This window comes from Peribacillus sp. NPDC097284 (assembly GCF_044761765.1).
Classification (GTDB): Bacteria; Bacillota; Bacilli; order Bacillales; family DSM-1321; genus Peribacillus.
Map to the genome: position 1 here is coordinate 57,672 of NZ_JBIWCZ010000003.1, position 57,671 is coordinate 115,342.

General features: G+C 40.3%; 59 protein-coding genes, 1 pseudogene and 2 riboswitches (2 of these 62 cut by a window edge). Of the genes and pseudogenes, 50 read left to right on the top strand and 10 right to left on the bottom strand.

Annotated elements, in window-relative coordinates:
• The 7 genes from ACIQXU_RS08320 to ACIQXU_RS08350 all read left to right on the top strand — a co-directional run.
• Nucleotides 1-303, top strand: partial view of a DegV family protein gene (locus ACIQXU_RS08320; RefSeq protein WP_402988125.1) — the 3' end only. 543 nt of this gene lie to the left of the window's left edge; the window shows 303 of its 846 coding nt (coding positions 544-846); its start codon lies off the left edge, out of view; the stop codon is at nucleotides 301-303.
• Nucleotides 304-364: 61 nt separating this feature from the next.
• Complete coding sequence (locus ACIQXU_RS08325) at nucleotides 365-1,009, top strand: HD domain-containing protein (protein WP_402988129.1); 645 nt, start codon at nucleotides 365-367, stop codon at nucleotides 1,007-1,009.
• Nucleotides 1,006-2,883: an ABC-F family ATP-binding cassette domain-containing protein gene (locus ACIQXU_RS08330; protein ID WP_402988132.1), complete on the top strand. Its 1,878-nt coding sequence runs from the start codon at nucleotides 1,006-1,008 to the stop codon at nucleotides 2,881-2,883. Before ACIQXU_RS08325 ends, ACIQXU_RS08330 begins: the two co-directional genes overlap by 4 nt.
• A 133-nt stretch (nucleotides 2,884-3,016) precedes the next feature.
• Nucleotides 3,017-4,141: a conserved virulence factor C family protein gene (locus tag ACIQXU_RS08335; protein WP_402988139.1), complete on the top strand. Its 1,125-nt coding sequence runs from the start codon at nucleotides 3,017-3,019 to the stop codon at nucleotides 4,139-4,141.
• Between the two features lie 290 nt (nucleotides 4,142-4,431).
• Nucleotides 4,432-6,117 carry a dihydroxy-acid dehydratase gene (gene ilvD / locus ACIQXU_RS08340; protein ID WP_402988147.1) on the top strand — a complete coding sequence of 562 codons (1,686 nt, stop codon included), beginning with the start codon at nucleotides 4,432-4,434 and terminating at the stop codon, nucleotides 6,115-6,117.
• 195 nt (nucleotides 6,118-6,312) lie between these two features.
• Entirely contained in the window at nucleotides 6,313-6,747 is a 435-nt protein-coding gene (locus ACIQXU_RS08345) for a BrxA/BrxB family bacilliredoxin (RefSeq protein WP_402956792.1), read from the top strand.
• 77 nt (nucleotides 6,748-6,824) lie between these two features.
• Nucleotides 6,825-7,604, top strand: a complete 780-nt coding sequence (locus tag ACIQXU_RS08350; protein ID WP_402988152.1) for a class I SAM-dependent methyltransferase — start codon at nucleotides 6,825-6,827, stop codon at nucleotides 7,602-7,604.
• 2 nt (nucleotides 7,605-7,606) lie between these two features.
• Here the strand turns inward: ACIQXU_RS08350 and ggt are convergent, their stop codons facing one another.
• Nucleotides 7,607-9,301, bottom strand: a complete 1,695-nt coding sequence (ggt, locus tag ACIQXU_RS08355) for a gamma-glutamyltransferase (RefSeq protein ID WP_402988158.1) — start codon at nucleotides 9,299-9,301, stop codon at nucleotides 7,607-7,609.
• Nucleotides 9,302-9,732: 431 nt separating this feature from the next.
• Here ggt and ACIQXU_RS08360 point away from each other — a divergent pair, with 431 nt between their 5' ends.
• The 12 genes from ACIQXU_RS08360 (at nucleotide 9,733) to ACIQXU_RS08415 (ending at nucleotide 20,055) form a co-directional block, all read left to right on the top strand.
• On the top strand, nucleotides 9,733-10,347 hold the full coding sequence (locus tag ACIQXU_RS08360; protein WP_402988162.1) for a YpjP family protein: 615 nt from the start codon (nucleotides 9,733-9,735) through the stop codon (nucleotides 10,345-10,347).
• A gap of 204 nt (nucleotides 10,348-10,551) precedes the next feature.
• Nucleotides 10,552-11,328 carry a TerC family protein gene (locus ACIQXU_RS08365; protein ID WP_402988165.1) on the top strand — a complete coding sequence of 259 codons (777 nt, stop codon included), beginning with the start codon at nucleotides 10,552-10,554 and terminating at the stop codon, nucleotides 11,326-11,328.
• Between the two features lie 491 nt (nucleotides 11,329-11,819).
• Nucleotides 11,820-12,530 (top strand): anthrax toxin lethal factor-related metalloendopeptidase, encoded by a 711-nt coding sequence (locus ACIQXU_RS08370; RefSeq protein WP_402988168.1) that lies wholly within the window; start codon nucleotides 11,820-11,822, stop codon nucleotides 12,528-12,530.
• 95 nt (nucleotides 12,531-12,625) lie between these two features.
• The gene (locus ACIQXU_RS08375; protein WP_402988170.1) at nucleotides 12,626-13,420 is read left to right on the top strand and encodes a thymidylate synthase; all 795 of its coding nucleotides are present in this window, start codon (nucleotides 12,626-12,628) and stop codon (nucleotides 13,418-13,420) included.
• A complete protein-coding gene (locus ACIQXU_RS08380; protein WP_402988173.1) occupies nucleotides 13,417-13,902 on the top strand; it encodes a dihydrofolate reductase in 486 nt (161 codons plus the stop codon). The genes ACIQXU_RS08375 and ACIQXU_RS08380 overlap by 4 nt, the downstream gene beginning before the upstream one ends.
• 146 nt (nucleotides 13,903-14,048) lie before the next feature.
• On the top strand, nucleotides 14,049-15,317 hold the full coding sequence (ilvA, locus tag ACIQXU_RS08385) for a threonine ammonia-lyase IlvA (RefSeq protein ID WP_402988176.1): 1,269 nt from the start codon (nucleotides 14,049-14,051) through the stop codon (nucleotides 15,315-15,317).
• A 194-nt stretch (nucleotides 15,318-15,511) separates the two neighbouring features.
• Nucleotides 15,512-15,706: a twin-arginine translocase TatA/TatE family subunit gene (gene tatA, locus ACIQXU_RS08390; RefSeq protein WP_402868997.1), complete on the top strand. Its 195-nt coding sequence runs from the start codon at nucleotides 15,512-15,514 to the stop codon at nucleotides 15,704-15,706.
• An 85-nt stretch (nucleotides 15,707-15,791) separates the two neighbouring features.
• Complete coding sequence (tatC, locus tag ACIQXU_RS08395) at nucleotides 15,792-16,544, top strand: twin-arginine translocase subunit TatC (RefSeq protein ID WP_402956799.1); 753 nt, start codon at nucleotides 15,792-15,794, stop codon at nucleotides 16,542-16,544.
• Nucleotides 16,545-16,792: 248 nt separating this feature from the next.
• Entirely contained in the window at nucleotides 16,793-17,635 is an 843-nt protein-coding gene (locus ACIQXU_RS08400) for a DegV family protein (protein WP_402868993.1), read from the top strand.
• A gap of 155 nt (nucleotides 17,636-17,790) precedes the next feature.
• Complete coding sequence (locus ACIQXU_RS08405) at nucleotides 17,791-18,381, top strand: SCO family protein (RefSeq protein WP_402869866.1); 591 nt, start codon at nucleotides 17,791-17,793, stop codon at nucleotides 18,379-18,381.
• A gap of 253 nt (nucleotides 18,382-18,634) precedes the next feature.
• Entirely contained in the window at nucleotides 18,635-19,474 is an 840-nt protein-coding gene (locus ACIQXU_RS08410; protein WP_402868991.1) for an SGNH/GDSL hydrolase family protein, read from the top strand.
• Nucleotides 19,471-20,055 (top strand): YpmS family protein, encoded by a 585-nt coding sequence (locus tag ACIQXU_RS08415; protein WP_402956801.1) that lies wholly within the window; start codon nucleotides 19,471-19,473, stop codon nucleotides 20,053-20,055. The genes ACIQXU_RS08410 and ACIQXU_RS08415 overlap by 4 nt, the downstream gene beginning before the upstream one ends.
• A 60-nt stretch (nucleotides 20,056-20,115) precedes the next feature.
• Here ACIQXU_RS08415 and ACIQXU_RS08420 read toward each other — a convergent pair whose 3' ends face one another.
• On the bottom strand, nucleotides 20,116-20,859 hold the full coding sequence (locus ACIQXU_RS08420) for a DUF4397 domain-containing protein (protein WP_402988179.1): 744 nt from the start codon (nucleotides 20,857-20,859) through the stop codon (nucleotides 20,116-20,118).
• A 261-nt stretch (nucleotides 20,860-21,120) separates the two neighbouring features.
• Between ACIQXU_RS08420 and msrA the strand changes: the two genes are divergently transcribed.
• Nucleotides 21,121-21,606 (top strand): peptide-methionine (S)-S-oxide reductase MsrA, encoded by a 486-nt coding sequence (msrA, locus tag ACIQXU_RS08425; RefSeq protein WP_402869865.1) that lies wholly within the window; start codon nucleotides 21,121-21,123, stop codon nucleotides 21,604-21,606.
• A complete protein-coding gene (msrB, locus tag ACIQXU_RS08430; protein ID WP_402868984.1) occupies nucleotides 21,603-22,031 on the top strand; it encodes a peptide-methionine (R)-S-oxide reductase MsrB in 429 nt (142 codons plus the stop codon). The genes msrA and msrB overlap by 4 nt, the downstream gene beginning before the upstream one ends.
• A gap of 45 nt (nucleotides 22,032-22,076) precedes the next feature.
• Here the strand turns inward: msrB and ACIQXU_RS08435 are convergent, their stop codons facing one another.
• On the bottom strand, nucleotides 22,077-23,174 hold the full coding sequence (locus tag ACIQXU_RS08435) for an SGNH/GDSL hydrolase family protein (protein ID WP_402988182.1): 1,098 nt from the start codon (nucleotides 23,172-23,174) through the stop codon (nucleotides 22,077-22,079).
• Between the two features lie 290 nt (nucleotides 23,175-23,464).
• On the opposite strand from ACIQXU_RS08435, the gene ACIQXU_RS08440 reads away from it, so the two are divergent.
• The 11 genes from ACIQXU_RS08440 (at nucleotide 23,465) to ACIQXU_RS08490 (ending at nucleotide 33,812) form a co-directional block, all read left to right on the top strand.
• Nucleotides 23,465-23,626 carry a YjcZ family sporulation protein gene (locus ACIQXU_RS08440; protein ID WP_402868981.1) on the top strand — a complete coding sequence of 54 codons (162 nt, stop codon included), beginning with the start codon at nucleotides 23,465-23,467 and terminating at the stop codon, nucleotides 23,624-23,626.
• Nucleotides 23,627-23,865: 239 nt separating this feature from the next.
• On the top strand, nucleotides 23,866-24,840 hold the full coding sequence (locus ACIQXU_RS08445) for a S66 family peptidase (protein ID WP_402988185.1): 975 nt from the start codon (nucleotides 23,866-23,868) through the stop codon (nucleotides 24,838-24,840).
• A 229-nt stretch (nucleotides 24,841-25,069) separates the two neighbouring features.
• A complete protein-coding gene (locus ACIQXU_RS08450; RefSeq protein WP_402868977.1) occupies nucleotides 25,070-25,399 on the top strand; it encodes a hypothetical protein in 330 nt (109 codons plus the stop codon).
• A 202-nt stretch (nucleotides 25,400-25,601) separates the two neighbouring features.
• On the top strand, nucleotides 25,602-26,954 hold the full coding sequence (locus tag ACIQXU_RS08455) for an aspartate aminotransferase family protein (protein WP_402988188.1): 1,353 nt from the start codon (nucleotides 25,602-25,604) through the stop codon (nucleotides 26,952-26,954).
• A gap of 63 nt (nucleotides 26,955-27,017) precedes the next feature.
• Nucleotides 27,018-27,686 (top strand): CoA transferase subunit A, encoded by a 669-nt coding sequence (locus ACIQXU_RS08460; protein WP_402988805.1) that lies wholly within the window; start codon nucleotides 27,018-27,020, stop codon nucleotides 27,684-27,686.
• Nucleotides 27,653-28,318 (top strand): 3-oxoacid CoA-transferase subunit B, encoded by a 666-nt coding sequence (locus ACIQXU_RS08465; protein ID WP_402988191.1) that lies wholly within the window; start codon nucleotides 27,653-27,655, stop codon nucleotides 28,316-28,318. The genes ACIQXU_RS08460 and ACIQXU_RS08465 overlap by 34 nt, the downstream gene beginning before the upstream one ends.
• Before the next feature lie 17 nt (nucleotides 28,319-28,335).
• Nucleotides 28,336-29,604 (top strand): peptidase, encoded by a 1,269-nt coding sequence (locus ACIQXU_RS08470; RefSeq protein ID WP_402988194.1) that lies wholly within the window; start codon nucleotides 28,336-28,338, stop codon nucleotides 29,602-29,604.
• 78 nt (nucleotides 29,605-29,682) lie between these two features.
• Nucleotides 29,683-30,525 (top strand): putative beta-lysine N-acetyltransferase, encoded by an 843-nt coding sequence (gene ablB, locus ACIQXU_RS08475; protein WP_402988197.1) that lies wholly within the window; start codon nucleotides 29,683-29,685, stop codon nucleotides 30,523-30,525.
• 85 nt (nucleotides 30,526-30,610) lie between these two features.
• The gene (locus tag ACIQXU_RS08480) at nucleotides 30,611-31,993 is read left to right on the top strand and encodes a sigma-54 interaction domain-containing protein (RefSeq protein WP_402988200.1); all 1,383 of its coding nucleotides are present in this window, start codon (nucleotides 30,611-30,613) and stop codon (nucleotides 31,991-31,993) included.
• 121 nt (nucleotides 31,994-32,114) lie between these two features.
• Nucleotides 32,115-33,500 carry a lysine 2,3-aminomutase gene (kamA, locus tag ACIQXU_RS08485; RefSeq protein WP_402988203.1) on the top strand — a complete coding sequence of 462 codons (1,386 nt, stop codon included), beginning with the start codon at nucleotides 32,115-32,117 and terminating at the stop codon, nucleotides 33,498-33,500.
• A gap of 33 nt (nucleotides 33,501-33,533) precedes the next feature.
• Nucleotides 33,534-33,812: a YokU family protein gene (locus ACIQXU_RS08490; protein WP_402988206.1), complete on the top strand. Its 279-nt coding sequence runs from the start codon at nucleotides 33,534-33,536 to the stop codon at nucleotides 33,810-33,812.
• 449 nt (nucleotides 33,813-34,261) lie between these two features.
• On the opposite strand, the gene ACIQXU_RS08495 is transcribed toward ACIQXU_RS08490, so the two are convergent.
• From ACIQXU_RS08495 to ACIQXU_RS08505, 3 genes are all read right to left on the bottom strand, one after another.
• Nucleotides 34,262-35,635, bottom strand: coding sequence for a HAMP domain-containing sensor histidine kinase (locus tag ACIQXU_RS08495; protein ID WP_402868961.1), 1,374 nt, complete (start codon nucleotides 35,633-35,635; stop codon nucleotides 34,262-34,264).
• Nucleotides 35,632-36,306, bottom strand: coding sequence for a response regulator transcription factor (locus ACIQXU_RS08500; RefSeq protein WP_402868959.1), 675 nt, complete (start codon nucleotides 36,304-36,306; stop codon nucleotides 35,632-35,634). The genes ACIQXU_RS08495 and ACIQXU_RS08500 overlap by 4 nt, the downstream gene beginning before the upstream one ends.
• 141 nt (nucleotides 36,307-36,447) lie before the next feature.
• A complete protein-coding gene (locus ACIQXU_RS08505) occupies nucleotides 36,448-38,550 on the bottom strand; it encodes an MMPL family transporter (RefSeq protein ID WP_402988209.1) in 2,103 nt (700 codons plus the stop codon).
• Between the two features lie 358 nt (nucleotides 38,551-38,908).
• Here ACIQXU_RS08505 and ACIQXU_RS08510 point away from each other — a divergent pair, with 358 nt between their 5' ends.
• The 7 genes from ACIQXU_RS08510 (at nucleotide 38,909) to ACIQXU_RS08540 (ending at nucleotide 44,805) form a co-directional block, all read left to right on the top strand.
• On the top strand, nucleotides 38,909-39,136 hold the full coding sequence (locus ACIQXU_RS08510) for a YozE family protein (RefSeq protein ID WP_402988212.1): 228 nt from the start codon (nucleotides 38,909-38,911) through the stop codon (nucleotides 39,134-39,136).
• 25 nt (nucleotides 39,137-39,161) lie between these two features.
• Entirely contained in the window at nucleotides 39,162-40,931 is a 1,770-nt protein-coding gene (locus tag ACIQXU_RS08515) for an ATP-binding protein (RefSeq protein WP_402956826.1), read from the top strand.
• Between the two features lie 172 nt (nucleotides 40,932-41,103).
• The gene (locus ACIQXU_RS08520) at nucleotides 41,104-41,811 is read left to right on the top strand and encodes a hypothetical protein (RefSeq protein WP_402868953.1); all 708 of its coding nucleotides are present in this window, start codon (nucleotides 41,104-41,106) and stop codon (nucleotides 41,809-41,811) included.
• A 171-nt stretch (nucleotides 41,812-41,982) separates the two neighbouring features.
• Nucleotides 41,983-42,153: a YozD family protein gene (locus tag ACIQXU_RS08525; protein WP_402868951.1), complete on the top strand. Its 171-nt coding sequence runs from the start codon at nucleotides 41,983-41,985 to the stop codon at nucleotides 42,151-42,153.
• Complete coding sequence (locus ACIQXU_RS08530) at nucleotides 42,146-42,307, top strand: hypothetical protein (RefSeq protein WP_402988215.1); 162 nt, start codon at nucleotides 42,146-42,148, stop codon at nucleotides 42,305-42,307. Before ACIQXU_RS08525 ends, ACIQXU_RS08530 begins: the two co-directional genes overlap by 8 nt.
• Nucleotides 42,308-42,374: 67 nt before the next feature.
• Nucleotides 42,375-43,079: a purine-nucleoside phosphorylase gene (gene deoD / locus ACIQXU_RS08535; RefSeq protein WP_402868949.1), complete on the top strand. Its 705-nt coding sequence runs from the start codon at nucleotides 42,375-42,377 to the stop codon at nucleotides 43,077-43,079.
• A gap of 268 nt (nucleotides 43,080-43,347) precedes the next feature.
• Complete coding sequence (locus ACIQXU_RS08540) at nucleotides 43,348-44,805, top strand: lmo1851 family serine protease (protein WP_483878329.1); 1,458 nt, start codon at nucleotides 43,348-43,350, stop codon at nucleotides 44,803-44,805.
• Nucleotides 44,806-45,330: 525 nt separating this feature from the next.
• On the opposite strand, the gene mtnA is transcribed toward ACIQXU_RS08540, so the two are convergent.
• From mtnA to ACIQXU_RS08555, 3 genes are all read right to left on the bottom strand, one after another.
• Nucleotides 45,331-46,377 carry an S-methyl-5-thioribose-1-phosphate isomerase gene (gene mtnA / locus ACIQXU_RS08545; RefSeq protein WP_402988218.1) on the bottom strand — a complete coding sequence of 349 codons (1,047 nt, stop codon included), beginning with the start codon at nucleotides 46,375-46,377 and terminating at the stop codon, nucleotides 45,331-45,333.
• Between the two features lie 12 nt (nucleotides 46,378-46,389).
• Nucleotides 46,390-47,595 carry an S-methyl-5-thioribose kinase gene (mtnK, locus tag ACIQXU_RS08550; RefSeq protein WP_402988807.1) on the bottom strand — a complete coding sequence of 402 codons (1,206 nt, stop codon included), beginning with the start codon at nucleotides 47,593-47,595 and terminating at the stop codon, nucleotides 46,390-46,392.
• 71 nt (nucleotides 47,596-47,666) lie between these two features.
• A riboswitch (SAM riboswitch) is annotated at nucleotides 47,667-47,819 on the bottom strand.
• A 73-nt stretch (nucleotides 47,820-47,892) separates the two neighbouring features.
• The gene (locus ACIQXU_RS08555) at nucleotides 47,893-48,675 is read right to left on the bottom strand and encodes a carbon-nitrogen family hydrolase (RefSeq protein ID WP_402988809.1); all 783 of its coding nucleotides are present in this window, start codon (nucleotides 48,673-48,675) and stop codon (nucleotides 47,893-47,895) included.
• 100 nt (nucleotides 48,676-48,775) lie between these two features.
• Between ACIQXU_RS08555 and ACIQXU_RS08560 the strand changes: the two genes are divergently transcribed.
• The 7 genes and pseudogenes from ACIQXU_RS08560 to ACIQXU_RS08590 form a co-directional block, all read left to right on the top strand.
• The gene (locus ACIQXU_RS08560; RefSeq protein WP_402988221.1) at nucleotides 48,776-49,960 is read left to right on the top strand and encodes a pyridoxal phosphate-dependent aminotransferase; all 1,185 of its coding nucleotides are present in this window, start codon (nucleotides 48,776-48,778) and stop codon (nucleotides 49,958-49,960) included.
• Between the two features lie 115 nt (nucleotides 49,961-50,075).
• Nucleotides 50,076-50,233: riboswitch (SAM riboswitch) on the top strand.
• A 156-nt stretch (nucleotides 50,234-50,389) separates the two neighbouring features.
• A complete protein-coding gene (mtnW, locus tag ACIQXU_RS08565) occupies nucleotides 50,390-51,622 on the top strand; it encodes a 2,3-diketo-5-methylthiopentyl-1-phosphate enolase (protein WP_402956863.1) in 1,233 nt (410 codons plus the stop codon).
• 2 nt (nucleotides 51,623-51,624) lie between these two features.
• Nucleotides 51,625-52,281: a 2-hydroxy-3-keto-5-methylthiopentenyl-1-phosphate phosphatase gene (locus ACIQXU_RS08570; RefSeq protein WP_402868939.1), complete on the top strand. Its 657-nt coding sequence runs from the start codon at nucleotides 51,625-51,627 to the stop codon at nucleotides 52,279-52,281.
• 2 nt (nucleotides 52,282-52,283) lie between these two features.
• The gene (locus ACIQXU_RS08575) at nucleotides 52,284-52,910 is read left to right on the top strand and encodes a methylthioribulose 1-phosphate dehydratase (RefSeq protein WP_402956865.1); all 627 of its coding nucleotides are present in this window, start codon (nucleotides 52,284-52,286) and stop codon (nucleotides 52,908-52,910) included.
• 21 nt (nucleotides 52,911-52,931) lie between these two features.
• On the top strand, nucleotides 52,932-53,465 hold the full coding sequence (locus ACIQXU_RS08580) for a cupin domain-containing protein (RefSeq protein ID WP_402988224.1): 534 nt from the start codon (nucleotides 52,932-52,934) through the stop codon (nucleotides 53,463-53,465).
• A 127-nt stretch (nucleotides 53,466-53,592) separates the two neighbouring features.
• Nucleotides 53,593-54,519: a CobW family GTP-binding protein gene (locus ACIQXU_RS08585; protein ID WP_402868934.1), complete on the top strand. Its 927-nt coding sequence runs from the start codon at nucleotides 53,593-53,595 to the stop codon at nucleotides 54,517-54,519.
• A 62-nt stretch (nucleotides 54,520-54,581) separates the two neighbouring features.
• Nucleotides 54,582-54,728, top strand: a pseudogene (locus ACIQXU_RS08590) (DUF2188 domain-containing protein); the annotation flags it as partial.
• Nucleotides 54,729-54,785: 57 nt separating this feature from the next.
• Here ACIQXU_RS08590 and ACIQXU_RS08595 read toward each other — a convergent pair.
• Nucleotides 54,786-55,028 (bottom strand): DNA alkylation repair protein, encoded by a 243-nt coding sequence (locus ACIQXU_RS08595; protein ID WP_402868932.1) that lies wholly within the window; start codon nucleotides 55,026-55,028, stop codon nucleotides 54,786-54,788.
• Nucleotides 55,029-55,130: 102 nt separating this feature from the next.
• Between ACIQXU_RS08595 and ACIQXU_RS08600 the strand changes: the two genes are divergently transcribed.
• The 4 genes from ACIQXU_RS08600 to ACIQXU_RS08615 all read left to right on the top strand — a co-directional run.
• Nucleotides 55,131-55,415 carry a hypothetical protein gene (locus ACIQXU_RS08600; protein ID WP_402988227.1) on the top strand — a complete coding sequence of 95 codons (285 nt, stop codon included), beginning with the start codon at nucleotides 55,131-55,133 and terminating at the stop codon, nucleotides 55,413-55,415.
• Between the two features lie 103 nt (nucleotides 55,416-55,518).
• The gene (locus ACIQXU_RS08605; RefSeq protein ID WP_402988230.1) at nucleotides 55,519-56,481 is read left to right on the top strand and encodes a YncE family protein; all 963 of its coding nucleotides are present in this window, start codon (nucleotides 55,519-55,521) and stop codon (nucleotides 56,479-56,481) included.
• A gap of 5 nt (nucleotides 56,482-56,486) precedes the next feature.
• Entirely contained in the window at nucleotides 56,487-57,179 is a 693-nt protein-coding gene (locus tag ACIQXU_RS08610) for a response regulator transcription factor (protein ID WP_402956871.1), read from the top strand.
• Nucleotides 57,169-57,671 carry the start of a sensor histidine kinase gene (locus ACIQXU_RS08615; RefSeq protein WP_402988233.1) on the top strand. It continues 910 nt past the right edge of the window, so the window shows 503 of its 1,413 coding nt (coding positions 1-503); its start codon is at nucleotides 57,169-57,171; the stop codon falls past the right edge of the window. The genes ACIQXU_RS08610 and ACIQXU_RS08615 overlap by 11 nt, the downstream gene beginning before the upstream one ends.

Consider the following 57,671-nt stretch of genomic DNA (forward strand, 5'->3'; position numbering starts at 1 on the left):
CTATTGAGCTTAAAACCGATCATAACCATAGAGAATGGGTTGCTGCAAACCAAAACGAAAACTCGAAATCTTAAGAAAGCGGAAAATCAAATATTCCATGAATTACGCAAATCCATTTCATTGGGCAAGGTAAAAGAATGCAGTATCTTGTACGGAGGTTCACCCGTTCAGGCCGAACCATGGGAAAAGAGGATTACAGAAGAGTTTCCAGAAGTGAAAATACATATATCACCACTAGGTAGTGCAATAGGGGTGCATACAGGTGAACAGACAATCGGGATCAGTTGGTTCAAGGAAGTTTAGGGCAATTTCCCTTTCTAAAAATTAGAACCATGGTAAAATAGAAAGGACATGGAGTGGTGAAATGCAAAAAACAATAATTGAACAAACGGAATCATTTGTCTACGAACAATTAAAATCTGATGTCAGTGGCCATGATTGGTATCATATCAATCGGGTTCGGAAGCTGGCCTTACATATTGCACGTGAAGAAAAAAAGGGTAATGAATTCATAATCGAGATGGCAGCCCTCCTTCATGATATTCCAGATGATAAATTGAATGATGATATGGAAGCAGGTTGGAATAAGCTCGATGATTGGTTGAAGATGACCGGGGTGGACCTGAATACGGTTAAGGAGATAAAGGAGATTATTTCTACCATTTCCTACAGTGCTGGAGAAGTGAATCTGACGTCCGTCGAAGCTGAAATTGTTCAGGATGCCGATCGTTTGGATGCTCTCGGGGCGATTGGAATTGCAAGAACATTTGCGTATGGGGGTAAAAAGGGACAACCTATGTATGATCCATCTCTCACGGTCCGTGAAGAGATGACCAAGCAGGAATATCGAATGGGTAAAAGCTCTTCCGTCCACCATTTTTATGAAAAATTATTACGTTTACAAGACTTGCTTAACACAGATACAGCGAAGAATATCGCGAGTGAACGCCATGAATACATGGTTCGTTTTCTAGAAGAATTCTATAAGGAATGGGATGTACGTTTATGAAAGTTTTTAGCATGGAACATGTAATGAAAACCCAAGGAGAGAAGCTTCTTTTTAAAGATGTTTCTTTATCCATCAGTGAAGGTGAAAAGATCGGGATCGTCGGTATAAATGGGACCGGTAAATCCACGCTGTTGAATATTATAGCTGGATTGGAAGAAAGTGACCTGGGTACGAAGGATCATCCGAATGACTATACAATTTCTTATTTATCACAAGATCCTGACTTTGATGAACAATTGACCATTATGGAGTATATGTATGAAAGTTCGACACCCGTATTCTCCTTGATAAAAGAATATGAAAATACATTGGTGCAATTGCAAATCGATCCCCAAAATAGTGAAGTGCAAAATCGATTATTGAAGCAACAGCAATCTATGGATGCTCTTAATGCCTGGGATACTAGCGCCAATGCCCGGACAATCCTGACTAAGCTAGGCCTTCCTGATCATTCACGGAAATTGGGTGAGCTTTCAGGTGGACAAAAGAAACGGGCAGCATTGGCAAAGACATTGATAGAAACTCCTGATTTGCTCATTTTGGATGAGCCAACCAACCATCTGGATTTTGAAAGTATCACCTGGTTGGAAGAATACTTATCAAAGTATCAGAAATCCGTCTTATTTGTGACCCATGATCGATATTTTCTTGATCGTGTGTCCAATAAAATATGGGAAATAGCTCAAGCTCAGCTTTTTGAATACAAGGGGAATTATGCAGACTACCTTGAATCAAAAGCCATAAGGGAAGAAAATGAATCAACTGAACGTTCAAAAAAAGAGAGTCTCTTCAAAAAAGAATTGGCCTGGATCCGCAAAGGGGCCAAGGCGCGCTCAACGAAGCAAAAGGCTAGGATTCAGCGTTTTGAAACGTTAGAAACCGGTGTTAAGGATAAGCAGAAAAACGAAAGCCTTGAAATGGAATTAAGCGGCGCCCGTCTAGGGAAAAAAGTGTTGGAACTGCAAGGCATCTCCAAATCATTCGGTAATCAGACTATTATCAAAGATTTATCTTTCCTTTTCAAGCCAGGCGATCGTATTGGGATTGTCGGTAATAACGGAAGTGGAAAATCCACACTATTGAATATCTTGGCCGGACGCGAACCGTTGGATGGTGGAAATCTTGAAATCGGGCAAACCGTCAAAATCGGCTACTATACGCAAGAAAGCATCGATATGGATGAAAATCTCCGAATGATCGAATATATCCGGCAAACGGCTGATTCAATTGCTCTTAAAGATGGTAGCTTCATATCCGCTGCACAAATGCTTGAGAGGTTCTTGTTCCCCATGGGTTCGCATGGCACTCCGATACGGAAACTTTCAGGAGGAGAAAAAAGACGACTTTATTTATTGAACATCTTGATGGGTTCACCCAATGTCCTTTTATTGGATGAACCGACAAATGACCTGGATACACAAACCTTGACAGTCCTTGAAGACTATTTAGAAACGTTTTCGGGAGTCGTCATCACCGTTTCGCATGATCGGTACTTTCTTGATAAAACTTGTCACCAACTACTCGTCTTCAAAGATAAAGGTAAAATAGATTTTTATTACGGAAACTACTCTGAGTTTTTAGAGGAAAAGACAGAAGAAACGGTTCCTCAAAAAACTATCGAGCCACAGCCTAATCGGACGGAAAAGAAGAAGAAAAAGCTTACTTATGCGGAAAGTAAGGAATGGGAAGAAATCGAAGGGAAAATGGAGCAAGTCGAAGGTCGCCTGAAGGATATCACAGCCGAAATGTCAGCAGCCGGCAGTGATTTTGAAAAGGTCCGCCTGCTTCTAGAAGAAGAAAAAGAGCTTAACGAAAAGTTAGAGTATACAATGGAAAGATGGACATATCTTGCTGAAAAACTTGAAGGGGAATAAGCTGAAGACTGGGCCAGGATGCGTTAGCTTGGCCCGGTCTTTTTTTCGGTGAATCTCAATTGCATGAGAATCTCTTGCCAGTGTGATAAAATCTAGGACACGAGGAAACGTATTGATAAAGGAGAGAAAAGCATTGAATATTAAATCGATAGAACCTACGCCAAGTCCAAATACAATGAAAATTAATCTTACGGAAGAATTGCCAGCAGGAAAGAGCAATAATTATAAAAAAAATCAAGCGGAACTTGCGCCGCAAATGATAAAAGACATCTTACAAATTGACGGTGTCAAGGGTGTATACCATGTGGCTGACTTTTTAGCAGTCGAACGTAATGCAAAATTTGATTGGAAAGATATTTTGGTCCAAGTTCGCCAAGTTTTCGGTGAGGATACTGGAAAACAAAATCAACAAGCGCAAATAAATGAGCATTATGGAGAAGTTTCCGTTTCCATCCAACAATTTAAAGGTATTCCCATGCAGATTAAAGCAAGTGATAGCACACACGAAAAACGTTTTGCGCTACCGGAGTATTTCATAAAGGCCATATCAGCTGCGCAAAAAGAAGATGATAATGTCGTCCTACTACGTAAATGGAAGGATTACGGCATTCGCTACGGAGAAATGGAAGACATCGTCAAGGAAGTAGCGGCAGAATTGGTTGCAGCTTATCCGGAGGAAAGAATTAATAAATTAGTTGATGCCGCCCAAGAAACCGTGGATAAAAAAGAACCGGTCATCAATCGCCCCAAAATAAAATTGACCGTTGACATGTTAGACGATGAAAGTTGGGAAAAGAGATATCAATTATTGGATCAGATGAGCGATCCGACGGTTGAAGATATTCCGGTACTGGAAAAAGCCCTTGCCGATAGCAAAGTTTCCATTCGTCGACTTGCTGCTGTATATTTAGGGATGATTGAAGACCCAAAAGTCCTTCCTAGCTTATATAAAGCATTGAGGGATTCAAGTGCCGCTGTAAGAAGGACGGCCGGGGACTGTTTATCTGATCTTGGGTTTGAGGAAGCAATGGGTGAAATGGCATTATCTCTATCGGATAAAAATAAACTAGTGAGATGGAGGGCAGCCATGTTTTTATACGAAGTTGGTGATGAATCCATCCTACCTTTTTTAAAGAAAGCTGAACAAGACCCCGAATTTGAAGTCGCACTCCAAGTGAAAATGGCCCTTGATAGAATCGAGAATGGGGAAGAAGCGAAAGGTTCTGTATGGAAACAAATGACGGAATCAAGAAAGTAAAAAATAAGTAAGTTTAAAGACCGAAAGAGGATAATCACAGACCGTGTAAGGACGTGTTTGTTGGTCATCCTCTTTTTTTTATAAAAAAGGGATGAAAGATTAGGTGAAAAATGGATAAAATCATCCATTTATATGAATAAATCCCTTTTCTACTATTTTAGAAAAATGTTTATGTAGAAAACTTTGAGCTAGAATGGTTACATTTGACCACATTTATGTTAGAATTTTTAGAGTATTATAAAAAGTTAATATATTCAATGTTAATTTGCTAAAATGAGGGGGCTACATAAATGTCTACAGCAAAAATGAGAAGCGACATGATTACAAAAGGGGTTGACCGTGCTCCACATAGAAGTCTATTGCGTGCAGCGGGTGTTAAAGAAGAAGATTTCGGCAAACCGTTCATTGCGGTTTGTAATTCATATATTGATATCGTTCCTGGGCACGTCCATCTTCAGGAGTTCGGTAAGATCGTGAAGGAAGCAATCAGGGAAGCTGGCGGGGTTCCATTTGAATTTAATACAATCGGAGTAGACGATGGAATCGCCATGGGACATATTGGTATGCGTTATTCTTTACCAAGTCGTGAAATCATTGCTGACTCCGTAGAAACGGTTGTTTCTGCACATTGGTTTGATGGGATGGTTTGCATTCCAAACTGTGACAAGATTACACCAGGGATGATGATGGGGGCACTTCGTGTCAATATCCCGACGATGTTCGTCAGCGGAGGACCTATGAAGGCTGGAAAAGATAAGAATGGTAAGTCTCTATCCTTAACATCGGTCTTTGAGGGTGTTGGAGCCTATCAAGCAGGTAATATTGAAGCAGAAGACTTAGAAGAAATCGAACAAGTGGCATGTCCTACGTGCGGTTCTTGTTCAGGGATGTTTACTGCCAATTCGATGAACTGTTTAGCTGAAGGATTAGGTCTTGCCCTTCCAGGTAATGGTACTATTTTAGCCGTAGCTGAAGAACGAAAGGAATTCGTAAAGAAATCAGCTAAACAACTGATGGAACTAATCAAAATGGATCGTAAACCGCGCGATATCGTTACGATGGAAGCGATTGATAATGCATTTGCTTTGGATATGGCCATGGGTGGATCGACCAATACCGTCCTTCATACCCTTGCTTTGGCCCATGAAGCAGGTTTTGAGTATCCAATGGAGAGAATAAATGAAATAGCCGGAATGGTACCACATCTTGCAAAGATTGCACCGGCATCGGATTATCATATTGAAGATGTCCATAATGCAGGTGGGGTCAGTGCTATTATTCATGAGTTACTGAAAAAGCCAGGAGCGTTCAATGGTGATTGTCTGTCTGTATCCGGTAAAACGCTACGTGAAAATGTGGAAGGCTGCGAAATCTTGAATACGGATGTCATCCATCCCCTAGATAACCCGCATTCCGAACGTGGAGGACTTGCGGTATTATTCGGGAATCTGGCTCCTCTAGGATCGATCATTAAAGTGGGTGCCGTAGACGAGTCTGTCGGCGGTTATCACCGAGGTCCCGCAATCTGCTTTGATTCCCAAGAAGATGCGTTGTCAGGAATTATTACTGGTAAAGTAAAAGAAGGGGATGTCGTGGTCATTCGATATGAAGGACCTAAAGGCGGACCGGGTATGCCGGAAATGCTGGCACCAACTTCGCAAATCGTCGGCAGGGGTCTTGGGGCCAAGGTAGGTTTAATTACCGATGGGCGTTTCTCAGGTGCTTCTAGAGGGATCAGTATCGGTCATATATCTCCTGAAGCAGCCGAAGGAGGACCAATAGCCTTTGTAGAAAATGGAGATATCATTGAGCTGGATTTGAATAACCGTATCATCCAGTTGGAAATTTCTGACGAAGAATTTGAAAAACGCAAAGCGAATTGGAAAGGATTCGAACCAAAGGTAACAAGAGGGTATCTGGGTCGTTATTCCAAGCTTGTCACCAATGCAAGCACTGGCGGCGTCATGAAGATTTAATCCACAAATGAAAGGGTGGCAGCAGATAATTCTGCTGCCTATTTTCTATGCAGGGCTTGGATGTTGGTAAACCTAAATTGTGTGGATTCAAGGTTAAGGTTCGCCTTTCGTAGAAGGTTTAAGCGTCAACTTTGCATTATGAACATAAATTATAGTATCCTTATAGTCATCTAGTTATTTCAAGGGGGAATTATTATGTCTATGGCTTATGATGAATACATGAAACAAATGGTGAAGCCAATGCGTGCTGAATTGGTGCAAGCGGGTTTTAAGGAATTGGAAACAGCTGAAAAGGTTGAGGAATTCATGGAGGCAGCCGAAGGGACTACACTTGTTGTCGTCAATTCAGTTTGTGGCTGTGCTGCAGGTTTAGCTCGTCCAGCAGCGACTCAAGCTGTACTCCAAGCAGAGAAGAAGCCAAATAATCTAGTCACTGTATTTGCAGGGCAAGATAAAGAAGCGACAGCTAAAATGCGTGAGTACTTTAATGGGATTGAACCTTCTTCTCCATCCATGGCTCTATTAAAAGGGAAAGAGGTCGTTCACTTCATTCCTCGCCATGATATTGAAGGCCAGCCTATGGAAGCTATCATGGAAAATCTCTTGGTAGCATTCGATAATGTAAAGTAAAATAAAATAAGTAAAAAAAAGAATGTCCTGTAAAAGGGCATTCTTTTTCAAATTCAGAGTATTAAAGGAGCAGGTACATGTTTGTGACTACAGCTGGACGAGCTGACCAAGATGTTATAGAGTTGGCAAAAGAGTTCGCGATGGATCAAAAGATTCCTTTTGTATCGAGGAGAAAACGTTCGATTCAGGATATCCAAAGGGAAAACGACAAGGATGATTGTCTCGTTTTCGGGAGAAATAGAATGGAAATATACCGGTACGGAGAGAGGGAGCCTTTCTTTTTTCATCCTAACTTAGCGATGATTCGATTGAAGCGATTACTGAATGGGGAGGCTGATCCATTTCTTATTGCAGGGGATATTAAAGAAGGGGACTCCGTGCTTGATTGTACATTGGGATTAGGTGCTGACTCCATTGTCGCTAGTTTTGCAGTCGGTAGTAAAGGGCGTGTGTTAGCGCTGGAGGAAAATAAATACTTGGCATTACTTGTGGACCATGGTTTAAAGACTTGGAGTGATGCAGAAGAGTGGATGTTATCAGTAATGAGGCGGATAGAAGTTATGGAGGCTAATCATAATGAGTTATTGAAAACTTTACCGGATAATCATTTCGATGTCGTCTATTTTGATCCGATGTTTGAGGAGACCATTGAAGAATCTAATGGCATTAAAGGCCTGACCCATTTTGCTGCAAATCATGATTTCACCATGGAAATAATAAATGAAGCCAAGCGGGTCGCACGAAAAAGAGTTGTGTTGAAAGATCATTTTCGCAGTACCCGCTTCCAGAGATTTGGATTTGACGTGTTGGAACGAAAAACCTCAAAATTCCATTATGGCTTCATTTCCATTTTATGAATTCATTCGGTCTGATAATCCCCTTCATCAAGACCCATTGCACAGCCTTCACGGCTGGAATCAGCAGCGCCATAATTCGAACCGTCCAATGGGTTGATTTGTATGGCCTGAACATTACCGATTGAGTGGGGGACTTCATTGAAGGCAAATCCCATTCCTTCGAGGTGTCCCTTGCTGCTCATATCAATCCCGGCTTCCCATTCAATATGTGGGCCCATCGGCGTGAAAATTCTTGGTTCTTCGATTGCCGCCTTTAAGTCCATTTTGAAATCGAGCACATTAATGATGGTTTGGACAACTGAGCTAATGATTGTCGGTCCCCCAGGGGAACCAAGTGTTAAAATGGGTTGATTGTCTTTAAAAATGATGGTCGGACTCTTACAGCTTACTGGTCGTTTATTAGGCTGTACTTCATTCATGCCCCCTGGAACGGAATCAAAGTCGGTCAATTCATTATTCAACATGAAACCATAGTCGGAAACCATGATGCCAGAACCGAAAGGGTGCTCAACAGTCGAGGTGCAAGCCGCGATGTTGCCCCATCTGTCACGCACCGTGAAGTGGGTGGTTTCACTGCGTTCTTCATCATTTGGCTGTTGAATCACTTCCCTTTGCTTCACGGAATCATACTTCCATGGATTTCCGAAATCAATGGCATTGTTCCGTGACTTGAAATTAATGAACTTCCGTCGTTCAGCTATATATTCGTCATGCATAAGACCCGTAAGCGGTAATTCGGCAAATTCGGGATCAGCCAGAAATGCCTTTTTATCTGTAAAGGCCAGACGCATCGCTTCCGCTATCAGATAATATTTCTCCCAGGAACGTACATCATATTGCTCTAGATGGAATGATTCTAATATCTTTAATATTTGAATGACGGTAAACCCTCCCGCGCTAGGAGCCATCGAAGAGACAATTTTATAATCTTTATAGGTGCCGACCATGGGTTCATCAACGGTTGCTTTGTAATCTCTTAAATCGGCCATTTCCATGAATCCGCCTTGTTCCTTGATACAGGAAATGATTCCTTCACCAATCTCGCCCTCATAAAAAGCAGATACCCCTTCGCGTTGTAAAATCCTATAAGTATTTGCCAGCTTTTCCTTAACTAATATATCTCCCACCTGGTATGGTTTTCCTTCGGGCATGAAGAAGTTTCGCGCTTCATCACCCAATCGATATTCAAAGTTTTTAAGGGCATCACAAAGTACCCAGTTGACCGGGACCCCATTTTCAGCAAATTCTATAGAGGGTTCAATGAGTTCGGCTAATGGCTTGCTACCATATTCATTGAGCGCTTCATCCATCGCCTTTAGAATTCCTGGAATGCCAACTGCCGTCCCTTTTGTCGAACGCTCTTTAAAGGGAATAACCTCCCCATTTTCATCCAGGAACAATTCAGGATATGCCGCTTTAGGTGCCCTGACATGTCCATCGAATATCTTCGTTTTTTTACTTTTTTCATTATAAACCATAAGGAATCCACTGCCGCCTATTCCTGTCATCATAGGTTCCACGATATTTAATGCAAATTGGATGGCTACTGCTGCATCAACGGCATTTCCGCCATCGCGTAAGATCTTTTCCCCGATTTTAGTCGCAACTGGATGAGCCGTGACGACCATACCAGCTTTTCCTGTTGCCGTTTCTCTTTTATAGTTTTCTTCTTTGGTTTTTTCATCGATGTTTTCCATCAAAATTCCTCCAGTATATCGTCTTAAGTTCTTTCTTGAGCTAGAGACGAACTTCATTGAAAAGAAAACCTTGTCATTTATAGAATGACAAGGACTCTTTCATAAGTATTTTAGTCTTAATCAGCAAATGATAAATATACGAAAAATGCTAATGTAACAAGACATAAAGCCACCATGGCGGTTGTAGTCAAAGCCATTTATAAGCCCTCCTTAAAAAGATACCTGAATCTATTTAAGTTCTACAAATTACCTAATAATCCTTTAATTTATATATTTATAGTGAAAAATGGTATAAAAGATGCAACACGTATGTTGCATATAGGTATTTATCCTTTTTGGCGATTTTTGAAACATGGGGTATTATATATTCGTATTACCTGGAAAATCGCAGTATACTAGAAAAAAGGAACAACAGGAGGGGGGATAATGGTTTGAAAACGGCAACATGGTTTAGGAAAAGTCTTGTCATTTTAGTTTCCGTTTTAACGTTTGGACTTGTCACACCTACAGATTTGGCATGGTTAGCTGATGCTGACTCTCTAAAAGATTCGAAAAAAGGGGTAGTGCAAGAAGACCATACACCATTTCCTTCTGCACAGGAGTCTAGTGGCTTCAATCATTTCGACCGTGATAACTTTTTATCGGATATACTTGATAAAGCAGAAGAAAGCGCTTATGTGAAATTTGGTGAAAAAATCAACCCTAAAATAGGCGATGAGTTCAAAATGATCATTTTGCCGAAAATAGAAGAGACGGTAAACGATATGGCGAACCAATTTCCTGATGAAAAACTGCAACAGCTAACTATCACGGAGCGGCCAAGTGCAGGTAGATCCGAAAAAATATTCCATATTTATGACTCGACAAGTGGAAATGATGTCATCCGATTCCATGTTAGGCAGGAAAATCCACCGTTAGAAGGATATTGGTTTAATTTTCATTATCACACGTACCACGATTCTTTTGCCACGCATTATGACATCGGGAAAATATATTGGGATAAAAACACTCCTCCCAAATGGACGAATCAAGATAGAATCTCCTAAATCTCTTCGTTCATTGATTTTATCTAAAGGGAAGAGTATGATGATAATGAACATACATAAAGGTAAGTTCATAATGTTCTTTTTGGATACGTTGTTCTGCAACGTATTTATTTTGTGTGAAATAATACATAGCAAGAAAAACTGCGCTGTGCCTCTAGAGAGCATTTGCAGTGAATTTTATAGTTTTGCAGAGGTGCTTTAATCATGTCAGTAGAATTGCTAAATAAAATCTTCCATACCTATTCCCAGTTTTTTGATTGGGATATGTGGGGGGAAGTACTAACAGACCCTGTTAGCTGGGGATTAATTGGGACACTTGTCTTAATGGAAGGCCTTTTATCGGCTGATAACGCTTTGGTATTGGCCGTTATGGTTCGGCATCTTCCGGAAAAACAAAGGAAAAAGGCGCTTTTCTATGGGTTATTGGGTGCATATGCATTCCGTTTCTTAGCCATTGGAATAGGTGTCTATCTCATCAAGATTTCTTGGGTGAAAATCCTCGGAGCTGTTTATCTTGCCTGGCTTTCATTCAAATATTTCCGAGATAAGAGAAATAAACAGGCTAACCAGGATGAAGAGTTACAGGGAATGAGTAAAAATAGTTTATTAATCCGTATGTTCGGTAATTTATGGGGAACGGTTGTCGCTGTTGAGATGATGGATATTGCTTTTTCCGTGGACAGTGTCTTGGCTGCCTTTGGGGTGAGTGAAAAGATTTGGGTCCTCCTGTTGGGCGGAATGATCGGTGTCCTGATGATGCGGGGCGTTGCCGGAGTCTTTTTGAAACTGATTGATAAGATTCCTGAATTGGAAACGGCTGCCTATGTCTTGATAGGATTCATATCGATTAAAATGCTTCTTTCGGTGGCGAAAATTGAAGTTCCACATGTCATCTTCTTTGTGACCATCCTTGTTATTTTTGGCACGACCATCTTGCTTCATTTTCAGAGAGAAAAAAAGCTTAAAGAACAAAGTAAATAATCTTACGGAAAAGAGCTGACACCAAAATGGTGTCAGCTCTTTCTTTGGGAATAAAACTCAAATAGATGAAAAAGGAGAGTGAAAAATGTAAAAAAGAGCAAAGGGTATAACAGGTTTAGCCATAATGATGTTAGGAATGGATGCAGCAAGATGCCAAAGAAAATCGAAAATAGCAATAGATCTAGAATGATGAATACTTTTAAACTGTAAATTTCCAGTACTTCCTCGGCTAGTTCATGTCGTTCTGGCAGGATGAGACTTCTGTTAACTGGTTTCATGGTATCACCTTGAACCTTTTTTGATTATATTATTTTATATGAAAATACTGGGTGATCCGTGCCTCGTGAGAAAAGAATATTCCACTTATTTTTACCAAAAATACATCAATCAATTATAGAGTAGTTTCATGTTATACTAGAATAATAAAATGGGATTGAAGTATACATATTTCTTTGAATTACCCTATTAAACCATGGAAAGGATGGAGAAGGGTGACAAATAAAAAGTGGGTTGGGTTATTCATTTTGGCAGGCTGTTTCCTTTCCATGCTTTCCATCTCTTTTGCTAAGGAAGATGGTTTAAAGTGGAGGGATTTGAAAAAAGATAGCCTACTAAGGCAGGCGGCCATTTTTCAGGATCAAGAGACATTACAGAACTTGTTTATATATCCTGTAGATGAATTTAATGAAGAGGAAGCCTTAAACATAGTTGAAACAATCAATAAACTCCCGCATTCCCTTCAAGTGAAAATTATTGATCGGGGTGTGAAAATAAAGCTTTTCAGTGGGAGCCTGACAGACAATCGTTCTGCAGCTCATTTAAAGGGGCAGGCACCAAGAGGGTATGTTAATCCCAGCACTACATGGGATGATGTTCCGGGTATGGGGGGCTCGCATATGGTCTTGGTTAAAATCGGCGCAAGCGATAAAGGTAACGGCCATAGTTCTATAAATCTCGAACTCCATGAAATTGCCCATTCCATCGATAAAATCGTTTATGGCGGCATTCGTGAGGATATAAAGTATTTAAGCGTATGGGGAAAAGAAGTAGATGCACTGTTTCCTGGTCAACCTTATTTTTCTACATATCCCGAAGAATACTTTGCGGAAGCGTTTGCGATGTTTTATGTAAATCCGGAACAAAATCAATTGCTAAGACGGAAAGCGCCAGAGACCTACCATTTTATTAAACAACTAGATTGATTGATTTAATTCATTCCTAATTCACATTGACACATTGAACTGGTAACGGTTAAAAGTTAAAATAAGAAGAATGAATGTTGAAAAGGTGGTTTACCATGAAGCAATATTTGGATTTATGTAAACATGTACTTGAAAATGGAACTCAAAAAGGCGATCGTACCGGAACAGGAACAATCAGCACCTTCGGATATCAAATGAGGTTCAATCTGCGTGAGGGATTCCCTGTTTTGACTACGAAAAAAGTCAGTTTAAAAGCAATCATCCATGAACTCTTATGGTTTCTAAAAGGCGATACAAACGTACAATACCTTCAGGAAAATAATGTGCGCATTTGGAATGAGTGGGCTGATGAAGCAGGAAATCTAGGTCCCGTCTATGGGCATCAATGGCGCTCATGGGGTGCAGCGGATGGAAGGCAAATCGATCAAATCAGTGAAGTGATCGAGCAAATCAAAACGAACCCAAATTCAAGGAGATTGATCGTAAGTGCCTGGAATGTCGGTGAACTTGAAGAGATGGCCTTACCTCCCTGTCATGCATTCTTTCAATTTTATGTGGCGGACGGTAAGCTTTCCTGCCAACTTTACCAGCGTTCTGCGGACGTATTTTTAGGTGTGCCGTTCAATATCGCTTCTTATGCACTCTTAACGATGATGATAGCCCAAGTATGTGACCTGGAGCTTGGTGAATTCGTTCACTCTTTTGGGGATGTCCATATCTATTCGAACCATATGGATCAAGTGAAATTACAGTTGACACGAGACCCTAAACCACTGCCTACGATGAAAATCAATCCTGCAGTGAAAGATATCTTTGAGTTTCGGTTTGAAGATTTCGAACTTGAAAATTACGAAGCTCATCCCCACATTAAAGGGAAGGTGAGTATATGATTTCCTTAATTGTAGCCATGGATGAAAAACGTGTGATTGGAAAAGATAACAAGCTGCCTTGGCATTTGCCAGCGGACCTTCAGTACTTTAAAAAGGTAACGATGGGTCACCCAATCGTCATGGGGCGCAAAACATTTGAATCCATCGGGCGGATTCTGCCTGGAAGGGAAAACGTCATCGTGACCAGGAATCATGAATTTAAAGCGGAAGGCTGCACCATTTTGCATGATGTTGATCAGATTAAGACGTATGCCGACAATAGCAAACAAGAGGTATTCGTTATAGGCGGAGCGGAAATCTTCAAAGAAATTCTGCCAGTAACCGATCGGTTATATATAACTGAAATACATGAAGTCTTTGAAGGGGACACGTTCTTTCCAATCATTAATGAGACGGAGTGGGAAACCGTGGAGACGACCCCTGGGGTAACAGATGATAAAAATCTTTATGCCCATGATTTTATTGTTTTACGAAAAAAATGATATTAGTAACCGATTTATGGTGAATAAGCCATAGTCGGTTTTTTTGTACAAGATCAAAGAGATAGAATTTTTAGAAAAATCAGTTACATACTTATGATAAAGTGCTATAATTATAGAATTGATTAGGAAGGAAATGAGGGATAACTATGAACCAGACAGCATCAGTGAATAGGGGGATTCAGTTGGAGGATATTCTAATTGCCTATAGAGAATTGAAGGATATTGTCTTACATACACCTTTACAAAAGAATCAGCGTTTATCCAGTAAGTATGAATGCAATGTCTATTTGAAACGTGAGGATCTTCAACATGTTCGTTCCTTTAAGTTAAGGGGAGCTTACTATAAAATGAAAAGTTTGACTCAGGAAGAAACAAAGAATGGTGTCGTGTGTGCAAGTGCCGGGAACCATGCACAGGGAGTGGCTTTTTCCTGCAGTGAGTTAGGAATCGATGGGAAAATTTACATGCCTGCTACGACGCCAAGGCAGAAGGTCGATCAAGTTCGGTTATTCGGTAGGGATAATATTGAAATTGTCTTAATTGGTGATACATTTGATGACGCATTCGCAAGTGCAATGGAATGTTGCGAGAAGGAAGGGCGTTCTTTCATCCATCCTTTCGATGATGAAAAGGTGATTGCCGGTCAAGGCACTACGGCGGTTGAAATCCTGAATGATTGTGAAGATAAGATTGATTATGTGTTCGCAGCAATCGGTGGCGGCGGATTAATGGCTGGGGTTTCAAGTTACTTCAAATCAGTGTCCCCTGTTACGAAGTGTATTGGAGTAGAACCGCTCGGAGCCGCGTCCATGAAAACTTCCTTCCAAGAAGGAAAAGTCGTTGAACTTGAGAATATCGATACGTTTGTAGATGGTGCAGCCGTGAAGTGTGTAGGGCAAATGACTTACCAAACATGTAAAGAGAATCTTGAGGATATCGTTGCAGTGCCTGAAGGCCATATCTGTACGACGATTCTCGATTTATATAATCAGCATGCCATTATTGCTGAACCAGCGGGTGCTATTTCCGTATCAGCCCTTGATTTTTACAAAGACCAAATAAAGGGGAAAACGGTCGTGTGCCTTGTAAGTGGGGGTAATAATGATATAGGCCGTATGCAGGAAATCAAGGAAAAGTCCTTATTATATGAAGGCCTGCTATATTACTTTATCGTGAATTTCCCACAACGTGCTGGAGCATTAAGGGAATTTCTTGATGAAGTGTTGGGACCCAATGATGATATTAGTCGATTTGAATATACGAAGAAAAATAATAAAGAGAGTGGCCCGGCCCTTGTTGGTATTGAGTTAAAAAACAAATTTGATTATACAGGACTTATTCAGAGAATGAATAAGAAGGGTTTCTCAAGCGTGGAAGTCAATAAAGACAGCAATTTATTCCACTTATTAATTTAAACTAGACAAAATTTTAAATTAGGTTAGAATAATATATATATTTTTACATATTATTCAACTTATCCAGCAGTCGTGTTTTGTCGATAATTGTTACCGTTGTATGACGATTTGCCAGGTTCCTTTCATTTGGCTGAAAATGGTATTATAATTAAAAGCAGAATAGGTTGAATTATAACATCGAGGGGGATGTATTCATGTCGAATATTGGAATACCTGGTCTAATCATCATCTTGGTATTGGCCTTAATCATTTTTGGTCCGAAGAAGCTTCCCGAAATCGGACGTGCTTTTGGACAAACGCTTCGAGAATTCAAGAAATCCACGAGTGAACTGACAAAAGGCGACTATGAAGAGGATAAGAAAATACAACAACCAAAAAATCATGAATGATTAAATGCAGGGCGTAAGATGGACCTTCTTACGTCTTTTGTTCTGTAGCAAAGAAACGGATTTTCAAATGAAGGCGTGATTTATTTTGGAAGATAAAGAATTAAATATCATCGATCATCTCGATGAATTGAGAAAACGGCTAATCATTACGGCTGTAGCTTTTTTCGTCTTTTTTATTGTCAGTTTTATTTATGTGGAAAAAATCTACTATTGGTTTGTTAAGGATCTTGACTTCGAATTAATGGTCTTAGGTCCAAGTGATATCATCTGGATTTACTTCATGCTTTCAGGAGTCGTTGCCATTGCTGCAACGATTCCGATTATAGCACTTCAAATTTGGTTGTTCGTTAAGCCAGCTTTAATGCCTAATGAAGTGAGGGCCACCCTTGCCTATATTCCAGCTCTTTTCATCTTGTTTATTGGAGGCCTTGCTTTTGGTTATTTTGTCATTTTTCCGACCATCCTTCAATTTTTAATTGAGCTGGGTGAAGGCATGTTCATAACCAATTTCACCGCAGATAAGTATTTTTCATTTGTCTTCAATATGACGATTCCTTTTGCCTTTTTATTCGAGCTACCAGTCGTTACGATGTTCCTGACCTCCATCGGTCTTATCAACCCTTACGTGCTTCAAAAATTAAGGAAGTATGCTTACTTTGTTCTCGTGGTCATTGCTGTTTCCATCACACCGCCAGATTTCATGTCGGATTTTTTGGTCACGGTTCCCTTACTGTTACTTTACGAAGTTAGTATTTCGCTTTCTAAAATTGTCTATCGACGAAGGGTAAAACGGGAGAGCTTGCTGGAAGAAACTCTTAATAATGAAGATGGCATATAAAAAATGGCCCAAAGGATTTATTCCTTCGGGTCATTTTTTATGGCTGAAGTTATTGAATCGGCATCATTCAGCCATAAAGTTGATTAGATCCAAATAAGATATATGCCTTTTTACAAAGTTTTCTTCTGATTTTCAACGTATATGTGTCCAAGAGAATCATTATTCTGAAAAAAATATAAGCTTTAGTTTGAAAGCGTACTTTGAATAGGTATAATACAATAGATACGTTAATTTAGGGATGTGTAAAGATGAATAAAGTGAAGATTGTAACGGATTCAACAGTGGATATGACCCCAGAAGAATTTGAGTATTATGGCATTACAATGGTCCCCTTGTCGATCTATATTGATGGAGAGACCTTTTTGGATAAAGTGGAAATTGAACAGGATGAATTTTTAAGAAGAATGAATCAGTCAAAAGAACTCCCTAAAAGCTCCCAACCGGCAGTAGGGACTTTTTTAGAAGTATATAATGAACTTGGAAAGGATGGCAGTGAGATTATTTCAATCCATATGACTGGTGGCATGAGTGGTACAGTACGTTCGGCTGAAAGTGCAGCAGGGATGTCCGATGCTAAAGTTACCGTTTATGATTCGGAATTCATCTCAAAAGCCATGTCATTCCAAGTGATAGAGGCTGCCAAGATGGCGAATGAAGGCAAAACCACCGAAGAAATAATGCAAAGGCTTGAGACCATTAGAAAACAGTCGAGTCTAATCATTGTCATTGAAACGCTGGACAATCTTGTGAAAGGCGGAAGGATTGGCAAAGTATCAGCATTCATCGGATCTCTTTTACATATTAAACCGATTGCACTTCTGGACGGAGGCGTGCTGAATCCCGTTTCAAAAGCAAGGAGCCAATCACAGGTTGTAAAATTCATTTCAAAAAAATTCAAAGAAGATACACAAGGAAAACAAGTCAAAGGCATTGGTTTCGTTCATGCAAATGGCTATGAAATGGCCGATAAAGTTCGCAAAGCGATTACTGAAATTTCAGGGGTCCAGGATATTAAGTTAGAAGCTACAACGGCTGTGGTCAGCACACATACTGGCGAAGGTGCCATGGCCATCATGTATTACTGGGATTGATGTTCGCTTTTAGTACCTCCTAAAGAGCAGGAGATGATAGCTAAGTAATGTAGTCAAATGTTCATTTTATGATAAAAATAGTGCTGTTTTCCTACTGGTGGTCTGGTAGAATGAAAGAAGTGACAGAATATTTATACATAAAAGGCGGGGTATGGATGAGGAAGCTGCATTTGTTGAAGGCAGCTATGGGCATTGGGGTATTGTTGATGCTGGCAGCATGTGGTTCAACTGGGGTGCCTGATGCGAAGAATTGGGATATCGAAGATTTTAGTTATGTGGACCAGGATGGGGAACCCTTTTCCAAAACTGATTTAAAAGGAAAAGTCTGGGTAGCCGATTTCATTTTCACAAATTGTGAGGATGTTTGTCTCCCCATGACTGCCAATATGGTGAAGTTGCAACAAAAACTGAAGGATGAGGGAATTTCAGATGTTGAGTTCGTGTCATTTTCCGTGGATCCTGAAGTGGACAAGCCTGATGTCTTGACAGCATTTGGCGACCAGTTCAACGTCGATTACAAAAATTGGCACTTTTTGACTGGTTATGGTCAAGATGAAATCGAGGCATTTGCCAAGGATAACTTTAAAACGATTGTATTGAAGCCTGACAATGAAGATCAGGTGATTCACCAGACAAGGTTTTATCTAATGGATCAAGAGGGAAAAGTCATCCGGGATTACACGGGACTTCAGGATATTCCTTTTGATGAGATGATTAAGCATATAAAAATACTACAGAACTATTGAACAGGAGAATGACCTGTTCAATAGTTTTTTAGTTTCTATAGTAATCACGGAATGACGTATGGAACAAATAGCTGTTACGAAGAATGAATTTACTCATCAGGTACATGCTAAAATTCATGGGATAAGCTTTAATTCCCAGCTTTTTTTCATACTATACAGTGATAAATACAAATAAAACCGACAAGTAAAGGTCAAATTGATTCAATTTTATATTTTCCCCATGATATAATATTTAGGTAGGGAAGGTGAGGTTATGAGACACAAAATCACCTGTCTTTTTATATGCCTAGTTTGGATTTCAGGTTGCTCTCAGAGGACTACTTCAGAACAGCCACTCGTTCAGCAGCATAATGTTGTTGAATTAAGCAAAAAGGAAACCATTCCAGCCAGCTTTTTTCCGGATCCTGTTCAAATCGTGTCAATAGGTGATTCCCTAACTCAAGGTGTCGGCGATAGTAAAGATAATGGGGGATATCTCCCTTACTTGCAGAAAAATCTTGAGAAAGAGCCATCTATTACTTCAGTTGAGATGATCAATCACGGAGTTCGGGGAAACCGGACCGACCAATTATTAAAAAGGTTGGATAAATCCCGTGTTCAAGAAGATATTGAACAAGCCGATTCCATTGTCGTCACAATTGGTGGAAATGATATCATGAGAGTATTTAAACAGAATTTCTCCAACTTGGAACTGAACCAATTCGATTCAGCTAAAATAGGGTATGAAAAAAGATTAAGACAGATATTGGATAAGGTGCGCTCTGAAAATCAACAGGCACAGATTTATTTAGTGGGCGTGTATAACCCATTTTCAAAGTGGTTTGCTGATTTTTATGAACTAGATGAAATCATGAATGATTGGAATGATAGCGGAAAAAAGATTATCACCGAATATGATTCTGCATATTTTATCGAAATAGATGATATTTTCCAAAATTCCAAAGAAGACTTGCTATATACGGAAGATTACTTCCATCCCAATGATCGGGGATATGAATTGATTGCAGAAAGAATCTATAATAACATGGAAGTTTTAACAATCGGAAAGGATACAATGGAAGCTAGCGCCAAAGGAGATGATGACCAAGAATGACAAAAGTCAAATGGAAGACTTTGTTTATTACTTTATTAGCCGTTAACATCCTGGTCATCCTTTCAATCCTGGTTTTAATTAATTTACCGGCAAAAGATTCAGATATGAAGCCAGTTGTAACTAAGGAAGAAGATATCCAGTTTCAGATTCATACAAACCGGGAAGATTTGACCCGATTAATCAACCAGTATCTTGATAAAGAAGGCTTGACTGGATTGATACATTATGAAGTGTATTTAAGGGATGAAGTGGAGTTATACGGGAAAATGCCTTTTTTCAACCGTGAAGTGGAAATGAAATTAACATTCGAACCCATTGCGCAAAAGAACGGGGATTTGGTTTTAAAACAAAAATCGATTGCGATTGGCCAGATGAACCTTCCTGTTTCATATGTGATGAACTTAATTAATGAACGGTATAAAATGCCGGATTGGGTCACCATAAATCCCAATGAGGAAAACATATATGTGTCTTTACAGGACATGAAATTAAAAAGTGACGTCAGGGTCAAGGCTAATGAATTTGATTTAAAGAATGATGATATTTCATTTTTATTAACTGTCCCCTCTTCTTTGCAATAAGTGGAAATGAAAGATGAAAAGCCAGGTCAAATGCATCCTGGCTTTTCATCTTTTTTTGTATTAAGGTGTTAAGATAAGTGTTTCTAAGCCAGGTTGACCCTGACTGGTGCCGATTATATAAATGGATAATGGGGTATTTGCCTGAATATCTGTATTGGGTAAGGAGAGGGCTACTTCTTTCGAATCGGCTTTCCTTACTTCAAAATCGACTTGCATGGGGTAGAGATTCAGGTATTCACTTGCTTTGCGATACGGAAGTCTTGAAAATACGACATCGCCATCCTTTACAGCGATATCCACCGGTGACGTATCAAAAGACAAGTGGACAAATCGAACCTTGGATTCATCTTGGGGGACATAAGGATTGTCTTCGAAAGTAAGTAGTTTTGGCATTTCATTGGATCCTGCAGCAACGACAGTATACAGTTTTTTACTTTCCAGATCGACTTTACGGCTAAGGAAGGTGGACGTGGTTTGTCCGGCAGGATATATATCAATTTGGTATTTACCCGGGGGTAAAGATAAATAGTTGCTATTGTCTTTGTAAGCGAAATTCTGAAGGATGCGCATTTCGTTTACATATACATCGACCGCAGGTGCTTTTGGAGCTGCATGTAAAATACGGACCTGTGCCGGTTTTACCGTATTGATTTGTTCACTTCTCATTGGTTGCATGGCTTTTTCCATGCTCTTTAAGTGTTTATGATAATAATAATCATGTAAATGTGGGTTAGTATATTTATAGTAGCAGGATAATGCATCATAATTCATGGCCTTTTGTAAATGTTTGTCTTTATGGTTCATGTCTATCACCTCTCATTTGAATCATTATGAAGACATCATATGGTAGCATGCTTGGGCATGTGTCTTTCGTATACTCAAATTTGATTGATTTTTTTAATCAGTCCAGTTTCATCAACAAAAGAAGTTTAGACAGCAGATGATTTTACATGACCTTATAAAAGGTTTAAAATGCATTCAATAGAACTTTTCCAAAAAAGGAGGATATTACAGTTGACCAACCATTTAGACAAAGCAACATTTGCTGGAGGATGTTTTTGGTGTATGGTAAAACCCTTCGATGAACAGCCTGGTATTGAATCTGTCATTTCCGGTTATACAGGGGGGACAACGGAGAATCCTACATACAAAGAGGTTTGCTCGGAAACGACGGGACATTATGAAGCTGTTCAGATTACCTTTGACCCTTCCATCTACCCTTATAAAGATTTAGTTGAATTATTTTGGCAACAGATTGATCCAACAGACGCTGGAGGCCAGTTCTTTGATCGTGGTAGTTCCTATCAAACGGCCATTTTCTATCACGACGAAAAGCAACGGGAAATAGCGGAAGCTTCCAGGGCAAACCTACAGGAGAGTGGCATTTTTTCTAAACCCATTGCCACACCCATTCTACCGGCCAAAACCTTTTATCCGGCAGAAACGTATCACCAGCATTATTATAAAAAGCAACCAGAGCACTACGAGAGATATTCAGTTGGCTCCGGGCGCAAGGCTTTTCAAAAACATCATTGGGGGGAAAAGAAATGAGCAGTAAAGATGATTTGAAGAAAAAATTAACACCCATTCAATATGAAGTCACACAAAATAGCGGGACAGAGCCTGCTTTTCATAATGAATATTGGAATTTGAATGAAGATGGACTGTATGTGGACATTGTTTCCGGTACACCGCTATTCACTTCCAAAGATAAATTTGACTCCGCCTGTGGCTGGCCAAGCTTTACCAAGCCACTGGATGATGGTGAAGTTGTGGAAAATTTGGATACAAGCTATGGCATGAGAAGGATCGAAGTGCGTTCAAAAACGGCCGATTCCCATCTTGGACATGTGTTTGATGATGGACCAGGACCAACCAAGTTACGATATTGCATCAATTCTGCTTCGTTAAGATTCATCCCACTCGAAGATCTTGAAAAAGAAGGATACGGTGAATATAAGAAACTGTTTCTTTAATAAACAAGTAAGCCCCTATCATCCTGTGATAGGGGCTTACTTGTTTTAGTGGTTTGAATCATTGGTGATGATGGAAGAAAGCCGCACATGTGTGGTAGGGAGGTCCTTGGAGGTTTCTCTCCCTGAAACTACAAAACGCACGGTGTGAGGACCGGGAGAAAGGCCATTGGCGATGAATAAATACCTTTCGCGGGCAAAGGGCCACCACGTATGAAGGGATGTATTCAGTTTGCCGTCAATGAATACATCAACTTCTCCGCCATCTGGGCTTCTGAGTAATTTAACTCCAAGTATATTTCCTTCGAATCGGTATTCAATATAACTCCCTGTCTCATCACTTGTGTAATAACCGCCTCTTGGTCTAAACCCCACCATTGAATCATAGTTGTCATTATCTCTTAAATTTATTTCGGAGCCTTGATGAAATTTAGGAGGAAGACTAGCGACAGGTTTTTCTTTTTGTGCATTTTCAATAAACTTTTGGTAAATCGCATTTGCATAGAATTGATAGCCAAGGCCATTTGGATGAATCAAATCTTTCGTCAATTCCTTGTCAGTGAACCCTGAAGAATTGAAAACTGGACGCATGTCAATATTGGTGGCCCCATAATAGTCAGATAACAGACCGATAGCATTCGCAAATTCCTCGTTTTCCAAACAACTTTCCGTAATCGTGAACAATTCAGCATGAGGATATAGGTGCTTTGCTTTTCTAATCAGAGCCTCGTAAGTCATTTTGAAATCGTCCACATTCATGTATTTACGATCATTTTCACCGAATACAATGAAAATCAAATCCTTATGGCTCATTCTTTTTATTTGAGAGAGCTTATAAAGACCTTCAAAAGCAGTGGAGCCGCTTTGAACAACGTAATCCCCTTTAAAGGGAACTGAATGGTGCTTGCTCATTTTATTTTCCAGTTGTTTAAACCAAGTTTGACTCGGATTTTCAGCCCCGGACCCCCTGCCTATGCTATCGCCAATAATCAGATAGTCAATCGGCTGACCATCCTGGTATTTTTGGTATACATTTAAGTTCTCATCGGAACCGTATGTTTTTGGAACTTTTTGAAGGATGTAAATGAGAAGGAGTGTGAGGACAATTCCTGCGAATGGGATGAGGGATTTCGAGACTTTTTTCAATTCATTTCCTCCGATTAACATTATTGTAGGTTGGTGTGGTAAGTATAGGCCGAAAAGCATATTTTAACCTTATTATATCGCAAATTTAAGGTAATACAATAAGGTTTGGTTTCATTTCCCGTTTTTAAAACCAATTGATTACACGTTTTATTGAGGGGGATTTATATAGAAGAATGGAGGAGTTTTTGCTTAAATAAAAAAAAATGGGCAAATACACAGACCAAGGCGGGCATATCGACATATGGTAAGGGTGTAAAGAGAAAACAGAAATCAAGAAGGAGTGAAACTTTATGTACGGATATGGTGGAGGATATGGTGGCGGCTGCGGCGGCGGTTATGGTTACGGCGGAGGATACGGTGGCGGATGCGGTGGCGGTTTTGGTTCAGGCTTCGCATTAATCGTTGTCTTATTCATTCTGTTGGTTATCATCGGCGCATCATTCTGCTGCTAAATATAACACTAAAAGACCAGCTATCAGCTGGTCTTTTCTTATGGAGGCCATTCTTTATAACAGAATTACCCAAGATTAAGTCTTGGCTAGGGACTGGCTCAAGGGTGGAGTTTTAAAAGGGATTCGATTAAGAACGTATGTTTCTTTTGTGTTATAATCAATAATGAGCCATGATTTTCTTTTGTTCTGTATATCTGCTAAAATAATTTAAGATGTAATATATTTAGGGGGAAAGAGATATGAAACCTTCTCGTTTAAAAAGCGGGGATGAAATCCGGGTTATTGCACCATCGAGAAGTCTTGCGATTGTAAAAGGTGAGCAACGCAGACTGGCAGAGGAAAGATTAGTGGGCCTCGGTTTTAAAGTTACATACGGTAAAACAGCTTTGGTACATGATGACTTTTTCTCGAATTCGATTGAGGACAGGGTTGAAGATTTGCATGATGCGTTTAGAAATCCGTCTGTAAAGGCAATCCTTGCTGGCGTAGGTGGATATAATGCCAATCAATTGCTACAATATATCGACTACGATTTAATAAAAAAGAATCCTAAAGTTTTGATGGGCTATAGTGATATTACGGCCATCGGTTTGGCCATTTATCAAAAAACTGGTTTGACTACATATTCTGGTCCTGATTTCTCTACTTTTGGGATGAAGACTGGGCTGGACTATACAATGGACTACTTTAAGAAAGCGGTTCTTATGGATGATGGCTTTGATTTAGAACAAAGTGAAACCTGGAGCGATGATTCATGGCATCTGGAGCAGGAGGACCGTTCCTTCCATCCGAATTCGGGATATATGGTCATACAGGAGGGCGAAGCAGCTGGTACCATCTTAGGTGGCAACCTTTGTACGATAAATCTTTTGCAGGGGACGGAGTATATGCCATCGTTACGGGACCGCATTCTTTTTATTGAGGATGATGAAGAAAGCCATCCTTTTAGTTTCGATCGGGATTTACAATCCTTGCTACAGTTGCCTGATGCAGATGGTATCAAGGGAGTTATCATAGGTCGATTTCAAAAGGATTCAGGGATGACACCTTACGCCCTTCAGCAAATCATTGCAACTAAGAGGGAACTGAACGGTATCCCTGTCATAGCGAATGCAAACTTTGGTCATGTCCATCCTTTTGCTACTATACCGATGGGCGAAATTGTTAAGATGACCGTGAGGAACGGTAACGCGAAAGTGACCATCCTCTCTTGAAAAATAGATGGACTTATCGTCAGACTACCTATATATAGGGCAAATTAAGAGGATGAACCGAGATTATCGGTCATTGTCTGTATCGGTCCCTGTTTTTGGGTAAAATAGGGTTTTATCCCTGTTCATTTTCCTATTTTACAAGCATTATTAGGGAATATGAGGCTAATAGTTCAAATTCTTTATTTTTCTGATATAATACTAAGAGATTTAAAATAGAAAAGGTGATTATGTGTTATTAACAATTCCCGCATCCATTCGTTTAGAAGGCGCTTTATCCGAGTATAATAAAAAAGGCCGGGTAAGCCATACCTGTTTCGTTTGTAACGAAGACACTTCTAATGGGGATGCAAGCAACTTGAATTACTATAAGTTAGGTACTAAAAAAGTCTGTCTTTCTTGCATGAAACATGTCTTGCGTCATCCATCATTAAAAGAGTATGAATACGTACATACCTCAGTCATTGACAAAGCGGCTTTTTATAAAAGTGTGCTGGCCATTTTAAAGGATGAAAGCTTCATAGATTCCATTCGTCAAGACAAACTAAATAGCTCATTATAAGAAAAAAAGTGTATCTCTCGTGGATACACTTTTTTTTGTCGTATTTCCTTACTTTCCCCACGGTGAATAGATTCCCCATCCTTCTAAAACCTTCCTATAAAAATAGTTTGAAAGAGTTGCAACAATTCCTTAGCAAGATTTCCCTAGTGGGGACATACACTTTAGCATAAGCCATAATTGGTGGTAGAAGGAGAGTGTGGGCATGGAGCAGTCTTCATTGATCAAGCCGTTCCTTGGCGTCGCCTATCCGACAATTAGTCATGGGAAAGGCGTCTATTTATACGATAAAGAAGGGAAGGACTATCTGGATGCATCTTCCGGTGCTGTAACCTCCAATATTGGTCATGGGGTGCAAGAAATTGCAGATGCCATGGTTCAACAGGCAAGCCAAGTGTCATTTGTGTATCGTTCCCAGTTCACGAGCGAGGCAGCAGAGAAGCTTGCCCGAAAAATAGCGGATTTAACCAATGGGAAGCTCCCCTATAGTTTTTTTGTTAATAGTGGTTCAGAAGCGACCGAAACTGCACTAAAGATTGCCATCCAGCATTGGCAGGAAAAAGGGAAACCCAGGAAACAAAAGATAATATCCAGATGGATGAGCTACCATGGCATTACGATCGGCGCTCTTTCAATGTCTGGTCATCCTATACGCAGAGAGCGATTTACCGCTCTACTTGAATCATACCCTTCTGTTGCTCCTCCTTATTGTTACCGCTGTCCATATCAATTAGATCACCGAACATGTGGGATGGTCTGTGCTTTGGAGTTGGAATCATCCATCCGGCGCATTGGCGCAGATAACATCGCGGCATTTATATGTGAGCCAGTTATCGGTGCAGCAGGTGGGGCAATCGTTCCGCCTAATGGTTATTTTCAGAAACTAAAGAAAATTTGTGAGGAACATGACATTCTATTCATTGCTGATGAGGTTATGACTGGATTCGGTCGGACAGGTAAGATGCTAGCCTCTGAACATTGGGGAGTAGAACCGGATATTATTACGTTTGGGAAAGGGATAAGCGGGGGGTACACGCCTATCGCTGCCGCTGCCATGACAGAAAAAGTGTTGGAACCCATCATGAATGGTTCCCGTTCAATCATGGGCGGACATACACTTAGTGCCAATCCATTGTCGTGTGCCATAGCGCTTGCCGTTTTGGAATATATGGAGGATAACGATCTCGTAGAACACTCTGCTAAAAGAGGGAAGGAGTTATTCAACGGTTTAAAAAAGCTTGCAAAGAAATACTCGTTTATCGGGGACCTCCGCGGTAGGGGTTTATTGATCGGGATGGAATTTGTCCAGGATAAAGAAACGAAGGAACCTTTTCCAAAAACTTTAGATGTGACTGCTGAAATTATAAAGGCGGGGATGAACAATGGGATTATTTTATACCCTGCATCAGCGGGGCTTGATGGCATTAACGGGGCAGCCATCATCATTTCTCCGCCCTTAATCATTACAAAGGAAGAGAGTGCTGAATTGCTAAGGAGACTGGACTCAACCCTCGGCGAATTTAAAGATAAGATCCTCCCTGGATATCTGCCGTCTTAAATAAGGAAGTGAACAGAATTGAATGATAATGCATTCCATAAAGTTTGCCGTTTTGAGGATGTCCTGCATCTCTTTGAAGACGGTCAGTCCATTCTTTTTGGCGGGTTCGGTGGAATTGGCACTCCTCCGGGCCTCATCAATCTAATCTTGGAGACGGGTATACAACACTTAACTTTAATCGGAAATGATACTGGCTTCCCTGATATCGGAATAGGTAGGCTGGTTACTCAAAGGCGGGCAAAAAAAATCATTGTTTCTCATATCGGTTCCAATCCGAATGCCGGACTATCCATGAATAATGGAGAGTTGGAAGTGGAGTTCTCTCCGCAAGGTACACTGGTTGAACGAATCCGTGCAGGGGGGATGGGTCTTGGCGGAATATTAACCGATATTGGTCTGGATAATGATATCGTCAGGAAAGGGAAACAAACCGTCAAAATCGGGGAGAAAAATTACCTAGTGGAACCTGCATTGACTGCCGATATCGCTATCGTTTATGCAGCAAAAGCAGATCCCTATGGCAATCTCATTTTCGACAAAAGTGCTCGAAATACAAACCCACTCGTGGCAACGGCAGGTCAAATCACGATTGTGGAAGTCGAGGAAATCGTTCCTCTGGGCAGCATGGATCCAGAGAAAATCATTGTACCTGGTGCTTTTGTAGATTATATCATTCCTTCAAAAGGAGTCGATTGGAAATGGGTTTGGGAGCCGAGGCGAGAAATCGATTAGCCAAAAGAGCGGCAGCTGAAATTAGGGATGGCATGCTGGTCAATTTGGGTATCGGCATTCCATCTTTAGTGCCGAATCATCTACGAGCCGATCATCAAGTGATGTTTCAAGCAGAAAATGGGATTGTTGGTATGGGAAGCTCTCCAGCCATGGGCCATGAAGACGCACATCTTTGTAATGCAGGAGGCCTCCCCATAACCATCAGGGAAGGAGCATCCTATTGCGATAGTACACTCGCCTTTGGGATGATTCGCCGTGGCCGTGTTGATGTTACGATTTTAGGCGCTCTTCAAGTAAGTGAATATGGGGATCTGGCAAATTGGATTGTTCCCGGTAAGCGAGTACCTGGAATGGGTGGGGCAATGGAACTTGCGGCAAAGGCGAAAAAAGTCATTGTCCTAATGGAGCACACCGACAAAGACGGTATCTCCAAAATAATGAAGAACTGTACATTGCCATTAACGGCGAAACGATGTGTACATAAGGTTATCACGGAACTGGGCGTTTTTTCTGTTACTCCAAAAGGTCTCCTATTAACTGATTTATTCGCTTCCACTACAATAGAAGAAGTCAAGAAAAGAACGGAAGCCGATGTTCAAGTGTCTAGCAAGCTTTGTATAGTAAAAGAATGAGAGAGGAGTATGAGGGCATGTATGAAGAGCAAATCAGTGCATGGTTGAAAGAGCATCGAAATGATGGTATTAAATTACTTCAAAAATTAGTGCAGGAACCCAGCAAACGCGGGCAGGAAGGGAGTGCACAAGCCATCGTCGTCGAAAAGTGCCGGCAGATCGGTCTTGACATCGACCTATGGGAGATTGGGGATGGCGCACTAAGAAATCATCCTCATTTTTATTGTGACCGAAAAGATTTTAAAGGGAATCCAAACCTTGTCGCGGTTAGGAAGGGAAGTGGCGGCGGCAGGTCGCTTATATTGAACGGTCATATCGATGTCGTTCCTGAAGGTGATAGATCAGCATGGAAGGATGATCCATTCAGTGGAAAAATAGAGAATGGGAAAGTGTATGGGCGGGGGACGACGGATATGAAAGGCGGGAATGTTTCATTATTATTAGCGCTCGAATCCATCGTTGAAACAGGCATAAGGTTGAAGGGCGACGTGATATTTCAGAGTGTAATCGAAGAGGAAAGCGGTGGGGCGGGTTCACTCGCAGCTGTATTGAGAGGATATAAAGCTGATGGAGCGATCATTCCAGAACCAACGAACATGAAATTTTTCCCCCTTCAACAAGGATCGATGTGGTTTCGACTGAAAATAAAGGGCAAATCAGCACACGGGGGAACCCGGTATGAAGGACAAAGCGCGATAGATAAAGCTTATCTTGTAATCGAGGAAATCAAGAACCTTGAAAAGGAACGTAACCAAAAGATGGATCATCCACTTTATCATAATATCCCCATCCCCATTCCCATTAATATCGGGAGCATCCAAAGTGGGAATTGGCCTTCTTCTGTGCCTGATACAGCGATTCTAGAAGGTAGATTTGGAGTTGCCCCGAAGGAAACCATGGAGGCGGCACAACTCTCCATGAAAAACAGGATTGACGATTTAAATCGTACGGATAATTGGTTCAAAGAAAAACCAATTGAATTGGAATGGTTCGGAGCTAGATGGATACCGGGAATCCTGGAATTGGATCATCCGTTGATTCAGGCATTGTCCACCCACTATGAAAAAGTCATGGGAGAACAGCCGACTGTGGAAGCTTCCCCTTGGGGAACGGATGGAGGGTATTTATCTTCGGTCGGATCCATACCTGTAGTGGTTTTCGGACCAGGCGAAACAAAATTGGCCCATGATGCCAATGAATATATAGAAGTGGATAAAATGTTGGAATCGGCCGAAATCATTGCACGAACAATATTGGATTGGTGTGGAGTGGAGGGACATATATGAAGGGGTACTGGGTCTAATTCCAAAATAGGGTCAGGCCTTCTGTTACACTATTAGATAGAGAAGGAAGGAGAGAGCCGAATGGATATTGTTGAAAAAAGAATTCAATTGTCCCGTTCTACACTACATATAACGATGGATCGTTTTAATAAGCGCGTACGGATCGAAGACTATTTGGGACATTTTCAAGATTGCGTCGAAGAATCTTTGAAAGCAGCTGATAATATATCAGCGGAGAAAATCATATTTAAGGCACGAACGGAAAATATACTGGAGCTGCTGAGCAAAGGTTTTTTATATGAGGGAAGCATCGATAAGTTCTTTTTAGGAAGTGATTGCCACTTCCTTGTTAAATATACCCAAGATCAGCGAAGGACCAGTTCTCATTGGATCAAGGAGGATGAAATTCTAGAAAATGTACAGAAACTTCCAACAAAAGTAGAGCTAGAGGCCCCCCCATCCACCTATATAGGAAGGAAGGCGGAGGAAATAGATGCGGTGAAGCTTGCTGAATTGTACGGAAAAGTATTTGAAATTTACCCAACCCCGATGAATGAACCAGAATATGTGAGGAAGTGCATGAAAAGCGGGACGGTCTATTACATGTACGAACATGATGGAGTAATCGTCAGTGCGGCATCCGCTGAAATAAATTACTTCTACCGTAATGCGGAAATAACGGATTGTGCAACACTGCCCGATCATCGGCAGTATGGATTAATGAAGCACTTGATTGAGAAGCTTGAGAGTCACCTCGTCTCACATGACATTTATTGTATCTATTCTATCGCAAGGGCGCTATCATTCGGAATGAATGCAGCATTGCATCAGCAAGGCTATTATTACAGGGGTAGATTAGCCAATAACTGCTTCATTTTCGATAAATTGGAGGATATGAACTTATGGGTGAAGAATTATACATGAATGCCCATTTTCGGGCATGCATATGACAAGTTTTCGGCACTACTTCATATATATGATGGAAGGAATGTGAGAGAGGGGGAAGACATTGATCAGTGAATGTTTTAATACAAATCAGGTCTTAGAAGCGATTCTGGCAAGCATTGATGAGGGAATTCATGTAATCGATCCAAAAGGTCAAACGATCTTTTATAATGAAGTGGCGGCCAACCATGATGGAATGAAGGTAGAGGAAGTGCTTGGAAAACCACTGCTTGAAGCGTTTCCGTCCTTAAATCATAAATCTTCGACCTTGCTGCGTGTCATCCAATCCGAAAAGCCCATCTACCATCATAGACAATCTTATGTAAATGCACATGGTCGAATCATTGAGACCTTCAATACAACCCTGCCTATATATGTAGACGGTTTCATAATGGGGGCAATAGAAATTGCGAAAGATTATTCTAGCCTGAAACAATTATCGGAACGCTTAGCAGACTTGGAAAGCTCTCTTAAAACGACGACAAGTAAAGAAAAAAAAGTAGCCACGAATGGTACGTTATACACTTTTGCTGATATTCTAACCCAAGATCCACCATTTGAAAAGTTGATTGCACAAGGGAAAAAGGCTGCCCGGTCATCGTCTTCGGTTTTAGTTTATGGTGAAAGTGGTGTCGGAAAGGAACTTTTCATCCAAAGTATACATCACAACTCCAATAGGCGAAAAAAGCCCTTCATTGCACAAAATTGTGCGGCATTACCTGAAAATTTATTGGACTCGCTTTTATTTGGGACTTCGAAAGGTAGTTACACGGGAGCTGTCGAACGCCAGGGATTATTTGAGCTGGCGAATGGAGGGACTCTATTTCTTGATGAACTGCAATCGATGCCCATTGATTTACAGGCGAAGCTGCTTCGTGTACTTGAGGATGGGGCCGTTAGGAGGATAGGGGCGGCAAAAAGCATTCAGGTAGATGTCAGGATCATGACTGCGATGAATGTAAACCCGAAGACGGCTGTCACGGAGAAAAAGCTCCGTGAGGATTTATTTTATCGCTTACATGTTTTGAGCTATGAGCTACCGCCGCTAAGAGATCGTCCAGAGGATATTTTATTGCTTACGGAGCATTTTATTATAAACTTTAACGAGAAGATGAATCGCTCCGTAAAAGGAATCGATGAAGAGACCAAGGGAATCCTACATGCCTATCATTGGCCAGGTAACGTAAGGGAACTCAAGCATACGATTGAGTTCATGATGATACATGCCGAAAGTGAAGTCTTGACAGCGGGTGACTTGCCCCCATTTTTAAAAAAGAGCACAGTTCCTAAAGAGAAGGTATTGCCGCTGCGGGAAGCCATGAAGGAAATGGAAACCAAACTTATATCAGAGGCACTTTTGCAAACCGAAGGAAATGTCTTTCAAGCTTCAAAGCTATTGGACATCCCGAGGCAGACCCTCCAATATAAAATCAAGAAACATACTTGAACGCTAAAAAATCCGGTATATCGTATATAACCGGATTTTTTAGCGTTCATATTTAGTTTTTGGGCAATTTTGGCACCCTTCTTGCATTAAATACTACTATCAAGACTTAGGAGGTATGGCTATGTTATTTGATTTATATAAACCAGATCGTCATTGGAAAGATATAGAGTTATGGAAAGATGTAACTGATGAACAATGGAACAATTGGTTGTGGCAATTGACAAATACAATAAGAACTGTGGATGATTTGAAGAAAGTAATCGACCTTACTCCGGATGAAGAGGAAGGGGTGCGAATCTCCACCAAAACGATTCCCTTAAACATTACCCCCTATTATGCGTCACTTATGAATAAAGAGGACCCTAGGTGTCCAATAAGGATGCAATCCGTGCCCATATCGGAAGAAATGCATAAAACTAAGTATGATATGGAGGATCCACTACATGAAGATGAGGATTCACCCGTACCGGGATTGACTCACCGGTATCCCGACCGTGTGCTTTTCCTGGTGACGAACCAGTGCTCGATGTATTGCCGATATTGTACGAGAAGACGTTTTTCAGGTCAAATTGGCATGGGCGTTCCAAAGAAACAATTAGATGCAGCAATCGGCTATATTCGGGATACACCAGCGGTCAGGGATGTGCTTATTTCCGGTGGTGATGGATTATTGATCAACGATACCATCCTCGAATATATCCTGAAAAATTTGCGAGACATTCCCCATGTTGAAATAATCAGGATCGGTACACGGGCTCCAGTGGTTTTTCCTCAGCGTATCACTGAAAACCTGTGTAATATTCTAAAAAAATATCACCCGGTTTGGTTAAATACGCATTTCAATACGTCGATAGAAATAACGGAAGAGTCGAAGAAAGCGTGTGAGATGCTCGCGGATGCGGGTGTGCCAGTTGGAAACCAAGCTGTAATCTTAGCGGGCATTAACGATAGTGTCCCTATCATGAAGAAGCTAATGCATGACCTTGTCAAAATCCGTGTACGCCCTTACTATATTTATCAATGCGATTTGTCAGAAGGAATTGGTCATTTCCGGGCCCCGATATCTAAAGGAATCGAAATCATCGAAGGCTTACGGGGTCATACATCCGGTTATGCAGTACCTACATTCGTTGTTGATGCACCTGGAGGGGGAGGGAAAATCACTTTACAGCCAAATTACATCCTCTCTCAATCCCCAACCAAGACAGTGCTTCGGAATTTCGAAGGTGTAATCACGACCTATCCGGAACCGGAGCAGTACACACCGGGACTTGCCGATGATTATTTCAAGGGGGTTTATCCCAATGTTGAAGCAAAACAGTCAGATTCAGGGATAGCGGGTCTTATGAACGACAAACAATTTAATTTAGTACCTGAAGGCCTGAAACGGATGAACCGTCGTGAAAAATACCATACCAACCCAGAACATGCCTCTTTAAAAAACCAACGCGAAAAACGTGACCAGCTAAAAGAAAAAAAATTTCAGGCACAGCAAATAAAAAAATAGCTCCACAAAGCAAAAAGGAAGAAGGGGAGTAAAATGGAAGTATGTCCGTGGTGTGAAACAGGAAAACTCTCTTCCATAAAGGGTACAGTTTATTGGGAATTACCGGATGGAACGAAGGCTGTTGAGATTACCGAAACGCCATCATCCCATTGTGAAAATTGCAATGCCCTTTTTCAACGGGATGAAGTCGTGAAAGAAATTGAAGACCAGTTGTTTCTAATTGATACGAAACAGCTAGATAAGCAGACTACGTATGAGGAACTATTAAAGATGAAGCGAATGCTGAAACGGAATTATTTTGACTTTTCTTAGGAGGAGCGAATTCTATAAAAAATAAAAACTATGATTTTTGATAAAACATTTATCTGATCCTCGGGATTGGATAGATGTTTTTTTGAATTGAACCTAGATAAAATCGGCTAAACGGACTGATTATAAGTGCATGAATAGCTGAGGTTTTCTGCAGAAAAAGCCCCTAATATTGTCCACTATAACTCTTTCACACTAATGTCCGACGATCTCTTCTGCAGCAAGTTCCATGTAATAATTAATAGGCTTAGACTAGAATAAGCTACTTTCCTTATTTTATAGGTTTAGAAAAACTTTTCCACGTTCGTTTTTATTTTGACTTTAGTTGGTTGAGTAACGCGGAAGGGAGGGTGTACGAATGTACAAAAGGATGGATTATTATAGTTAAAGCCACCATATCTTAATCCTGGTGGCTTTAGGTATATGTTGATCTAGGTGCGTAGTTAGCCTATTTATAGTTTAGGCAAAGTGATGAAAAAACATGTTCCTTTTCCGAATTGACTTGAAACACGTATGCTGCCACGATGGAAATCCACTACCTCTTTGACAATTGCCAGTCCCAGACCAGTGCCTTCTTTTGTCCTAGAAGCGTCCGCTCGGTAAAAACGTTCGAACAAATGAGAAAGTTCTTCTTCTTTAATCCCCATACCGGTATCTCGAAATTGAATGAAAACATCATCGTTTGTTTCTTCAACTATAATTTTAATGGAACCGTTCGGTTTATTGTACTTTAAAGCATTTGTAAGTAAATTATCCCAGACAGTTTCCAATAGACCTTCATCACCATTGAAACGGATTGGTGCAATTTTATAATATAGTTCGATGCCCGAATCTTCAATGAGCCACAAATATTTTTGAATCAGCGTCTTAAGTTGTTCATCCAATGCAAATGAGGAGCGTTTTAATGCACGTGTAGGCTGATCTAAAAAGGTTAGCAGTAGTAATTGCTTAGTTAAGAGAGATAATCGCTTAGTCTCTGTCTCGATAATCGATGTGTATGTTAGGCGATCTTCTTCTGTAATGCTGGGTGACTTCAATAGTTCAGAATATCCTTGGATATTTAATAGCGGCGATTGGAAATCATGAGAAACATTGCTTATGAATTCTTTTCTTGATCGATCTGTTTCCTGTAATTGCTTCGTCATTTGATTGAAACTTGATGCAAGCTGTCCAATTTCATCGCGTCGTTTAACCTTCAGTAGAAGGTCATAATTTTCTTTTGATATTTGTTTAGTGGCTTCCGTTAATTGTGTAATGGGTCGTATTAATTGTTTCGCAACAAATAGCATTCCAATCAGGCTGATTATCGCCATGGATATGATCAAACAAGCCAATATTGTATGCACTTCAGAAAATAATAAGCCAATATTGGGCCGAAGGAAGACCCCATACTGTTCGCCATTATATATAAAGGGGACACCGACAGTATTGATAATTTTATTCGTAAAAAAACCTGTCATGAATGACTGATTTGGATAGTTCTCCATACCATGAAAGATATTTCCTTTAAATACCGTTTCTTTGGCGGAAGGGGGTAATTCTGACGTTTTAAATGCCCCTCCAAAGAACTGAGAATAACCAGATTCCCCGACAACATAAAATTGATACCCTATATCGCCAAGTGTCGATAAATAATGTTCTAAATCCAAATCAGGCGTACTCTCGATATATCGTGTAATATTTTGTGCTATGGCGACATTCTTTTCATCATTTTGTTCCTTAGTAACCAGATGATAATACGTGTTTGTTAAAAAAAAGCCGACAATTGTACTGAATAGCATAAGGCTTAACGTAGTGATAATGAACTGTTGATACAAGGTTTTCATGAATGTTGAACCTCTAATTTATATCCTAAACCACGGATTGTGTTTATTTCGATATTAGCCCCTAGACGATCCAATCGGTTTCTCAGGCGTTTGATATGTGTATTAAGGGTCAGGCCGTCACCTTCATAATCATGTCCCCATATTTGTTCCATGATGGTAAATCGCTCGATGACATAATTGGGCCGATTTGCAAGTAATGATAGCAATTCAAATTCCTTTAAGGGCATGATCAGTGTTTCTGATTCGGTTGACACTTCAAAAATTTTACGATTAATCGTCACATTACCGATCCGAATGATATTTTGGCTGTCCTTATCAAATCTTCTAAGGATGACGGCAATCCGAAATAGTAACTCTTTAGGTTCAAAGGGCTTTACTACATAATCTTCGGAACCTGCTAGAAACCCTCTCGTTTTATCTTCTAATTGATCTTTTGCCGTTAACAGTAGAACAGGAATTTTATAATCTTGGTTGAGTATTTTTGTCAACTCAATGCCATCCATCCCGGGCATCATCACATCAACTACGGCTAAGTCAGGAACTACTTCTTCTAATAAGTAAAGCGCCTCTTTCGCATCATTAGCTTTTATGACATCATATCCTTCCCGCATTAAATGAATACTTACCAGCTGTAATATATGTTTGTCGTCATCACAAACCATTATTTTCAATACAATCACCTCAAACCATTTTTTGCTTTATATGTACATGGGTTCGCTTTCATGAAATCTATACTTACATGCATGTAAACAGGTAAGAACGCAGAGACATGTGGAAGTCTCTGCGTATGGCTTGTATATTTGTTTTTTCTTTTATTTCTTATCTTTCTCAAAGAATAATATTAATGCGGGCAATAGCATTCCACGCACTAAGAATGTATCCATTAAAATACCGATGGCAACGATGAATCCAAAGACGAATAAATCGGCTATTGGCATCGTAGTCAATGCCGCAAAGGTGGCTGCCAAAATTAAACCAGCAGATGAAATCACCCCACCTGTATTCCGAATAGCGATTTCCAAAGCCTGTTTCACTTTTTTTGTTTTGCGTTCTTCTAAGAAACGGGATATTAAAATAATGTTATAGTCTATCCCGAGAGCGACTAAGAAGATAAACGCATAAACAGGTACACGTGTACTTACTGCTTCATAACCGAACAGAACATCAATGAGGAACAGACCTAATCCTAATGCCGCCAAGAATGAAAGTAAAATGGTGGCCATCATATAAACCGACATTTTTACTGACTTCGTTAACACGAATAGGAGGATTAAAATTAATAATGTTTCTAGTAGGACGATCACCCAAATATCACGATTATTGACATCACGCTCGTCAACAAGTTTCGGAGTAATTCCACCAAAATACACTTCACCGGATATATCTGCTTTACTTAGGATTTCATCATCGTTTTCAATTAACTCCTTCATCATATCGATTGCTTCGACAGAATAAGGGTTAAGGTCAAGCGTCATACTATATTTTACTACTTTCGCGTCGTCAGATACATTTGTTAGTCGAACTGATGTAACATCTTTTTCAGATTCGAGCGTTGTCCGTAATGCTTCGATCTGTTTTTCTGATAACGTTTCTTTTCCTTCGAATAAAATGGATGTTGGAGCCAATTCACCTTTGTCGTATTTCGCTTCGACGATTTCGTAGCCTTCACGTGAAGGTAAATCTTTTGGGAAAGATTTCACTGTATCAAATTCAAAATCAAGGTTAAATACATTTAACGCTGACACAACCATTAAAATGGCGATAATCCCGCCAGAAAGGCCTGGTTTATTTACAACGAATTTTGCAACGGGTCCCCAGAAGCGATGTTTCACTTCTTTCGTTTCACCAAACTTCGGTACTTTCGGCCAGAAGGCTTTACGCCCGAATAGGGTGAACAGCGCTGGGACAAGTGTAATGGATGCTAACATGATGACAAACATTGTCGTTCCAAAAATTGGCGCAAAGTTTTGATAATCACGGAAGTTTGCAAAGAATAATACTAGCATTGCGGCGAGTACTGTTCCGCCTGCTAAGAATACTGGCAATCCTGTAGCACGCATCGCATGTTTCATTGCCTCATATTTGGTCTCATGGTGGTTCAGTTCTTCTCGGAAGCGAGAGAATATGAATAATGAATAGTCAATCACGGCCGCGAACAGCAAAATACTCATTATCGATGTAGTTGAATTGTTGATTTCAAGTCCACCAGCACCCATTAATCCGAGTGTTTGATTCACTACTTGGTATACAATTACTGTTGCTAATAGTGGGATAAAAGCCAATAATGGAGAACGGTAAATAACGATGAGCAGGATTAAAATAATCACTATTGTGGTAAATAGTAACACGAAATCTGCTTGTTCGAACAACTTAAGCGTATCTCCAGCAATTCCTGCAGGACCAGTAATACGGAAGGAAGTTTCAGACATACCCTCTGTAACGTCATTTCCAACCTCAGCCATAGCATCTACGGTTTCGCCAATTTGGCGGCTATCAAGACCAGGGTCTAAAGTCATTGGAATGATGATCGTAGACTGGTCATCTGACTTGAACCCTTCGATTGCTTCTGGCGGTAATTGAGAGATATTGACGATTTCATCGACACCCTCAATTTTAGCACCGATGATTTTATTCATAATGCTTGTAACTTCTTCTAAGTTCACCTTACCATTTTCGTTATGAAAGGTAAGAATACCAGGCGTCCCTTGATCATTAGGGAAGTATTTTTCTAATTTTTCATTTGCAATAATGGATTGTGCATCGTCGGGTAAGGATTGAAAGTTTGTCACTTTGTAATCACTTACTGCCGGACCGGCACTTAACCCAATCATTAAGACCAGCCATGTGACAATTGTAATCCACATACCTTTCTTAGTTGAAACCCAATCAGTTATTGGGCGTAAAAAAGAATTCATTTAATTATTTCCCCCTTATAGTTTAGAGCTGCAATGTGAAATGCGGACATCACATTTAAGCTCGTCATCACTTTCTATTTCATTGTAATGTAACTAAATGAACTGAAAATGAACTTTTAGTTAAATTATGAAAAATTGGAGGGGTAACCAGCAAATTATCTTTTGTAAACTGGATAATAAAACATTTATCAGCGCCTGAAGATTTACTCTATATACACAAAAATCGTGGTAAAGTATCTAGATGGAATTTATAGTTGAAAGGGTAATTAACAATCAAGACTTGTATAGGTGTAGACGTAAGCGTTAGTTTCCGATATATTAAGATTTAAATCATAGTATTTTGATAAGGGGGCTCGACATGAGACCGTTTTACTTATTTTTAATGAAATATCGACAGCCAAAGGAAATTGATGAAATTACAAAATTCGCAAACCATGCATACGAAGATCACAGTTTTCCAAAGCAATCGGATGATTATCATGAAGTGAGCAGTTACTTGGAGTTAAATGGAGACTATTTAGATAGTATGACTATATTCGATCGATTATGGGATCAATATGTCCAAATAGAAGAAGGACTGCTATAGATACAGGAATAGGGGGAGCCGAAGGATGTTTAGAAGCCTTCAAGCCCGAATTTTGTTTTATTCTTTAATTATATCGAGCTTACCCGTTTTGATATTGGGAATCATTTCTTATGAATCGCAACGCTCCTTGCTAGCTAAAGAAGCGAAGAGTACATTGAATTCAGGTTCACTTAATATGGTAAATGAAATGTACAGTTATTTAAATGAACGGATTAGTGATGTTAACTTAATGAGTACGAATACGGTATTGATCAATCCTGATTCTTCTAAAGAGGAGAAGACTGATGAATTGAAAAGATTCACAGAAGCAAAAGGTGAATACTTTGGTGCCGTATATTTAGATTTGGAAGGTACGGTCATGGCTGATACCTCAAATAAAATGGTCGGAACAAGCTTAGCTAATAGAATATGGTTTCAAGAAGGGCTAAAGGGGCATGAATTCCTATCGGATGTATATAAAACGAAAGCATTTGCTGAACCTATTATAGCCTTAAGTGCACCGGTAAATGATAATAAAGGGAAAATGATCGGTGTTGTGTCCCCGGCCTTTCGGATATCAGGCCTTTGGGATATGATGGAGAAAAAGGCCAATGACATTAGTGAAAAGTACCCTGTGAATTTTTATATGATCAATCAGGATGGCATTATGATTTCCAAAAAAGACCCGAATGGCATTCATGAGAGTTCTAATACGACATTGGAAGATATGGGCCTTACAAAAGAAAAGTTATTGGAATCCGCTAATTCCAATAATTTATATAGTGCAGAAAATGGAGAAAAGATATATTCCATTCAATACGTTCAACCGATAGCCCAAACGGAAAATAAATGGTTTGTGGTAGTGGGTGCTGACAAAAAACAAGTATATCAGCCGTTAAATGATCTTTTATCACGCTATCTCTCTATATACACCATTGTATTTATGTCCATCATTCTAGGCGTCTATTTACTTACGAAATCTCTGGTGAAACCAGTACATAATCTAGTGGAAGTGACGGAAGATTTTATCCAGGGAAAAGAGTTCGTGGTCTCTGATAAAAGAAGTTTTGTAGAAATGGAGAAGTTGAATCATGCGTTTCTAAGGATGATGGATACGATTAAGGATAGGGAAAGAGAAATCGTCCGTACCGAAAAGTTAAAATATGTCGGACAGCTGGCCGCAGGGGTAGCGCATGAAATCAGGAACCCATTGACGACCATCAGGGGTTTTCTCCAACTGTTGAAGAAGCAGGATTATGAAAAAGAGTTAATTGAAAAGTACAGTGATGTCATGCTTGGGGAAGTAGATCGAGTGAACGTTTTTGTTACACAACTCCTTGATTTAGCTAAACCCCACCAGCTTGAAATGGAGAATTTGGATCTGAAGGAATTCCTTGATGAACTGGTTGTTGTCTATTCGGCTTCTACTCTATATAAAGATGTCACACTCGTTAATACATTGACAGAACCCGTACATACCTATTCCGATAAAAACCGGTTGCGTCAGGTTATCCTTAATGTCCTGAATAATTCCTGCGAATCGTTTGAGTCAAAAGGGCAGATTGAAATGACCGTCGATACTTCACCTCATTATGTACAATTGAAGATCCGAGACGATGGAAAAGGGATTAAACCTGAGAATCTAAAAAATATCGGGATGCCCTTTTATACGACAAAGTTAAAAGGAAATGGTTTGGGAGTGGCAACTTGCATCCAAATCATGGATGAACTCAAAGGGAAATTTCAAATCGAAAGTAAATATGGACAAGGTACAGAAGTGATCTTGACGATTCCGACAACAAACCGTCTCATTTAAAGAGGCGGTTTTCCTGTCTTGCCCTATTTTTTTGATAGGTTACCATAATAAAAGTTTCTCGCATAACCTATCTAAATGAGTCAAATGCCCCCTCTTTTCCATTAACCACCTTGTTTGTTCATGCATATAATTTACTATCAAACGATAAGGACCATATTGGGGGATGTCTCTTATGGGCAAGAAAAATCAGCCAAAATTCAAATTAGGCGATACAGTCGTAATTATAATGTATGGGACAGTCGGGAATATAACCGATATAAAATATCTCGATGGTTCTTATGTGTATGAAGTAAATTACAGCGAAGGCCTATATATTGAAAAGACATTACAGTCTATAACTGAATACGAAGGAGAAATCCTTTATCAACAGGAACAAATCGATATCGAATATAAATATATTATCGGTGATTTAGTCCAGGTCGATGGATATGAATATGATTATTTTAAGATAATTGGCTATCGAACGGAGATTTGGCGCTATAAAGAGAATGCCTGGGAAGATGTGATATATGAATTATCACGTATCTCCGATGGGGAATGGCTGGAAGCGCATGAAGAAGAATTGACTTTAGTAGCCGATGCCAAACGTGCAGATGCAATCATTCAAAAATTGGGGCTGCTCCTTTCTAATAAGAATAACGAGCTTACTATCATTGCTAAACAAAACAACCCTGGTAAAGGTGAGCGAGATATGACTATGACAAAAAATGAAAAAATGGAAATGATTGATGGACTGTTGGATTTATATAATGATTATTGTAAGCTTTTTCATCAATTTGGCGATGATGAATATCAACATATCATGAAAATAGCTCTTGCTAAAATTGAGAAGGCGGCGGAAGAAATTTACCCAGGTCACAAAAAAGAGCATACGAAATAAAAGGTCTTGAAAAGGGATGTATACACTTTAGCACGAGCCGATGAAGACTCATCTCTAAGAAATTGAATCAACGAATTAAAGTGTAGGATATGCGTAAGTTTTGAGAGAAAATGCCCTACTGGCATATTTATACCTATACATTCATACATCTTTAATTAAGGGGGCGATGATTTGCGAGAAATTGAGGTTTTTATTGATACTGAAGAGATAGCGGAATTCTTTTACCAAGAATTATTAAAGCGGGGCTATCTTCCAAAAGAATCTGAAGTTGAAGATCTTGCTGACATCACATTCGAATACCTTCTTGAAAAATGCATTATTGATGAGGAAGTCGATGAATGATGTATCATCAATCAATGGGCAGTTTTCTTGCCATTACTCCTTAAAATCAACCAAAAAGACGGCGGGTTTCCGCCGTTTTGCTGCGTTCCACCGATCACTTAAAGAGTGTTATATCCTACTTCCTGCAGTAGATAAAGAAGTTCTATTTTCCTAATATGGGGTTGGTATGTTATAGTAATTGGGAATGTCATTTCAACCACTTCAAGGAGGGAATTTTAAGAATGAGCGTACATATTGGTGCTAAAGAAAATGAAATTGCGGAAACGGTTTTGCTTCCTGGGGATCCGTTACGTGCAAAATATATTGCTGAGACGTTTTTAGAGGATGCTAAATTATACAATGAAGTTCGTAATATGTTTGGGTATACAGGAACTTATAAAGGAAAACGCATTTCCGTTCAAGGTACAGGAATGGGTGTCCCTTCGATTTCGATTTATGTAAATGAATTGATGAATAGCTATAATGTCCAAAAACTTATCCGGGTTGGGACAGCTGGTGCCATTCAAAAAGATGTGAAGGTCAGAGATGTAATCCTGGCTATGAGTGCCTCTACAGATTCACAAATGAACCGCATGACATTCGGTGGCGTTGATTTTGCTCCTACTGCTGATTTTGATTTATTGAAAAAAGCTTATGATGCAGGGGTGGACAAAGGGTTGCAATTGAAAGTCGGAAACGTATTTACCGCAGATCAATTCTATAATGATAATAGTGAATTGGAAAAGTGGGCCAAGTACCAAATCCTTGCTATAGAAATGGAATCAGCTGCATTATATACACTTGCTGCTAAGTTTGGTCGTAAAGCATTATCCGTTTTAACGATTTCCGACCATCTTTTAACAGGTGAGGAAACAACCTCCGAAGAGCGCCAAACAACATTCAATGAGATGATTGAGGTTTCTTTAGAGGCAGCGATTCAAGACTGACCATAAACGTTGGATTTACGGGTAGCCAGGAATGGAAGAAATTAAGATATTTAGTTTCTTCCATTCCACGGAGTCCGTATTTTTGCACGTATATAGAATATGGATAAAGAAAAGGTCTCTATAAGAAAGCTGGATTGGAGCAAGATGGTAGGCACTTACATATCATTCAAAAAATTTGATAACTAAAGTTTTCCGATTTGCTAGAAAGCTGATAAAATAGGATGTATTAGTTAATATTGTCATGAAGAATGAAAGTGGTGAGGCTTCAGTGGAAGAAGAAAATCAACAACAGCCCAAAGATGAAGGCAAAATTGTGAAAATAAAAAAGTTTACGTTTATTATGGGGATTTTCTTACTCATATTTTTGACAGCAGGGATAACTACAATCGCGTTGACCTTTGGCGATGAAAAAGTAGAGTCACTTGCACCGAGTAATCATCCTGAATTTGAAAAGTTATATTCTACATATGATACGATCAAAGATAATTATTATGAAGAAATCGATGAGAACACGCTCGTGGATGGAGCTATAAATGGAATGATAGAATCGTTGGATGATCCTTATTCCTCTTATATGGATAAGAAAGAAGCCTCCAGTTTCCATGAGAGCATCTCTTCTTCCTTTGAAGGAATAGGTGCTGAAATCCAAGAGAAGGATGGACAGATCATGGTGGTTTCCCCTATTAAAGGATCACCAGCTGAAAAAGCCGGAGTCCGGCCTAATGATATTATACTAAGTGTCAATGGCAAAAGCCTTGATGGCTTAAGTTCTTCGGAAGCTGTCTTGAAAATCAGGGGGAAAAAGGGAACAAAAGTGGAGCTTGCCATTTCAAGGGCGGGTGAAAAGGAACCGATTACTTTGTCCATTAAGCGTGATACCATTCCGATTGAAACGGTTTATTCAGAGATGCTTGATGATGGGATTGCCAAAGTGCAGGTTACAAGTTTTTCTGAGCATACGGTGGAAGAGCTGAATACGGCACTTGAAGACATGGATAAAGAAAAGATGAAAGGCCTAATATTGGACTTACGTGGAAATCCGGGTGGATTGCTTGACCAAGCGATCGCGATGGCAAACTTATTTATCCCGAATGGGGAAGTCATCCTTCAGGTCGAGGATCGAAAAGGAAAAAGAGAAGTCTATAAATCCCAGAATAATGGTGAGTTGAAGCTACCAGTGGTCGTATTAATTGATGATGGAAGTGCAAGTGCATCTGAAATCGTTGCCGCCGCTGTTAGTGAATCTGCGGGTATTCAGCTTGTAGGGGTAAAATCATTCGGAAAGGGGACCGTGCAAAAAGCCGCAGACTTTGATGATGGTTCCAACTTTAAGTATACAGCACAAAAATGGCTGACTCCGAAAGGCAATTGGATCCATAAAAAAGGGATTGAACCGGATATAAAAGTCAAGCTTCCCGAGTATGCCAATCTTCCATATATCTCTCCTGATAAAGGATTGAAAGTATCGGATTCCTCGAGTGAAGTAGAAGCAGCGGAGAAAATGCTGAAAGAAGCCGGGTATAATCCAGGAAAAGTGGATAAGTATTTCGATGAAGAAACAAAGGTAGCGGTCAAGGAATTCCAAAAGGATCATAAGATCAAAGAAACAGGTGTCATTAAAGACGATACAACCGTTAAATTGATGGAAGTCATTAGGGATAAAATCCTTAAAAATGATACTCAAGTGAAAAAAGCGGTGGAAGTATTGAAAAAGAAAATCAAATAATCTTTTATAAAAACAAGCGGCCCATCAGCAAGCATTTATTGCTGATGGGCCGTTTTTCGTGTGCTTGACTTAGGTGTGTGTGTAATCCATAAGGTGACCATGGAAGAAGTACCAATGGGTGGGGAATGGAAGGGTACCCATGATGAAGTAGAATTTGAAGAAAACGAGCGGTAAACCCTGCTTGAGGAACATGAACTTTCATACAAGGCTAAGAATAATTACTACCGAAAAGCGGCAGAAAAATCAAAGAAGGCTAGATGCCACTCTGACTAAATTCTGCGATTATATCTATCAAAAAGAACCTCGTCAGAATAAATATAACAGGAGCAACTGAATGGGTTTCCAAGGTTAATCGTGAAAAGAATGAAGGGGCTGTCTAATAAGTCCTTATTCCAGTGAATTTCGCAAAAATAAAGAGGCAGAAATGTTGTTAAATCAACGTTTCTGCCTTTTACTATTTATTCAATTTCGGTGTGTAATTACACCTTTTGGGACAGCCCCTTGATCAATCCTTTATAAATAATTTCATTTTACAAAAAGCGGGATATTACTCCTGTAATCAGGTGAAATGATGCCATTTTCGGTAATGATGCTTGTAATAAGAGAATGGGGCGTAACGTCAAAAGCAGGATTGAATGTCTTCACATTTTCTGGTGCTATCCTGACTCCTTGTATAGAAGTGATTTCATCCCCATTCCTTTCTTCGATTGGGATGGAGATACCCGACTCGAGAGATAAATCGAATGTACTTGATGGTGCTGCTACATAGAAAGGAATATCGTAATGCTTAGCTAATATCGCCAAACCCAATGTACCAATTTTATTGGCTGTATCACCGTTTGCCGCAATACGGTCTGCTCCGACTATAATGGCTTCGATTTTTTTATGATGAATGGTGTGGGCTGCCATATTATCCGAGATTAATGTAACGTCCACTCCAGCTTGCATAAGTTCCCATGCGGTGAGTCGTGCCCCTTGCAAGACAGGTCTCGTTTCACAGGCATAGACCTTTATAGGAAAGGATCTTTCCTTGGCCAGGTGGAAAGGTGCGAGGGCAGTTCCGTACCTTGCAGTGGCTATCCCCCCAGCATTACAATGGGTTAAAATAGAATCACCCTCGTTGAATAAAGACAATCCGTATTCACCAATTTTTCGGCACATCTCCACATCCTCTGAAAATAGCTTTTTTGCTTCAGCAACAAGAGCGCTTTTGGCTGAAGCTATGCTATTGGCTGCTTGTAGAGTATTCTCCATTCTTTTCAGTGCCCAAAAAAGGTTGACCGCTGTTGGTCTTGAAGAAGCGAGTGTAGTAACATGTTTCGTGACATTGTGTTTAAATTGCCATAAATCCGTGGTATTTTCCTGGATTGCACCAAGAGCAACGCCAAATGCTGCAGTTAGCCCGATAGCGGGGGCACCACGGACCTTCAAGGTCAAGATGCTGTCATATACATCTTTAACCGTAAAAAGTTCAATGAATTCTATTTTTGATGGCAAGGCCTGTTGATTCAATAAGGTAATATGGGTATCATTCCATTGGACGGAATAGGGTAGTGGCGTTGTAGTTGTCATATGTATATCTCCTTATAGGGCTGAATAGGAAGGCAATGTATATTGCTTTACGGCTTCTATCACTGCTGAAATATTCAGTTCTTTCCGATTTTTGATTATATGGGCCCCGATTTTCAAGGTAGCCGTTTTAGCTGTAATTCTAGTTTCTTTATTCTCAATGCCATTTAAATCAGCAACATGAGATAGGCCAATGGTTCTTCGAATTAGTTCACATCCTGCAAAGCCATATGCATCACCTTTAAACTTGTTGAGTACATATGGAAGATAACCTTCGATCTTACTGTAAGGACTTTTATTTTCAGAATTCCACAGGTTCGTATAGGTTTCTTCAAATGTATTCCAAAATTCCTGAAGATGAGTAAAGATTTCTTCCTTCCCAGTGGCCTCGCGTGTTACTGCCTGGAATAGGAGATTCGCCATGTATTGTCCAAGGTCAAATCCAACAGGACCATAAAAAGCGAATTCAGGGTCAATTACCTTTGTTTCTGTATCACTTGCAAATATACTTCCCGTATGTAAATCGCCATGAAGAAGGGCCTCCTGCTCGGATTCGAAGCTTTGTTTTAACTTAGCCACTTCCAGTATTAAATCAGCATCTTTCCATATAGACTTGGCAGCCTCCAGCAACTCAAGCTCAAACTCGCCTGGATGTTCCTCCAAAAAAGGATCCGTGAAAATGAAAACCTCAGTAATCTTGCAGAGTTCTGGATTCGTGAAGTTCCGGGCAACCTCTTTTTTCGCTGCCGGTTCCAAATGAAAATCAGACGTATAAAAAGCGGTCTTTGCAACAAATTCACCAATGTGTTTGGATAATAGAGGGAAATGATCTCCTTCAATTAATCCGGTCCGGGCGATTTTCAAGTGTGATAAATCTTCCATGACGGTGATTGCAAGCTGTTCATCAGAATAATAGACTTGTGGGACAAGTTCGGGACAATAGCTTCTGAATTGAATTAATGCATTCGCTTCGATAGCCGATCTTTTTAAAGTCAATGGCCAGCTTTCACCAAGAACCTTTGCGTAAGGAACTGCTTGTTTGATGATGACTCCTTTATTTGTTACGGGATTTGTAACGTGAAAAACATAATTTAAATTTCCGTCACCGATTTCATTACATAGTAATGAGTCATCTGAATGCAGTAACCCAAGTTTCTTCGTTAGGTCAATTGCCGTTTCGTTTGTCAATAGCTTGAAATTTGATGGTTGAGTCATTGTTATCCCTCCAAGTACATTAAAAAATATGAAAAGGCCCCTTTCCCATAGAAAGAGGCAGAAGCTTCACTTCGAACCTCTTATCTCCCAGAAAGAATTCTTTCTGGTGGATTTGGCACCGTGCTCTGTGGATATAATCCGGCGGAATTCCCGCCCCATTTCACAATGGTATTACAGTCGGTTGCTGGGCTTCATAGGGCCTTTATCCCTCAGCCTGCTCTTGATAAGAGTATTGTATTTATTTTCAGAAAATTAATCTCGAATGAATGATATCAATATTTCAAATAGTTTGTCAATGGTAAATTAATAAAACTCGGGCCGCCGATCTTCGAAAACGGGTATTTTATTTCTTGCTTCTCCTACTTTTTCTAAGTCAAGGGTGCCGAGTAGAAGTTCTTTTTCTTCACCAGCCTCACAAATGATTTCTCCCCACGGGTCGATGATGATGGAATGTCCGGCAAAATGATTATTTCGGTCAGAACCGGAACGATTCACAGCCACAACGAATGCTTGATTTTCGATTGCCCTGCTGATTAACAGTGCCCTCCAATGATGGAGCCTAGGCTTTGGCCACTCGGCGGTCACGAAGATAACCTCCGCACCTCGTACCGTATGGGCCCGTTGCCATTCTGGAAAACGGATATCATAGCAAATGAATCCGGCGCAAATCTTTTCATCGAGGGAGAATAAGCCATCTTTTTTGCCAGGTTGTAAGTAATGGTGTTCATCCATCAATTGAAACAGATGGAGTTTATCATATTCTTTAACCAGTTTGCCTTCTTTATCGATGATGAGCATTGTGTTATAGATGCCTTCCTTAGTTTTCTTTGCAATCGAGCCACCGATTATGTTAATGTGGTGTTTTTTTGCAAGGGCTTTTAGAAAGGTAATGGTTTGTTCTGCTTCTTCGTCTGCAATTTCATGTAATCTCGTTAAGTCATAGCCGGTTGTCCATAGTTCCGGCAGCATGACGATGTCCGGTTTAGACTGTACAGCTTTTTCAATCCATTGTTTTGCCACCTGGAAATTTATATCTGGCTGTCCAAAGGCAATGTCCATTTGTAAACAGGCGATTTTCCATTTCATCATTTAAAACCTCCATATGTAAAAAAGTACTTTACAAGATTAAGATAAACATATATCATTTGTGACTATAATTTCAAGAAATTTCAGAGAAGGTGCAAAGATGGTGCAATTCGAAAAATCCAGACTTCTTCAAGAGCTTCCAAAGCAGTTTTTTGCTTCTTTAGTCGAAAAAGTTAATAACATAACATCAGAAGGCAAGGATGTCATTAATCTTGGGCAGGGAAATCCAGACCAACCGACTCCTGAACATATCGTGAAGAGCCTGCAGACAGCAGCAGGAAATTCCATGAATCATAAATATTCTCCTTTTAGGGGGCTTCCCTATTTAAAAGAAGCTGCGGCCCTCTTTTATGAACGTGAATATGGCGTCAAGCTAGATCCTAAAACGGAAGTGGCGATTCTTTTCGGTGGAAAGGCTGGTCTAGTCGAATTACCGCAATGCTTATTGAATCCAGGCGATACAATTTTAGTGCCTGATCCGGGCTATCCAGATTACCTGTCAGGTGTAGCGTTAGCCCAAGCTAAAACGGAAATTATGCCCTTGACGGAAGAAAATGATTTTCTTCCCGATTATAAGGAAATAGATAAAGAGGTTTTTGACAAAGCGAAGATGATGTTCTTGAATTATCCCAATAATCCCACAGGAGCATCGGCGTCAGCAGAATTCTTCGAAGAAACGGTTTCCATGGCAAAAGAACACTCGATATGTGTGGTTCATGATTTCGCATATGGTGCAATTGGGTTCGATGGGAAAAAACCGGTAAGCTTCCTTCAAGCAGAAGGATCAAAAGAAGTGGGGATAGAAATTTACACCCTTTCTAAAACATATAACATGGCGGGGTGGAGGGTTGGCTTTGCGGTTGGCAACCAGAGTGTCATCGAATCGCTTGAATTATTGCAGGATCATCTTTACGTCAGCCTTTTTCCCGCAATACAAGAAGCCACGGCATGCGCTTTACTGGATTCACAAGAGTGTGTGAAGGAACTCGTGAACATGTACGAAGGACGACGAAATGTATTTATTGAAGGGTTACGATCCATTGGATGGGATGTCCAGGCTCCAGATGCTTCCTTCTTTGCTTGGCTAAAGGTCCCGGAAGGATTTACTTCAGCGAGCTTTGCAGATCATTTACTGGCACATGCCCATGTAGCAGTTGCACCAGGAAATGGTTTCGGTGAATTTGGTGAAGGATACGTCAGGGTGGGACTGCTCACTTCAGAAGACAGACTCCAAGAAGCGGTAGAAAGAATTCGTACATTGAATATATTCAAAGAAAATCAGTGAGATATTGAATAGTTTGAACATTATACCTATTGACAAAGTATGAATTGCGTGAAAGAATATAAAAAAGAATTCTAAATTTTTAGTTAAGATACATAAACGAAAATATAATAGCATTTTCTTATTTTGAGCAGGTGGAGGGACTAGCCCGATGAAGCCCAGCAACCGACTGTAATACCATTGTGAAATGGGGCGGAGATTATACCGCCGGATCATTTTATTGATTCCGTAAGGCACGGTGCTAATTCTTGCAGCTATAGAGCTGGGAGATAAGAAGATGGCTTTTTCAAAGCCTCTTCTTTAGGAAGGGGCTTTTACATTTTTAACAGAGAATTGGAGTGCAACTTTGTTCGCAGATGGTTAGAAGCTTGTTAAAGGAAAGACCAACAATGACAACTTTAAGAATGACTTTTACGTATTGGGAGTGATCAGATGAGCGAAATAATCGCTACGTATTTACTTCATGACTTCAAAGGAGAGCATGAGAAAAAAGCAGAAGGCATTGCTTTAGGATTGACTGTAGGGACATGGACTGAACTTCCTCACTTGGTGCAACAGCAACTGGAAAAACATAAAGGTAGGGTAGTTTCCGTAACACCCCTTCCCGAAGAAGAGCGAGTTAATCTCTATTTCGGTCAAAAAGTGTACCGTTCAACAATCAGGATTGCCTACCCGGCAGGTAATTTTTCTAATGATCTACCGGCTATCTTGACGACAGTATTTGGTAAATTGTCATTGGATGGGGAAATCAAATTGATGGATTTGGACTTTGTCGGCGATATTCAAAAAGCCTTTCCAGGTCCTCGATTCGGAATTAGTGGGATCAGGGAAAAAATTGATGTGTTTGACCGCCCCCTAGTGATGAGTATTTTTAAAGGTGTGTTAGGTCGAGACCTTGCCTTTCATAATGAACAATTGGAGCAACAGGCATTGGGAGGAGTCGATCTTGTCAAGGACGATGAGATTCTTTTTGACCAAGATCAGACGCCTTTCATCGATAGAGTCAAAACCGGAAAGGCCATTTTGAAAGGTATCTATGAGACAACGGGACATCGAACCTTATATGCTGTGAACCTGTCAGGAAAAACACTAGAACTATTGGATAAAGCTGAACTGGCAGCCGAAGCCGGCGCAGATGCCTTGTTATTTAATGTTCATACATATGGATTGGATGTTCTACAGGCTTTACGCGAAAATGACCGGATCAACTTACCGATCATGGCTCATCCGGCATATAGCGGAGCATTAGCTTCATCTTCATTTTATGGACTCAGCTATCCGCTTCTCCTTGGAAAACTGGTGAGGATATCAGGTGCAGATTTATCCCTCTTTCCCTCTCCATACGGAAATGTGGCACTCGATAAAGCAGAGACATTGGCGATTGCTGAAGGATTGACGAGAAATGAAACATCTTGGAAAAGGACTTTCCCGGTTCCATCGGCAGGTATCCATCCTGGCATGGTTCCAGATCTCATCAAGGATTTTGGGATAGAAAGTGTGATCAATGCTGGTGGGGGCGTCCATGGTCATCCGGATGGTGCAAAAGGCGGAGCTAAGGCCTTCCGTTCCGCAGTAGAAGCTGTCCTTTCCGGAAAATCATTGTCAATCGCGGCTGAGGAAGATGAGGAACTTCAAAAAGCACTGGCCCTATGGGGAGGGCTATAATCATGGTCAAACCGATCATTTTCTGTGATTTTGATGGAACGATCACCAACTCGGATAATATCATCTCAATCATGAAGAAGTTTGCCCCGCCCGGCTGGGAGGCATTAAAAGATGGTGTTCTTCAGCAAAAAATCAGCATTTCCCACGGTGTAGGGGAAATGTTTTCCCTGCTGGATAGCGATTTAAAGGAGGACATCATTCAATATGTGAAGGAGACAGCGGGTATTCGCCAAGGGTTCAGTGATTTTGTGGAATTTACAAAAAAATCAGATATTCCTCTCTATATTGTCAGTGGTGGAATGGACTTTTTCGTTGAACCTCTTTTGAATGACCTCTTACCTGTAGAGAATGTCTACTGTAATCATGCCGACTTCAGTCAGGAAGAAATTATGATTGAGTGGCCGCATACTTGTGATGACCAATGTAATCATGGGTGTGGTTGCTGTAAACCTACGATTATGAGAAAGCTTTCTACAAAGGATCAGTATAAATTGGTGATTGGAGATTCCGTTACCGACTTTGAAGCGGCTAAACAGGCAGATTTTGTTATTGCCCGTGACAGGCTCCTTGAAAAGTGCCGCACAGAAGCCATTCCCCATAAAGAGTTTGAAACTTTCCATGATGTGATTGATATTCTAAAAAAAATGCAGGAGGTGTAAGGGTGACAGCTTCAAAAGAGTGGCAGGAACTAGCGCAAATAAAGGGAGAACTAGCCGAGAGAGATTGGTTCATGGGGACGAGTGGAAATTTATCGATCCGTGAGGCTAATAGCCCTTCTTTTTATATAACCGCAAGTGGCAAGGATAAACGCAAGCAGACAGATTCCGATTTTATTTTGGTGGATTTGTCAGGAAAACCAGTCGAAATGACCGAGCTCAGACCTTCCGCTGAAACTCTTCTTCATACAGAGATTTATCGGAAAACGGATGCCAATTGCGTCCTCCATGTCCATACAGTAGAAAATAACGTGATTTCCGAGTTATATAGTGAAGTTGGGGAAGTGACTTTTTGTCATCATGAAATTATCAAGGCTACTGGACGATGGCAGGAAGATGCAGAATTGAAGATACCCATCATCCATAACCATGCAGATATTCCGTTGTTGGCTGAGACATTCAGTCCCTATGTCGATGCAGACTCAGGAGCGGTGCTTATCAGAAATCATGGTATAACCGTATGGGGAAAAAGCGGGTTGGAAGCAAAAAAAATCTTAGAAGCATGTGAATTCCTGTTTCAATATCAGCTGTTACTTAACCAGCAAAAGATATTGACAGGTTCGCTCAGCTAAAAATATAAAGGAGGAAAAATAATGGCTACAATTAGATTCCAAGAAACAAATGAAGTAATTGAAACAAATGAAGAGGTTCAGAGCTTTTTAGAGACTCAAGGCGTAATTTACGAACAATGGGATATTTCAAAATTGCCAGCCCATCTGGTGGAAAAATATGATCTTACGGATGAAGATAAACAAGAGATTCTTGATGCTTTCCAGTCAGAGATTAAAGAAATTTCGGAAAGAAGAGGATATAAAGCGCATGATATTATCACATTATCCGATTCCAATCCGAATTTGGACCAATTGTTGCAGAACTTCAAGCAGGAACACCATCATGAAGATGACGAGGTACGGTTCATCGCTGGGGGAACGAGTATCTTCGCCATCCAGGGTAGCGAGGGAAAATGGTTCGATGTCCGACTTAACCCTGGAGATTTGATCAGCGTACCTGAATCGACTCGTCACTACTTCACGCTAGCGGAAGATAGAAGAACAGTCGCGGTCCGTATTTTCGTTACAGCGGCCGGCTGGGTTCCGATATATGAAAAAGATGAAGTTCAGGCATAATAAAAGTGTGAAAAAACCAGCTTTCGGGCTGGTTTTTTTATGTGGCCCCGCAGGGTGCTTAAGCGGGAAAAGTATGATAAAATTTTAACGGAAATAAAAATCGTGTACATTATAGGAGAAGATACTAATGAAAACGACCGAAGTATATATATTAGGCGGCTTTCTCGGTAGCGGGAAGACGACGCTTCTTCGAAATATATTAAAGCAGGAAAGTGAAGCGGGTAGAAAAGTGGCCGTGCTTTTAAATGAACTTGGCAGTGTATCGGTGGATAGTGGTTTGATTGGCGATGACGTACCGTTAAAGGAATTGTTTGATGGTTGCATTTGTTGTACCCTTCAGGACAAGCTTGAAATTCAGCTGCAAGAATTGTTGACCGAAAATGATCTAGATGCCGTTTATATTGAAACAACAGGTGCAGCACATCCAGTAGAAGTACTCGATGGAATCATGTCACCATTTTTTGCTAATAAGTTAGAGTATAAAGGGATTATCACGGTGGTCGATTTATTGAGGTGGCGTGACCGAGAACAGCTCTCGCCACAGCTTAGACAGTTGTTGTCCGAGCAAATACACCACGCAGATTTCATCTTATTAAATAAAGCGGATTTGGTAAGTGAAATGGAAGCATCCCAACTCATCTATTCCATTCAGGGGTTGAATCCAGAAGCCGTATGTTTATTGACGGAATATGCAGCCGTATCTATAGGTTCCCTGCAACAAATGCATAGGAACCAACATAAAAACCATCAAAAGCTCGAAGTACATAGCCATCTTCATTTAAGTGCAATCGTGCATACTTTTACAGGGACCATTAATCAAACCGACTTTGAGGATTGGCTCAGGGCCCTCCCTGAAACGGTATACAGGATGAAAGGATATCTTTCCTTCACGCATTCGCAGCATCCTTACTTATTCCAATATTCTTATGGGATGCCATTGTATATGAATGAAATGATTAAAATGCCTTTGAATATCGTCATAATCGGCGAAAAACTGGATAAAGAGAAGATAATCAATGAGTTAAAAGCTTTGGAAGTGAAAGCGGCGATATAGGCGTTTACCACCAATCGAAACCGGGAAAAGAGGAGGACTAGTTATCGAGGAGGTGGTTATGGATGCCGTGGAACAAAAGCGATTATCCTAATTCAATGAAAAATCTTGATGCAGATGTCCGTGAAAAAGCCATTGAGATAGCGAACGCTTTACTTGATGAAGGATATGAGGACGGGAAAGCTATTCCAATCGCCATTGATCGAGCAAAAATGGCAGTCGGAAAAGAATAAAAAAATCAGGCCCCTTAAAGCATGGGCCTGATTTTTTTATGACTGCAGTCCAAAAGCTGCAAATGTTTTCTCATCTTCAATAAGCCCACATGCTGCGCACTGTACTCGAACTTCAGGACCATTATAGGCTAGGTGAAACGGCTGAAGGGCATCATTTGAGTACTGTTCGACAATCTCACCGGATTGCGGATCTTTCTTAACAGGGGTGGGAACCTGTTCAATGAGATTGAAACGGGATTTATTTGTCCTGCAATTCGGACAACGATATACTTGAGACAATTCACTCACTCCTTTAGAAGTAATAAAGTTAAAATATACTTATAGTCTTTACGAAGATGATTTTTAATATGTATAAATTAGTAATGGATGGAAGGGAAATGGATGAAAAATTTAATGAATGATGAGACAATATTGGAGGCTTATCTAAGCCTATGGAATAACAGGAGGGTATTGAAGGGGGAAGAAGAACCGTCAAAAGTTCTGTCAGAACTTATCCGACGTGAACTCTTGGATGAAAATGCCCATCCTCGGGCAAGGAAGCCAATTCATGATAAATTTCATTTAAGTGTCAATCGGGTGAGGGAATCCTCTCTTACCGATGCAGAAAAGACAGCAATCATTTCAGCTTACCATACGGTACAGGAACGACTGTTGGCTTCAAAGTGAAGCGGGAGTTGTTCATCATTTTTCTTTTTTGCTTCATACTTTTTTCACATTTTATTGTTAGAATATTTGAAAATAGCTTTTAAACGAATGAGGAGTCAAAGTCATGATGCGGGTCATTCCCCTTTTGCTTGCCGTTGCCCTGCTTTGTGGATGCGACAGCAATGAAACGTATACCAAAATAAACCTGGATAAATCTTTTTTGGCTACTGTCAACATTAAAAATACAAGCTTGACGTTCCTGGATGAAAACTATCAGCGCTTTGCCAGTTGGGATATTTCTGAACCCTTTACAGGAGCTTTGCTCTTAGCGGACAAAGATACGCTCCTTCTGTATGGAAAGGAGATGTCGACGATTGAAATCTTTTCCCTATCCGCTGGTAAACACATAAACAGCTGGAATTCAGGGAAGGGGATCGTCAATATGCTTATGCTAGAAGAAGACAAGGGGATTGTGGCTGTGAACCAATTGAATCATTCCATTTCCTTTTTAGATGAAGAAGGCAAGGAGCAAGACAGGGTCAGGGTTGGTCAAAGCCCCTTAACCGTACTTCAAGGGAAGCAATCACATAATTTGTTTGTCGTTAATTTTGGGGATACCATCTGTTCGGTGATTGATCTTGAAACAAAAAAAGTTGATCGGGAGTTTACGATAAAGAGTTCCTCCACAGGCGCTTTAGTAAGGGAGGAAAATGAAGAAATTTGGATAGGCGGTCATGGTGAGGGAAAAAAGGTAGAAGAAAATCTCTATATTTATTCGACAGAGACGGGAAAGTTGAAGAAAAGGATTAAGGCGGCGACTATGCCAATAAAATTCATTGAAAATGATGACGGGATTTTTATTCTGAGTCATGGTTCAAGTTCTTTATATAAATTGAATGACAAATATGAAGTGATCAAGAGCCTTGTTGTAGGTGTCAATCCTTTTGAAATGGGAAACTTCAAGGAGGATTTGATAGTGGCAGGGTATGACAGTGATGAAGTGTATATAGTGGATACTGAAACCATGGAGGTCAAGAAAACGGCAAAAGTCGGTGAAGGTCCATTTCAAATGTTGGTTAGGGAGTAGATAACATGCATCATTACACCATTTTAATCGTTGATGATGAAGAAGATATGCGTAACTTGGTAGAAATGTATTTGCTTAACTCAGGATATAAATGTCTTCAAGCGGATAATGGGAGAATGGCCATATCCCTGCTTGAAGTTCATGATGTAGACTTGATCTTAATGGATATCATGATGCCAGAAATGGACGGTTTTTCCATATGTGAAAAAATCCGCTCACAATCTGAAGTCCCTATCATTTTTGTCAGTGCAAAAGGTGAGGAATGGGATATGGTAAAAGGATTAGGGATAGGCGCCGATGATTATTTGGTGAAACCTTTTAATCCAGGTGAACTGGTGGCCAGGGTTGGAGCTGTACTACGCAGAGCAGGGAAAATGTCATTGAAACGAGAAGATACAAATAGCATTCAGCTGGGTGAAATTAACGTCAACCTTGATTCCAGAACTGTGTCTCTAGAGGGGAAGCAAGTGATATTGACATTGAAGGAGTTTGAATTGCTCGTATTCCTCATCCGTCATCAAAATCAAGCGCTGAGCCGCGAGCAGCTCCTCGAGAACATTTGGGGCGGAGAATATGGGGGTTCTTTACGTACGGTAGATACCCATATCAAAACGTTAAGGATGAAATTGAAGACTGACGACTATATTCAAACGGTATGGGGCATTGGCTATAAAATCGAGGAAAAACATGTGGAATAAGCGACCGTCCCTATCTATTAAAATATGGGTAACGATTATTGCCGCAATTATTCTATCGGTTCTATTCGCATACTCGCTATCACAATATTATTACAAAAACTTATATGTAAAAAAAATTAAAACAGATTTAGTTAATGAAGCCAGCTTGCTTGGTGTGGACTATTCCGGAGGGGAAATCACTGAAGATTTCGTGGAAAAGGTAGAATGGTTCAATAGTAAAAATGATAGTGAAGTCTTTGTTGTCAGCAACCCAAGGGAATTAAGTGCTTGCCTGCCCTTTGAAATCGATTATGACACCCTCATTTCAGAAGAAGAAAGGCAACTCCTATTGGCCGGACAAGCCGTAGAAAAAGAAGGGTATGAGAAAAGGTTCGATAAGAATATTGTAGCGGCAATTATTCCTTTAAACGATGGAGATCGCCTTGAAGGCATCATCTATACATATATTCCCGTTGATTCGATTACCGATTTACTTAGAGAGTTTGCAGCAAA

Excerpts from the sequence above, each read along its gene's own strand:
- ACIQXU_RS08325 (WP_402988129.1), top strand. The coding sequence starts at position 365 with ATGCAAAAAACAATAATTGAACAAACGGAATCATTTGTCTACGAACAA.
- ACIQXU_RS08330 (WP_402988132.1), top strand. The coding sequence starts at position 1,006 with ATGAAAGTTTTTAGCATGGAACATGTAATGAAAACCCAAGGAGAGAAG.
- ilvD (WP_402988147.1), top strand. The coding sequence starts at position 4,432 with ATGTCTACAGCAAAAATGAGAAGCGACATGATTACAAAAGGGGTTGAC.
- ACIQXU_RS08345 (WP_402956792.1), top strand. The coding sequence starts at position 6,313 with ATGTCTATGGCTTATGATGAATACATGAAACAAATGGTGAAGCCAATG.
- ACIQXU_RS08350 (WP_402988152.1), top strand. The coding sequence starts at position 6,825 with ATGTTTGTGACTACAGCTGGACGAGCTGACCAAGATGTTATAGAGTTG.
- ggt (WP_402988158.1), bottom strand. The coding sequence starts at position 9,301 with ATGGAAAACATCGATGAAAAAACCAAAGAAGAAAACTATAAAAGAGAA.
- ACIQXU_RS08365 (WP_402988165.1), top strand. The coding sequence starts at position 10,552 with ATGTCAGTAGAATTGCTAAATAAAATCTTCCATACCTATTCCCAGTTT.
- ACIQXU_RS08375 (WP_402988170.1), top strand. The coding sequence starts at position 12,626 with ATGAAGCAATATTTGGATTTATGTAAACATGTACTTGAAAATGGAACT.
- ACIQXU_RS08380 (WP_402988173.1), top strand. The coding sequence starts at position 13,417 with ATGATTTCCTTAATTGTAGCCATGGATGAAAAACGTGTGATTGGAAAA.
- ilvA (WP_402988176.1), top strand. The coding sequence starts at position 14,049 with ATGAACCAGACAGCATCAGTGAATAGGGGGATTCAGTTGGAGGATATT.
- tatA (WP_402868997.1), top strand. The coding sequence starts at position 15,512 with ATGTCGAATATTGGAATACCTGGTCTAATCATCATCTTGGTATTGGCC.
- ACIQXU_RS08400 (WP_402868993.1), top strand. The coding sequence starts at position 16,793 with ATGAATAAAGTGAAGATTGTAACGGATTCAACAGTGGATATGACCCCA.
- ACIQXU_RS08405 (WP_402869866.1), top strand. The coding sequence starts at position 17,791 with ATGAGGAAGCTGCATTTGTTGAAGGCAGCTATGGGCATTGGGGTATTG.
- ACIQXU_RS08410 (WP_402868991.1), top strand. The coding sequence starts at position 18,635 with ATGAGACACAAAATCACCTGTCTTTTTATATGCCTAGTTTGGATTTCA.
- ACIQXU_RS08415 (WP_402956801.1), top strand. The coding sequence starts at position 19,471 with ATGACAAAAGTCAAATGGAAGACTTTGTTTATTACTTTATTAGCCGTT.
- ACIQXU_RS08420 (WP_402988179.1), bottom strand. The coding sequence starts at position 20,859 with ATGAACCATAAAGACAAACATTTACAAAAGGCCATGAATTATGATGCA.
- msrA (WP_402869865.1), top strand. The coding sequence starts at position 21,121 with ATGGTAAAACCCTTCGATGAACAGCCTGGTATTGAATCTGTCATTTCC.
- msrB (WP_402868984.1), top strand. The coding sequence starts at position 21,603 with ATGAGCAGTAAAGATGATTTGAAGAAAAAATTAACACCCATTCAATAT.
- ACIQXU_RS08440 (WP_402868981.1), top strand. The coding sequence starts at position 23,465 with ATGTACGGATATGGTGGAGGATATGGTGGCGGCTGCGGCGGCGGTTAT.
- ACIQXU_RS08445 (WP_402988185.1), top strand. The coding sequence starts at position 23,866 with ATGAAACCTTCTCGTTTAAAAAGCGGGGATGAAATCCGGGTTATTGCA.
- ACIQXU_RS08455 (WP_402988188.1), top strand. The coding sequence starts at position 25,602 with ATGGAGCAGTCTTCATTGATCAAGCCGTTCCTTGGCGTCGCCTATCCG.
- ACIQXU_RS08465 (WP_402988191.1), top strand. The coding sequence starts at position 27,653 with ATGGGTTTGGGAGCCGAGGCGAGAAATCGATTAGCCAAAAGAGCGGCA.
- ACIQXU_RS08470 (WP_402988194.1), top strand. The coding sequence starts at position 28,336 with ATGTATGAAGAGCAAATCAGTGCATGGTTGAAAGAGCATCGAAATGAT.
- ablB (WP_402988197.1), top strand. The coding sequence starts at position 29,683 with ATGGATATTGTTGAAAAAAGAATTCAATTGTCCCGTTCTACACTACAT.
- kamA (WP_402988203.1), top strand. The coding sequence starts at position 32,115 with ATGTTATTTGATTTATATAAACCAGATCGTCATTGGAAAGATATAGAG.
- ACIQXU_RS08490 (WP_402988206.1), top strand. The coding sequence starts at position 33,534 with ATGGAAGTATGTCCGTGGTGTGAAACAGGAAAACTCTCTTCCATAAAG.
- ACIQXU_RS08495 (WP_402868961.1), bottom strand. The coding sequence starts at position 35,635 with ATGAAAACCTTGTATCAACAGTTCATTATCACTACGTTAAGCCTTATG.
- ACIQXU_RS08505 (WP_402988209.1), bottom strand. The coding sequence starts at position 38,550 with ATGAATTCTTTTTTACGCCCAATAACTGATTGGGTTTCAACTAAGAAA.
- ACIQXU_RS08510 (WP_402988212.1), top strand. The coding sequence starts at position 38,909 with ATGAGACCGTTTTACTTATTTTTAATGAAATATCGACAGCCAAAGGAA.
- ACIQXU_RS08515 (WP_402956826.1), top strand. The coding sequence starts at position 39,162 with ATGTTTAGAAGCCTTCAAGCCCGAATTTTGTTTTATTCTTTAATTATA.
- ACIQXU_RS08520 (WP_402868953.1), top strand. The coding sequence starts at position 41,104 with ATGGGCAAGAAAAATCAGCCAAAATTCAAATTAGGCGATACAGTCGTA.
- ACIQXU_RS08530 (WP_402988215.1), top strand. The coding sequence starts at position 42,146 with ATGAATGATGTATCATCAATCAATGGGCAGTTTTCTTGCCATTACTCC.
- deoD (WP_402868949.1), top strand. The coding sequence starts at position 42,375 with ATGAGCGTACATATTGGTGCTAAAGAAAATGAAATTGCGGAAACGGTT.
- mtnA (WP_402988218.1), bottom strand. The coding sequence starts at position 46,377 with ATGACAACTACAACGCCACTACCCTATTCCGTCCAATGGAATGATACC.
- ACIQXU_RS08555 (WP_402988809.1), bottom strand. The coding sequence starts at position 48,675 with ATGAAATGGAAAATCGCCTGTTTACAAATGGACATTGCCTTTGGACAG.
- ACIQXU_RS08560 (WP_402988221.1), top strand. The coding sequence starts at position 48,776 with ATGGTGCAATTCGAAAAATCCAGACTTCTTCAAGAGCTTCCAAAGCAG.
- mtnW (WP_402956863.1), top strand. The coding sequence starts at position 50,390 with ATGAGCGAAATAATCGCTACGTATTTACTTCATGACTTCAAAGGAGAG.
- ACIQXU_RS08570 (WP_402868939.1), top strand. The coding sequence starts at position 51,625 with ATGGTCAAACCGATCATTTTCTGTGATTTTGATGGAACGATCACCAAC.
- ACIQXU_RS08580 (WP_402988224.1), top strand. The coding sequence starts at position 52,932 with ATGGCTACAATTAGATTCCAAGAAACAAATGAAGTAATTGAAACAAAT.
- ACIQXU_RS08585 (WP_402868934.1), top strand. The coding sequence starts at position 53,593 with ATGAAAACGACCGAAGTATATATATTAGGCGGCTTTCTCGGTAGCGGG.
- ACIQXU_RS08600 (WP_402988227.1), top strand. The coding sequence starts at position 55,131 with ATGAAAAATTTAATGAATGATGAGACAATATTGGAGGCTTATCTAAGC.
- ACIQXU_RS08605 (WP_402988230.1), top strand. The coding sequence starts at position 55,519 with ATGATGCGGGTCATTCCCCTTTTGCTTGCCGTTGCCCTGCTTTGTGGA.
- ACIQXU_RS08610 (WP_402956871.1), top strand. The coding sequence starts at position 56,487 with ATGCATCATTACACCATTTTAATCGTTGATGATGAAGAAGATATGCGT.